This is a genomic window from Amycolatopsis sp. NPDC101161 (genome assembly GCF_044768185.1).
Classification (GTDB): domain Bacteria; phylum Actinomycetota; class Actinomycetes; order Mycobacteriales; family Pseudonocardiaceae; genus Amycolatopsis.
This window is the reverse complement of sequence record NZ_JBIWPI010000004.1, coordinates 255,614-309,769: the sequence shown is the minus strand read 5'-3', so window position 1 is coordinate 309,769 and position 54,156 is coordinate 255,614. Positions and strand designations below refer to the sequence as shown.

Here is a 54,156-nt window from a genome sequence, read left to right as displayed (position 1 = left end):
GGGTGTCGCGTCGTTCGACGCGTAGCCCGCGAGCGTGCCGTCGTCGGCCGCGACCTCGGCCCGGAACGTCGAATAGCCACTGGGGCCCTGGACCACGCCCGGGACCGTGCCGCGCCACACCGTCGCGTTGCCGTAGATCTGCGGTCCCGAGGGCGTCGGCACCAGGCCCACGGTCAACCCGGCCTTGTTGATGCTCGTCGCGACCCCGCCGCCCTCCAGGCCGACCCACCCGTCCGGCGTGGACCACCGGGCCGCCTGGCCTGTGCGCCACCCGACGACGACCCCGTTGCGGATCGCGGACCCCTCGGCCTGCACGGCCGGGCTCGGCGACAGGTACCGCAGGACGCCGTCCTTCCACAGCGCCGAGCCGACACCCGAGTCCAGCAGGATCGTGCCGTCGTCGTCCAGGTCGCGCGGGTTCGAAACGTCCCCCGTCTCCGGAATGACCACCGGTGCGCTGCCGTCGGCCCGCCACAGGACGATGGCACTGCCCACCTTGGGCTGGTAGGCCTCGCCCAGCACGTCGCCGCGCGTGTTGATCGCGACGCCGGTCACCTCCTGGTAGCCCGCCGGGTTGTCCTTGATGTGGTAGCCCGACGCGTCCAGGGTGTAGGTCCGGCTGGTGAAGGTCTCGTAGTCGTGGATCGTGCCGACCACGACGCCGGACGAGTTTTCGTCGTTGGCGTCCACCCGCTCGAACCCGCTGGGTACGCCACGCAAGAACGGCTGCCCGTTGCGCCAGCTCACGGCCTGCGTCACGCCGTTGACCGTGAACGTGCCGGTGTACTCGCCCTTGCCGTCCGACCCGGTGATGTTCCCCGAGGTCGCGCCGGGCGGCAGCGGCAGGATCGTCGGCCGCCACGGGATGCGGATCGCCGCGGCGTCCGCCGGGGCCCCCAGCGCGGTGACGGCGATCGCCACGGTGGCGATCGCCCCCGCCCGCAACCACGTCTTCTTCATGGATGTCTCCCTTTCCCCCGACCTGCACGACCACCACGTCCGGCAGGGGGAACCGGTTGTCCCGCGAACGGACCAATCTCAGAGGGCCGGCACCTGGGCGCTCACGGCGGTGCCGTCGCCCGGGGTGCTCTCCACGGTCAGCGTCCCCGCCACCCGCTGGACGCGCCGGCGCATGGCCTCCAGGCCGAAGCCGGTGCCGTCGCCGCGGTCGCCGGGGCGGAAGCCCACGCCGTCGTCGACGACGTCGAGCAGGACCAGACCGTCCGAATAGGACAGGGTCAGCCCGATCCGGGACGCCTTCGCGTGCTTCTCCGCGTTCGCCAGCGCCTCCTGGGCGACGCGGTAGAGCGTCACCTCCAGCTCGGGCAGCAGGCGCCGGGCCTCGCCGGTCGTCTCGACGCGGACCGCGACGCCGGACGTCTCGGCGACCCGGGCGGCCAGTTCGGAAAGCGCTTCCGGCAGCTGGGCCGCGTCCAAGGGCTCCGGCCGCAGCGCCTGGACCGCGCGACGCGCTTCGCCGAGGCTGTCGCGGGCCAGCTCCCGCACCAGTGCCAGCCGCCGGTCGCGGTCGGGGCCGTCGGCGGCCTCCAGCTGCGTGACGATCCCGGTCAGGCCCTGGGCGAGCGTGTCGTGGATTTCGCCGGCCAGCCGCTGCCGCTCGTCGAGGATGCCGGCTTCCCGCGCCCGCGCCACCAGCTGCGCGTGCAGGCTCGCGTTCTCCGCCAACGCGGCTTCCAGCCGGACGCTCGCCTTCCGCCGCTGCTCGCTCTCCACCCCGACGAACCACGCCGCGTACAGCAGCGGGCCGGCCATCGACAGGACCAGCACCCACGTCGGGCTCGGCGAATCCGAGTTCGCGGCCAGCAGCGGCAGGGTCGCGGTCGCGGCCACCGCGAAGAACCCCCAGCGCGCCGGGAAGAGCACGAAGGCGAGCGGGTAGCCGAAGGACGCGAAGCCCATGAACGTGTCGTCGCGGGTCACCAGCACCGTCGCCGCCGCGAGCACCCCGGCGTAGTAGCCCGCGGCGAGCCACGGGTGCGTCCGCCGGTGCGGGAACAGCGGGACCAGCAGCGGCACCCACACCGCCGTCAGCACGACGACGACCACCGTGGCGCCCTGGATCCCGGGTCCCCAGATCACGCACGCGGCGAGCGCGGCCAGGCCGACCCCGGTGAAGACCGGGCCCGCCCGCCGTTCGCCCCGGGCGTCCAGCGCGCCCGGGACCACGCCCATCACGGGCCGACTCCCGCAGGCTCAACGGCGACGGCGGGCTCCTCCCGCGAGCATCGCGATCACCAGCGGCAGCGCGACCGAGACGATCAGCAGCCGGCCGCGGGACAGGACGAGCACCACGATCGCCAGGACGATCGCGATCGGGACCGCGCCGCGCTGCAGGAAGGTCACCAGCGGGCTCTCGCCGGACATCACCGGAACCTGGGGCGCGGTGGCCCCGGTGAGCAGGGCGCTCGGCCGCGGCGACGGCAGGTCGTCGAACAGCGGGACGAGCTCGCTGACCCGCTTGGCCGCGGTGACCTTCGCGGAGCGGGTGCCGTACTCGTCGATGTCGAGCCGTCCGCTGCGGACGTGCTCTTCGAGGACGTCCAGGGCGTCCTGGCGTTCGGCGTCGCTCAGCCGCATGTCGCTCACGGCGGGCTCAGCGGTCCAAGCCGCGCCGGTGGTCGCGGTAGGAGTCGCGCAGCTCGCGCCGGCGCTCCCGGTCGCGCAGGTGCCGGTCGTGGCGGTCGTGGTGGCCGCCGCCGTGGCCCCACATCGCCCGGCCGAAGATGCTCAGCCCGATCGGGACGAGGATCAGCGTGCCGTGCACGACGCCGGTCGCGATCAGGGCGATGGTCGCGATCCAGATCAGCGGGAGGAACGCGGCGACGAACCGCTGCCCGCCGGACCAGCCGTCCGGCCGGTTCGGCGGCCGCGGGGCCGGGGCGGCTTCCGGGGCCGGCGCGACGGCTTGCTGGACGTCTTCGTACTGGGGGTGCGGCGCGGGCAGGTCCGCGAAGACATCGACGAGCTCGCCGCGCGTCTTGGCCGCGGTGATCCGCGCCGAGCGCTCGCCGTATTCGTCGATGTCGATCCGCCCCGCGCTCATGTGCTCACCGAGCGCGGACAGCGCGGACTCGCGGTTCTGGTCGCTGATCCGCAGCTGCGGAGACGGGACTTCGGTCACGTAGTCGATGGTAGGCCGCCCCGGGGGCGGCCCACCACGACATCTGTAACGAACCGCGCTACTTGATCTCGAGAAGCTGCGTGCCCTGCGTCACGGCGGCGCCGACCTCGACCGAAAGGCCGGTGACCGTGCCCGCTTTGTGGGCGGTGACCGGGTTCTCCATCTTCATCGCCTCGAGGACGACGATCAGCTCGCCGGCTTCGACGCTCTGGCCCTCTTCGACGGCGACCTTGACGATGGTGCCCTGCATGGGCGCGGTGACGGCGTCGCCGCTCACCGCGGCCTTGCCCCCGCCGGCGCGCTTGCGCGGCTTGGCCTTGACCGCGGTACCGCCGGTGCCGCCGCCTTCGAGCGCGAACCCGCCCGGCAGCGACACCTCGAGCCGGCGCCCGCCGACCTCGACGACGACGTTCTGCCGCGGCGACTCTTCGGGCGTCTCGACGTCCGGCGCGACGAACGGCTCGATCTTGTTGTCGAACTCGGTCTCGATCCAGCGGGTGTGCACGCTGAAGCCGTTCTCGTCGCCGATGAACGCCGGGTCGTCGACGATCACGCGGTCGAACGGCAGCACGGTCGCCATGCCCTCGACGACCATCTCGGCCAGGGCCCGGCGGCTGCGCTCCAAGGCGTTGTTCCGGTCGGAGCCGGTGACGATCAGCTTCGCCAGCATCGAGTCGAACTGCCCGCCGATCACGCTGCCGGACTCGACGCCGGAGTCGACGCGCACGCCCGGCCCGCTCGGCGCGACGAACTTCGTCACCGTGCCCGGGGCGGGCAGGAAGCCGCGGCCGGCGTCCTCGCCGTTGATGCGGAACTCGATCGAGTGGCCGCGCGGCTCGGGGTCTTCGGTGATCCGCAGCTTTTCGCCACGCGCGATGCGGAACATCTCGCGTACGAGGTCGAGCCCGGTGGTTTCCTCCGAAACCGGGTGCTCGACCTGCAGCCGGGTGTTGACCTCGAGGAAGGAGATCGTGCCGTCGGTCGCGACGAGGTACTCGACCGTGCCGGCGCCGTAGTAGCCGGCTTCCTTGCAGATCGCCTTCGCGGACTCGTGGATGCGCTTGCGCTGCTCGTCGCTCAGGAACGGCGCGGGCGCCTCCTCGACGAGCTTCTGGTGGCGGCGCTGCAGCGAGCAGTCGCGGGTGCCGACGACGATCGCCGTGCCGTGCATGTCGGCCAGCACCTGGGCCTCGACGTGGCGCGGCTTGTCCAGGTAGCGCTCGACGAAGCACTCGCCGCGGCCGAACGCGGCGACCGCCTCACGGGTGGCCGACTCGAACAGCTCGGGGATCTCTTCGCGGGTGCGCGCGACCTTGAGGCCCCGGCCACCGCCGCCGAACGCGGCCTTGATGGCCACGGGCAGGCCGTGCTCGTCGGCGAACGCGACGATCTCCTCGGCGTTCTTGACCGGTTCCTTGGTGCCCGGCACCAGCGGCGCGCCCGCGCGCGTCGCGATGTGGCGGGCGGTGACCTTGTCGCCGAGGTCGCGGATGGCCTGCGGGCTCGGCCCGATCCAGGTCAGCCCGGCGTCGAGGACGGCCTGGGCGAAGTCCGCGTTCTCGGACAGGAAGCCGTAGCCCGGGTGCACCGAGTCGGCGCCCGCGCGCTTGGCGGCGTCGAGGAGCTTCTCGATGTTCAGGTAGCTCTCGGCGGCCGTCGTGCCGCCGAGCGCGAACGCCTCGTCGGCCAGGCGCACGTGGGGTGCGTCGCGGTCCGGATCGGCGTACACCGCCACGCTGGCCAGCCCAGCGTCCTTGGCGGCTCTGATCACGCGTACCGCGATCTCGCCCCGGTTGGCGACCAGGATCTTGGTCACCGGACCACCGGTGGATTCGCCGACCTGCTCGGCCACCCCGCACCTCCTGCGTCCCGACAGCTGCATTGCTGACCGCCCTCGCGGTACGGGGGAGTCTACGGATATGGCGTCGGGAGTCCCTTGAGTGAGAGCTGAACCACGCTCAGACGTGGTGGCGCAGCTCCTGGGGCAGCGGCGAGTCGAGCACGATGACGTCGTACGGGTTCGCCGCGTGCACCTTCGGCAGGTGCTCGGTGTTGACCAGGACCCACGGCTGGTGCTCGCCGCAGCAGTCGATCAGCCGGTCGAGCGCGGTGAACGCGACCAGGGCGGTGCGGCCGTCGGGCGTGCGGCGCAGCTCGATCGACGCGCCTTCGGCTTCGACGTCGACCGGGCCGGTCGGCAGGTACAGGGCGGGGGGCAGGTTCGGGTTGGTCACCCGGACAACATAGACGGGCACAGTCCGCTACCACGGGTTGCCTCCGCCGGGTGCACGGCCGGGGGATTTCGGCCACACCCCGCCGGGGCGCTGCCCACACACAGTCGCGAAGCGGCTTACGCTCTGTCTCATGCGGACTTCGGCAGCGCGGACGCCTCGGTCGGCGTTGCTCACCGCGGTGCTGGCCGCGGTGGTGGCGCTCGGCGCGATCGGCGCGGTGTTCCTGCTGCGGCCGCGGCAGGAGGCGCCGTCCGGCGCGGCCGAGCCCGCCGCCGTCCCGGTGACCCCGGTGGCGACGTGCGGCGGCGGCCCGTGCCGCCAGCTCGCGGCGGTGACGGTCGGCGGGACGCCGGTCGTGCTGCTCACCGACGCGACCGGCGGTTCCGCGCGGGTGCGCGTCGGGGCCGAGCCGGGGACGGTGGTCGAGCTGTCGATCGCCCAGCTGGGCGTGCGGCTGGACCAGAACTCGCTGCGCTGCATCGACGGCGAGGCGCCGACGTGCCTGGTCCGCGGCGACGTCGGCGAAGACGGCAAGGCGGCGTACGGCGAGCTGCTCGTGGCGAGCGGGGGAGTGTGGCGCGGCCAGGGCAAGCCGTACTTCGCGGACGCCGGGACGCTGTCCCTCTACGACGTCACGGGCGACGGGCGGCCGGACGTGATCGTCGTCCGCCACGACTGCCGCGGCGCGGACTCGGGCACGGCCAAGTGCGACGCGGCCCCGGTGCTGGGGCAGGTGTACGACCTGACGGGCAAGTCGGTCGGCTGCACGCGGCGGTACACCGCACCCTCGGACCTGCGCGGCTGGCCCGACATCCGCCTGACGCGCACCGACCTGCGCACCTGCCCCGGCTACTGAGGTCAGGCGGGGGCCGGTTCGGTGTGGCGGGCCACCGAGCCGTCGTCCGTGGTCTGCGGGCGGTCGGTCGGGGCGTTCAGCACCTCGTCGTCGAGGAGGCCCTCGCTGCGCGCCACGATCGTCGGGACCACGATCTGGCCGGCCACGTTCGTCGCCGTGCGCATCATGTCCATGATCGGGTTGACCGAGTAGATCAGCGCCAGGCCGAGCGCGACCTGCTTGGCGTCGAGGCCGATGAACGACGTCGTCAGCGTGAACGCCGTCAGCCAGCCGGTGGTGCCGGCCGTCGCCAGCGCGCCGACCACGGCGACCACGACGATGCCCACGTACTGCCAGAAGTTCAGCGACACCCCGGCCAGGTTGGCGACGAAGATCGCCGCGATCGCCGGGAAGACCGCCGCGCAGCCGTCCATCTTCGTCGCGCTGCCGAGCGGGGTCGCGAAGGCCGCGTACGCCGGCTGGACGCCGAGGTTCACCGCGGACTGGCGGGTCAGCGGGAGCGTCGCGGCCGAGGACTGCGAAGCGAACGCGAACTGGATCGCCGTGCCCGCCTTGGAGAAGAACTTCAGCGGGCTGACCTTCGCCACGAACCGCAGCAGGATCGGGTAGACGACGAACAGCACGAGCAGGCAGCCGACGTACACCGCGAGCGTCGTCGAGAACAGCGGGCGGAACAGCGCGTCGCCGTAGTTGGACACCGCCGCGCCGATCAGGCCGACGATGCCGATCGGGGCCAGCCGGACGATCCAGCCGAGGTAGCGCTGGATGATCTCGAACACGCTCGTCGTGAAGTCGACGAACGGCTTCGCCTTGTCACCCAGGCTGTACGCGGCGGCGCCGAGCACCAGCGCGAGGAACAGCACCTGCAGCGTCTCGCCGTCGGCGAACGCCTTCACGAAGTTCTCCGGCAGCAGCCCGTTGACGAAGGCGCTCCACGAGCCCCAGTGGTCGACGCTGGCCGCGGCCTTGCCGGCGTTCTTGGCGGTCGCCGTGACGCCGCCGAGCCCGCCGGAGCCCGGGTTGAAGATCCGGCCGACCGCGATGCCGATCAGTGACGCGATGAACGACGTGATCGCGAACCACATGACCGTCTTGCCGCCGAGGCGGGCGGCGGTGCGGCCGCCGCCGAGCTTGCGCAGGCTGTTGATGCCGACCACGATCGCCGTGAAGACCAGCGGGATCACCGCGATCTGCAGCAGGGTCGTGAAGATGGTGCCGATCTGGTCGAGGAGATCGGTCAGCCAGCCGGCCTCGGTCTGCCGCGCGACGACGCCGAGCGCGGCGCCGACGACGAGCGAGCCGAGGACCGCGGCCGCGAACACCCGCGGCTTGGTGTATGTCCGTACGAAAGACACGGGGCTACTCCGGTGCTCGAAAGTTTCCTGTATTGCCTGATCAGGAGAACGTCAGGCAAGGGAGGACTCTTCCGGAACGCCCGTGGGTGTGGCGCCTTTCTCAGGATGCGGAACCACGCCAGAGATCCACGACACTCACGCCGACCTCGGCGAGCAGCCGGCGCGTCAGCGGCAGGCTGATGCCGATGACGCTCGTGTGGCCGCCGTCGAGCCCGTCGACGAACCAGCCGCCCAGGCCGTCGATCGTGAAGCCGCCGGCGACGTGCAGCGGCTCGCCGCTGGCGACGTAGGCGTCGATCTCCTCGGGGCTCGGCGTGCCGAACCGGACGGTCGTCGATTCCCAGCCGCTGGTCTCCTTCGCGCGCGTCCCGCCCTCGAGCCGGACGACCGCGTGCCCGGTGAGGAGTTCACCGGATGTCCCCGCCATCGCGGCCCAGCGCTGCCGCGCGGTGTCCGGATCGGCCGGTTTGCCGACCATCCGGCCGCCGATGTTCAGCATCGAGTCGCAGGCGACGACGACGGCGTCGGGGTGGACGGCGGCGACCTTGTCGACGACCGCTTCGGCCTTGGCCGCGGCGAGCGCCGCGACCAGCTCCGACGGCGTCGGATCGGTCAGCGAAGCCGCGACGGCGTCCTCGTCGACGCCGGAGACGAACACGGCCGGATCGAGGCCCGCCGAGCGCAGCAGGGCGAGGCGGGCGGGGGACTGGGAGGCGAGGACGAACTGCACAGCTTGAACGGGCACAGCGGCGAACGTACCCGGGTGCCCGTCGTGACCGAATTGTGACCGGCGCCACTTCGCAACGGAGTTATTTTGTTGTGGCTCGCAACATATGGCACCGGGATGCTCGGAGGTGACCGATGACCGTACGGGTGACCGCCACGTCAGCCACCAGGTCGCAGCCGCTGTGGTGGGCCAGGCTCCGGACCCCGAAGGGCCGCGAGACCATCCGCGCGGACGCGGCGTCGACGCCGAAAACCGCGCGCTGAAGCCACCGCTCCCGCGGTCCGTGCGAGCCTCCGGTACCCGACACCCGGAGGCTCGCACGGTTTTCACGCCGCGGCGGCCTCGGGGGCCGGTGCCGGAGTCTCCCAGCGCGGCTTGACCCGCCGCAGCACCGCGGCCGAAACGACCCCGAGCAACAGCACGACCATCGGCAGCAGCATCGTCACGCGGGCCGCGTCCGTCAGTCCACTGTGGACCGCGTCGGTCGCCAGCTTGCCGGCCTGCGCGGCGACCTCGGCCGGCAGCCCCGGCATCGGCGACGGCCCGCCGGCCGAGCCGAACTCACCGGTGCTCGCCGCCGCCTTCGCGATCCCCTCGGCGAACGGCGCCCGGTACTGCTCCGGCAGCTGCGTTGCCGCCTTCGCCGCTTCGTCCGCGATCGAGGAGCTCACCCGGGCCTGCAGCAGCACGCCGATCGCCGCGGAGCCGAGCACGCCGCCGACCTGGCGGGACGTGTTGAAGATCCCGGACGCCGTCCCGGCCAGGCGGGGTTCCACCGAGCCCATCGTCATGTTGCTCATCGGCGAGAAGATGCAGCCGATCCCCAGGCCGCACACCAGCAGCGCCGGGATGAAGCTCCACGGGCTGCTGTCCGGCGCCGCCTGCAGCGCGATGGTCCCCAGCCCGGCCGCCAGCGCCGTGAGGCCGAACATCACCAGGTACTTGCCGTTCACCTTGTCGGACAGGTTCCCGACGAACGGCGCGACGATCCCGGACAGCAGCGACATCGGCGCGGTCAGCAGGCCCGCCATCGTCGGGGTGAGCCCGAGCACCGACTGGATGTAGATCACCAGCGGCAGGAACATGCCGGTCATCGCGAAGCCGACCGTCGTCGCCGTGAGCGTGCCCGCCGAGAAGTTGCGGTTCGAGAACACCTGCAGCGGCAGCAGCGGCTCGCGCTTGTTCACCCGCTGCCACACCAGGAACGCGACCAGCAGCAGCACACCGGCGCCGATGATCTCGAACACCGTGATGCCGCCGAACACCGTGCCCCAGTCGTACTGCTGCCCGTTCTGGACGCCGAAGACGATGCAGAACAGCGCCGCGCTGGAGAGGACGATGCCGAGCAGGTCGAACGAGTGCGAGTGCTTCGGCTGCCAGTCCGGCACCAGGACCAGCGTCATCACGATGGCGATCACGCCGATCGGCACGTTGACGTAGAAGATCCACTCCCAGCCGAAGTGGTCGACGAGCACGCCGCCCAGCAGCGGGCCGGTGATCGTCGCCAGGCCGGCAACGCCGCCCCACATGCCCATCGCCGGGCCGCGCTTGGCTGGCGGGAACAGGTGCGTGATGAACGCCAGCGTCTGCGGCGTCATCAGCGCGGCGCCGAGCCCCTGCACCGCGCGCGCCGCGATGAGCATCTCGACGTTGCCGGACAGGCCGCACCACAGCGACGCGCCGGTGAACACGACCAGCCCGGCGAGGAACACCCGCTTCGGGCCGAAGCGGTCGCCGAGCCGGCTGGTGAACAACATCGGCACGGCGTAGGTGAGCAGGTAGACGCTGATCACCCAGACGACGGAGTTCAGCCCGGCGTTCAGTTCGCGCAGCATGGTCGGGATCGCGATCGACACGATCGTCGTGTCGAGCAGGATCATGAAGAAGCCGAGGCACAGCGCGCCGAGCGCCGCCCACGGGTTAGCTTGTCTTGCGTTCATCGTCGTCTTCCCCGGTGATGAGCTTCAGGATGGGTTCGTGGTGGTTGTCCTGGAACGGGATCCGTCCGGACCGCAGGTCTTCGAGGAGCCGCTCGGTCCACTCGAGCTCGAACTTCCGTTGGTCGCACTGGTAGCGCCAGTCGAGCCAGTAGATCTCGGGCGTCCCGTCCGCGGCGAGGCGGTCGAGCACGGCCTGGTCGGCGGCGACGCCGGCGCGCAGCCGCGTGACGCGGTGCTCGAGCTCGAGCAGCGACGCCTCCCGGCCCAGCTCGTCGATGACGGCGAGCCCGGACAGGTAGGCGGGGTACTCCTTCGTGAGGTCCCCCAGGAGTTCGCGGCCGCGCTGGTTGAACTCGTCCAGGCCGGCCTGGGTCATGCCGTAGACGGTCCGTTCGGGCCGCCTGCCGTCGCGCTGGGTGTCGACGACCTCGAGGAAACCGTTGCGGTGCAGGCGTTCCACGGTGTGGTAGAGCGACCCCGCTTTCACGTTCACCCGCGTGTCGACGTACCGCTCGCGCATGAGCTGGGCCATCTCGTACGGGTGCATGGGCTTCTCGTGGAGCAGCTCCAGCACGGCGATGCCGAGCGGGGTCAGCTTGGCCGAGGCCATGATCGTTAGTCCCTTCGGATGACTCCGGGTCGTTTATTCCACGTGGACTATACGGCGCAGACTAGTGCCCGGTCCACGGCCAATCCTGTGACGGTCCGTACACAGCGCGAAGGCCCCCATGATCCCGTCATGGGGGCCTCCGCGGCTTCTCTCAGAACGGCCAGTCGGCGTTCGTCCCCGCCTCGAGCAGGGGAATCATCCGGAAACCCTGGTCGGTCAGGCCGCCGAACACGTGCCGCCGCGCGCCGCCGGACGGCGCGTGGCCGAACCGGTAGCCCGCCAGGTTCCACGTGTACAGCGGAACGTGCGGCGGAAGCGCCTGCCCGACGTCGCCGTCGCCGGCCTGCTCATCGGTGAGGATGACGACGCGGTCGTGCTTCGCGAAGTGCTTCCGCACCGCGCCGGCGGTGTTGGTGCCGCCGCCGAGGAAGAACCCGCCGGACCTCCAGCGCTCGACGTCGCTGAGCAGCGACCCGCCGGGCCGCAGCTTGAACGTCTTGGTGCGCGTGCCGCCGAGCAGCCGGTCCGAGAACGACACGACGTCGGCGTCGGCGCACCGCCGCCCCAGCGCGAGCCCGAAGACCGCGGCGGCGTCCCAGCGCAGCAGGGTGCCGTCGCGGCTGAAGCCCATGTTCATCGACGTCGAGGTGTCGACGAGCACGAGCGTCCGCCCGGGCAGCTCCGGAACACCTCCCAGCGAGTGCGCGATCGCCTGCTCCAGCGCCCACGCCCACCGCAGCGACGGCGCGACCCGGTAAGCGGACAGGAACCGCATCGGCAGCTGCCGCGACTTCGCGACCTGCGCCGGATCGGCGAGCTTCGCGGCAACGCGCTGCGCGACTTCGTCCGAGACGCCGGCCTCGTCGAAGTTGCGCAGGTTCCGCGCGAGCGCCATGTAGCCCATCGACGGGATGAGCGCCTCCCAGACGCGCGCGTCCAGGGGGCCCTGCAGCCAGCCGGCGACCGACTCCCACGTCATGCCCGCCGCGCGCAGGACGTCCGCCGCGTCCGGCCGCGCGAACAGCTCGCGCCGGCGCGGCGCGTCCCACGCCGTCAGCTCGGCGCGGGCGCGCAGCACCCGGAGCGCGTCCGGGAGCGGGTTGCCGCGGTCGTGGCGCTCGTCGAGGACGTGCTTGAACAGCTCGCCCTGCGCGGCGTCGCGGGTGGCCGGGTGCGTCAGCTCGAGGACGTCGGCGAAGCGGAACGCCCGCGCCGCCGAGTCCCACTTGACGTAGGAGCGCTCGTCGTAGAGCTTCCGCGCCGCGTCGGCCACGCCGCGCTTGACCGGCTTCGGGATGGTCTTGCCGTGCACGGAAGTCCAGTAGGCGAGCAGCTCCCCGGGCTCGTCGGCCCGCTGCAGGACGTCGGCGACGACCTGCCGGCCGAGCCCGTCGAGCCCGGCGTCGAGGCGAGCCTTGGCGAACTCGGCCGCGCCGACGAGCGACGCGGTGCGCAGGTTCGCCTCGGACCGCAGCCAGCGCAGGAACCGAGCGGTCCACTGTGGATCCTCGAACGTCGCGGCGTGGACGAGCGCGGTGTAGCGCGTGTCGCGCGCGTTCGCGGACTCGTAGAAGGTGTGCTCGCCGACCATGTTGGTGACGGCGAGCAGGAAGAGCTCGGACCGGGCGTCGCGCGCGTAACCGGCGCCACCCTCGTAGGTGACCCCGGACGCCTCGCTGCGGACGGGTGAAGTCGCCGCGGGCGCGCGTGCGGAGTTGAACTTGCTCATTTCTCTCCCCCTTTTGCCGGGGAGTCACGGCCACAGCGATGCCCGAGATCGAAGTCGGTGAAGGTACGGTTGCTGCTCTGCCGGACTGAGCTACCGGACCACGTGGTCCGGGAGGGATTCGAACCCCCGACCTGCCCATTATGAGTGGAAGTAACCCTCGCCTGCGCACCGGGCATCGGTGAAGCCGTGACTCCCGAGGTCGTGCTCGCACCGGGAGTGCGTCGGTTGCCCGAGATCGAAGTGGTGAAGGCTTTCGGGATTCGAACCCATGGGATACCAGAGAAGTAACCCTCACCGCCGCACCGGGCGAGAGCAACGTTAGCCGCCGCGGCGGCGGGAGGGAACCGAATATCCGGCCGGCTTCCGGCGTGCCTGGCGATCAGAGGTTAGTTCGTGCTAAGAACTATGTATAGTCAGTTCGTAGCACGAACTACCACTGGGAGGAATCATGACGCACTTCGGCATCGGCGTCTCCACCGCGGTCGTCGCCGTCCCGAGCACCCTCGAACTCGCCGTCCAGGTCGATCGCGCCGGGCTTGACCTGCTCACCGTCTCCGATCACCCCTACCACGCCGACCGGCTCGACGCGTACGCCGAAATCGGGGTCCTCCTCGGGCGGACCGAACGGATCTCCGGCCTGGTCAGCGTCACCAACCTGCCGACGCGCCCGGCGTCGATGCTCGCGCGCACCATCACGAGCCTGTCCGCGCTCACCGGCGGCCGGATCGTGCTCGGGATGGGCGTCGGCGGGCTGTGGGACGACATCGCGCGGCTCGGGTTCCCCAAATTGACCCCCGGCCAGGCCGTCCGCGCGTTCGAAGAGGGCATCCGGCTGGTCAAAATGCTGGGCGGGGGCGGCGACCCCGTCACCTTCGACGGCGAGTTCTACCAGGTCACCGACCTTGAGCCCGCTGCCGAAACCATGCCGCCCGTGTGGACCGGGTCCGTCGGGCCGAAGTCCCTCGCGGTCACCGGGCGGGTTGCGGACGGGTGGATGCCCGGCCGCGCCGCCGACTGGCTCAGCGAGCGCTTCCGCACCTTGCGTCCGCTGATCGACAAAGCCGCCGCCGACGCCGGGCGCGACCCCGCCGACATCGCCACCGTGTACAACTTCCCCGGCCGCATCACCGCGGAGCCCTTGGCGAAGACCCGCACCGAAGACGGCCGCTGGATCGGCGGCTCGCCGGACCAGTGGGTCGAGGAGCTGACCGGCGCGGTCCTGGAGCACGCCGCCGCCGGGTTCGTCCTCTTCGGCCCCGGCGGCAGCACCCCCGACGCGGTGTCCGCGGCGCGCTGGGCCGGGGAGATCGTGCCCGCCGTGCGGGAAGCCGTCGCGAAGTAGGCTGGTGCGATGGGGAAACGCGGGGAGGACCTCGGTGTGGTGGCCGGGCTCGTGCGGGCGTCGTTCCTGGTGAACGCCGTCTACGCCGAGTCGGCTCGCGAGTACGGGCTGACCGTGCAGCAGGGGCAGCTGCTGTGCGTGCTGATGGGCAGGCCGTACGGCATGGGAGACCTGGGCGCGACGCTCGGCCTCGAGAAGTCCAGCTTGACCGGCCTGGTCGACCGCGCGGTCCGGCGCGGGCTGGTCCGCCGCGAGCCCGACCCGGACGACCGCCGCGCGATCCAGGTGGTCTTGACGGACGAAGGGCGCGACCTGGCGGAGGAGTTCTACGCGGCGACGTGCCGGCGCGTGGACGAACTGGCGGCGGGCCTGCCCACCCCGGACCGCGACCGGCTCGCGGCACTGCTGGGCCGGGTGGTGCGCGACAACGAGGTGCCGACTGTTTTCCTCGACGTCATCTGATCCCGACTTTCGTCGGGCCGCGGCCGGGTGACAGTAGGAGCGCCAGGTTCCCTGCTGTCGAGGAGCACCATGAAGCGCCTCATCCCCTTCGCTGTCGCCGCCGTCGCCGCGGGGTTGCTCGCCGTCCCGGCGCACGCCGCGACCGTCCACCGTGTCCTCTTCGACAACACGAAGGCCGAGACTGCGGGCAACGCCGACTGGATCGTCAGCACGTCCCAGCCCGACCCGACGGCGCAGAACTCCGCGCCGCAGAAGGAAACCGACTGGACCGGTGCGCTCTCGGCGTGGGGTGTCGCGCTGCAGAAGACCGGGCAGTACAGCCTGAAGACGCTGCCCGCCGGCAACACCATCACCTACGGCACCGGCGGCGCGCTCGACCTCCAGAACTTCGACGAGTTCGTGCTGCCCGAGCCGAACGTCGTGCTGAGCGCGTCCGAAAAGACCGCCGTCATGCGGTTCGTCCAGAACGGCGGCGGGCTGTTCCTCATCTCCGACCACACCGGCAGCGACCGCAACAACGACGGCTGGGACTCCCCGGCGATCATCAACGACCTGATGACGAACAACGGCGTCGACAACACCGACCCGTTCGGCTTCTCGGTCGACCTCAAGAACATCTCCAGCGACCACCCGGTGGCCATCAGCGACCCCACGAACCCCGTGCTCAACGGCGCTTTCGGCACGGTCAAGCACAGCCTGATCGCCAACGGCACGACGTTCACCCTCAAGCCCGCGGACAACGCGAACGTCAAGGGGCTCGCGTACCTGAGCACGTCGTCGCCGGGGAACACCAACGCTTTCTTCGTGACCAGCACGTTCGGCTCCGGCCGCGTCGCGATCTGGGGTGACAGCTCGACCATCGACGACGGCACCGGCCAGTCCGGCAACACGCTCTACAACGGCTGGACCGACTCGACGGCCGACAACGCGGCCCTCGGCCTGAACGCGACGGCGTGGCTCGCGGGCAGCGGCACCACCACGCCGCCGCCGGGCGGCTGCACGGCCGGGCAGCTCCTCGCCAACCCCGGCTTCGAGTCGGGCGCGACGGCGTGGACGGCTTCGGCCAGCGTGATCGGCCAGCACGGCACCAGCGAGCCCGCCCGCACCGGGACGTGGAGCGCGTGGCTCGACGGCTACGGCTCGGCGCACACGGACACCGTCAGCCAGACCGTGACGCTGCCGAGCGGGTGTTCGGCGTACACGTTCTCGTTCTGGCTGCACATCGACACGGCCGAGACGGGCACGACCGCGTACGACAAGCTGACGGTGAAGGCGGGCAGCACGACGTTGGCGACGTACAGCAACCTCAACGCGGCCAGCGGCTATCAGCAGCGAAGCTTCTCGTTGTCCGCGTACGCGGGCCAGTCCGTGACGCTCAGCTTCAGCGGCGTAGAGGGCTCACAGCTGCAGACGTCCTTCGTCGTCGACGACACCGCCGTCACGGTGAGCTAGCTGGGGAAGCCCGAAGCGCGCCAAGCACCTTCGCCGGGGTGGAGCGGTCTACGCAGCGAAGCCGCGTGATCGCCCCACCACGACGTACGCGGCTTCGGCTTCTTCGCGGGCGGAGCCGCCGACGCCGCGGCGACGACCGCCGTCAGCGCCGCCAGTTCGGCGTCGCTCGGGTTCCCGCGGACCACCCGCAGCAGGGGCTTCCGGTCGTCGCTCACAGCGGGATGTTCCCGTGCTTCTTGGGCGGCAGCGACTCGCGCTTGTTGCGCAGCAGCGACAACGCGCGTGCGACGTGCCCGCGGGTGTGCGCCGGCACGATCACCGAGTCGACGTAGCCGCGTTCGGCCGCCGCGTACGGGTTCAGGAGCGTGTCTTCGTACTCCTGGATCAGCTCGGCGCGCAGCGCGTCGACGTCCTTGCCCTCGTTCGCCGCGTTGGCGAGCGTCTTGCGGTGGACGATGTTCGCCGCGCCCTGGGCGCCCATCACCGCGACCTGCGCGGTCGGCCAGGCGAGGTTGATGTCGGCGCCGAGGTGCTTGGACCCCATGACGTCGTACGCGCCGCCGTACGCCTTGCGCGTGATGATCGTGACCAGCGGGACGGTCGCCTCCGCGTAGGCGTAGATCAGCTTCGCGCCGCGGCGGATGATGCCGTTCCACTCCTGGTCGGTGCCCGGGAGGAAGCCTGGCACGTCGACGAAGGTGAGCACCGGGATGTTGAACGCGTCGCAGGTGCGGACGAACCGCGCGGCCTTCTCGGACGCGTCGATGTCGAGGCAGCCGGCGAACTGCGTCGGCTGGTTGGCGACGACGCCGACGCTCTGGCCGTCGACGCGGCCGAAGCCGACGATGATGTTCGGCGCGAACAGCTCGTGGACCTCGAGGAAGTCGCCGTCGTCGACCACGCGGTTGATGACCTCGTGCATGTCGTACGGCGTGTTCGGCGAGTCCGGGATGATCGTGTCGAGCTCGCGGTCGGCGTCGGTGACGTCGTCGAAGAACCCGGCGGGCGCGTCCGACGGCTCGAAAACCGGGGCGTCCGACAGGTTGTTCTGCGGCAGGTACGAGAGCAGTTCCTTGACGTAGGCGATGGCGTCTTCGTCGTCGGAACCGAGGTAGTGCGCGACGCCGGACTTCGTGTTGTGGGTCCGGCCGCCGCCGAGCTCCTCGAAGGTGACGTCCTCGCCGGTGACCGTCTTGACGACGTCCGGGCCAGTGATGAACATCTGCGAGGTCTCGTCGACCATCACGATGAAGTCGGTCAGCGCGGGGGAGTAGACGTGCCCGCCGGCGTTGGCGCCCATGATCAGCGAGATCTGCGGGATGACGCCGGAGGCCTGCACGTTGCGGCGGAAGATCTCGCCGTAGAGGCCGAGCGAGACGACGCCTTCCTGGATGCGCGCGCCGCCACCCTCGTTGATGCCGATGATCGGGCGGCCGGTCTTGATGGCCAGGTCCATGACCTTGACGATCTTCTCGCCGTAGACCTCGCCGAGGCTGCCGCCGAAGACGGTGACGTCCTGGCTGAACACGCAGACCGGGCGGCCGTCGACGGTGCCGTAGCCGGTGACGACGCCGTCGCCGTAGGGCCGGTTCTTCTCCTGGCCGAAGTTGGTCGAGCGGTGCCGGGCCAGCTCGTCGAGCTCGACGAACGAGTTCTCGTCGAGCAGCAGCTCGATGCGTTCCCGCGCGGTTTTCTTGCCCTTGGCGTGCTGCTTCTCCACCGCGCGGGCCGAGCCCGCGTGCACCGCCTCGTCGTAGCGGCGGTACAGGTCGGCCAGCTTGCCGGCCGTGGTGTGGATGTCCGGTTCATCCTCGGGCGGCGTCCCGAGCGGCTCCGTCGCACTGCTCATTCCCGGGAGCTTAGCTACTTGCCGGTCACTTCGCGTGTGGCGTAGGCAACGTCCATGGAGATCCGGACGCTGGACGTCGCCGACCTGCCGGCTTGCTCCGATCTGGCCGAGTCCCGGTCGTGGCCGCGCGAGCCGCCGAAGTGGCGGTTGCTGCACGACGTGGGGCAGGTGTTCGGGGTCGACGCACCTGGTGGCGGCCTCGCGGCGGCCGCGGCGGTGGTGTCGTTCGGGACGGTGGCGTCGATCTCGATGGTGCTGGTCGCACCGCGGTTCGAGCGGCGTGGACTGGGCCGCGCGATCACGGCGCAAGCGCTTGCGGCGGCGGGCGACCGGGTGGTGTGGCTGCACGCGTCGACGTCCGGCCGTCCGCTGTACGAGTCGATGGGTTTCGTCCTCGACGGCGGGTGCCAGGGTCACGTCGGGAGGTTCGCCGACGACGGTGGACCGGGTGCGTCGCCGGGGTCGTTGTCTTCGGTGGCGCCCCTGGACCTGCGCGCGCACGGCGTCGACCGGCGGCCGCTGCTGGAACGGCTGGGGACGCCGTACGTGGTGGAGGGCGGCTTCGCGTTCGGAGTGGACATCGGGCACGTGACGGTGATCGGCCCGGTGGTGGCGGAGACGGAGGACGCGGCCAAGGCGCTGGTCCGCGGGGTGGCGCGGTCGGTGTCCGGCGAAGTCCGGGTGGACCCCGACGACCGGTTCCCGTCGTTCACGACGTGGTTGCGCGAGCGCGGCTTGGTCCCGGGACCGCCGGCACCCCGCCTGGTCCTGGACGGCCGCCCGATTCCCGGCGATCCTTCACTCCGCTTCGCGCCCTTCACGCGGGCGATGTAGGACGCACCAGGCCGGACTCGTAAGCCGCGATCACCAGCTGAGCCCGATCCCGCGCCGCCAGTTTGTGCAGCAGCCGACCGATGTGCGTCTTCACCGTCGCGATTCCCACGTGCAGCCGCGCCGCGATCTCGTCGTTCGACAGCCCGCGCGCGATCAACGCCAAGACCTCCTGCTCCCGCGCCGTCACTCCCTCCAGCCGCTTCACCGGCCCCGTCGGCAGGCGCGCGAACTCCGCCACCAGCCGCCGCGTCACCGATGGCGCCAACAGCGCCTCCCCCGATGCCACGATCGAGATCGCCGACAGCAGGTCCGCCGGTCGCGTGTCCTTCAACAAGAACCCGCTCGCGCCCGCGCGCAACGCGGCGTAGACGTACTCGTCCAGGTCGAACGTCGTCAGCATCAGGACTCGGACCTCCGACGCGGCGCAGATCCGGCGCGTCGCCTCGATGCCGTCCATCGACGGCATCCGCACGTCCATCAACACGACGTCCGGGGCGAACCGCCGGGCCAGTGCGACCGCCTCGACGCCGTCCGACGCCTCGCCGACCACCTCCAGGCCCGGCGCGCTGTCCACCAGCACCCGGAAGCTGCCGCGCAGCAACGCCTGGTCGTCGGCGATCAGGACGCGGGTCATCGAGCCGCCGCCGTTTCGTAGGGAAGCCGCGCGAAGACGCGGAAACCGGGTTCGGCCGGGCCGGCATCGAACTCGCCGCCGTAGACGGCCACGCGTTCGCGCATCCCGATCAGGCCGTGGCCCGGTGTCGCGGACCCGCCGCGGCCGTCGTCGCGGACCTCGATCGTCACCTCGCCGTCCGTCCCGGCGACGCGGATGCGGCACGTCGCCGCGCCCGCGTGCTTGACCACGTTGGTCAGCGCCTCCTGGACGATCCGGTAGACCGACTGGCCGATGCCGCCCGGCAGCTCCTCGAGACCGTCGACCGCGAGGGCGACGTCCAAAGCGCCCGCCTGTTCCGCGCGTTCGGCGAGCGCGCGCAGGTCGTCGAGCGTCGGGGCGGGCGCCAGCGCCGGGACGCCGGTGCCGTCGCGCAGGACTCCCAGCATCCGCCGCAGCTCGGCGAGCGTCTCGCGGCTCGTGTCTTCGATGACGCGCAACGCTTCCCGTGCCTCCGCGGGCTGTTCCGAAGCGACGTGGTTGCCGACGGCCGCCTTCACCGCGATCAGGCTCATGCTGTGCGCGACGACGTCGTGCATCTCGCGCGCGATCCGCAGCCGTTCGGCGGAAACCGCTTCCCGTGCGTGGTTTTCCCGCTCGGCCGCGGCGTACTCGCGGCGCCCGTGGACGGCGACGCCGAGCGCGAACCCGACGATCAGCGCCGACGCCCCGAAGTTGACGGTGGTGGCGGTGCTCGGGTTCGGCACCACGACCCCGAGCAGGCCGACGCCGAGCAGCCCGGCCACGAACCCGACCCGCGAGGCCCGGCTGCCCCGGTGCACGACGAACGTGAAGAGCGCGCACCCGGCCGACACGACGGCGACCGCGAGCACCGGCCCGCCGATCGGCACGGCCGCCGCGGTCAGCACCAGGGCCAGGACGTAGGCGGGGCGCGGCCACCAGCGCCGCAGCACGATCGGGACGGCGCTCGTCAGCATGATCGTCCAGCCGAGCCAGGCCGGGAGCCACAGCGGCAGCCGCCACGCCCCGGCCGCGAGGTTCCCGCCGGCCCCCACCGTGAGCACCAGGACCGCGAGCGCGTCCAGCACCACGCGAATTCGCATGGGACGAACGTAATGCGGACGCCCCCGCCGCGCGTCAACCCTGGGTCGGACGCTCCGCGTAATGCTTCTTCACGGCCTCGACGTGCTCGGGCGTCCAGTCCGGCAGGTCGACGCCGTGCGTCGCGGCGAACAGCTTGTCGAGCTGCTCGTGCCGCTGCGCGAGCTGAGCGGGCACGTCGGCTTCGGGCGCTTCGGTGAACTCGACGCGGGTGCCTTCCAGCGGCTCCTGGACCACGTGCCAGCCGGGCTCGTCGGGCAGGAGCGCGCGGACTTCGTCCACCGGCTTCCACACGAGGTCGCGGCGGAAGCGGATCGTCCCGTCGGCGAGCACTTCGCCGTAGCCGAGGCCGAATTCGTCCACATAGGACGCCATCCGGGCGTGCCAGTCGTTGGGCTGCTCGGCGTCGCGGCCGGACAGCCGCGCGTCGAGAGCGTCGAGGCAGACGTCCCAGCCGGCGGCGGTGCGGCCCGCGGCCAGCTTCGCGATCGCCGGTTCGCCGCGGCCGAAGGTGTGCGTGAACTCCAGGAGGCTGCCGTCGCCGTCCGGGGTGATGAGCCAGCGCAGGGTGTCGTCGTTCCAGACGAAGGTGAACTCGCGCGGCGGGTCGGCGGTGACGACCCGGCCGGTCGTCGCCGTGTCCTCGCCGGGGAAGGTGAACCGGATGGCGCCGCCGTCACGCAGTTCGACGTCGACCTTCGCCGGGAACCAGTGCTCGAGCTCGGCCGGGTCCGTGATGGCGCGCCAGACCTGCTCGGGCGCGTGCTTCAGCCGGCGTTCCAGCCGGAGGGCGGGACGGTCCTCGTCGGTCAGCAGTTTCGCGGGCATGCCTGTATATAACCACCGAGGCATATACGGGTCAAGCGCCGCGGACGGCGGCGACCGCGGCGGTGAGCTCCGGGTCGCTCGCGGCCTTGTCCAGTGAAGTCCGCAGCACCGAGCAGTACGTCGGCTCGGCTTCGGCGTAGCGCTTGCGGCCGGCGTCGGTGATCACCGAGTAGACGCCGCGGCGGTCGTCTTCGCACAGGTCGCGGATGGTCAGGCCGGCGTCTTCGAGGCGCGCGCACATCCGGCTGACCGAGCTCTGGTTGAGCCCGATCGCCTCGGCGAGCTCCTGCATCCGCAGGCCGCCGCGCGGGCCCGCGACCAGCTTGCCGAGCGCGCGGTACTCGGACAGGCCGAGCCCGTGGCGCCGTTGCAGCACCTTGCCCAGCTCCTGCTCGATCCGGGCGTGCAGCACGAGCATGCGTCCCCAGGACTGTTCGTCGACGGTCATTTCCCGCCCTCCTCTTGACGCCAGGATAGTCCATGGGCAGTCTTTATATGTACATGCAAGTAACTGAGGGGATCGACGATGACGCGGAACTTCCTCTTCCTGGTCGGCGCGGCGCGGGCCGGCGGGAACACCGAGATGCTGGCCCGGCGGGCGGCGAAGGAGCTGCCTTGCGACGTCGAGCAGCGGTGGCTCCGGCTGCCCGAGCTGCCGCTGCCGCCGTTCGAGGACCGCCGCCACGGCGCCGGTTCGCACCCGGAGCCCGGCGAGAACGAGCAGCTGCTGATGGACGCGACCTTCGCGGCGACCGACATCGTGATCGTGTCGCCGGTGTACTGGTACTCGCTCGCGGCGAGCGTGAAGCTGTACCTGGACTACTGGTCCGGCTGGATGCGGCTGCCGGTCGAGTTCAAGCCGAAGATGCGCGGCAAGACGCTGTGGGGCGTAAGCGTCCTGAGCGAAACGGCGCGCGAGGCCCAGCCGCTGATCGGCACGCTGGAGCTGTGCGCGGAGTACCTGGCCATGAACTGGGGCGGAGTACTCCTGGGCAACGGAAGCCGTCCAGGCGACGTGCTCCTGGACGCCGACGCGATGTCGGCGGCCCCAACGTTCTTCACCGGCGCGGACTTGGTCACCGCGTAAGGACGACCTTCGCGATCAGGACCAGGTCGGCGCCCGGTCCGGGTCGATCAGCCATTGGAGCAGCACGCCCGACAGTGGGGCCTGGTGCACCGTGCCGACGGCCCGGGCCTCGTCGCTCCCGTCGTCGAGGCCCTGGAAGAGGTTCGCCAGGCCTCAGCGGGCCAGCTCCAGCGCGTTCGCCAGCTGCGCGGGCAATGCCATCACGCCGAAGAAGTATGCGGGGGCGCCGGTGTGACGCCGCGGCGCTTCGCGATGCCGGCCATGTTCTCCTCGCCCCAGTCGCCCAGGGGCAGCAACGCCGTGTTCAGCCGCTGACCCAGCTCGGTCAGCGAGTACTCGACCTTCGGCGGGATCTCGTGGAACACCTCCCGGTGCACGACTTCGTCCGCCTCCAGCTCCCGCAGCGCCTGGATGAGCATCTTCTCGCTGATCCCGGCCACCTTCCGCTTCAGCTCGCCGAACCGCAGCGGCTCGGCGTGCAGCGCCCAGAGGATCAGGGCCTTCCAGCGGCCGCCGACCACGTCGATCGCCGCGTCCAGTCCGCAGCGGTACGTTCTCGCCAGCATCCAGGATCCTTACGTTTTGGTGGGTACCTGACTTATTAGTCGGTACTTGTCCATCGTAAAGCGCGTCAGCAGCATGATCGGCATGGGAGAAAGCAAAAAACAGGTGGCCGTGCTCGGCCTGGGGCGGATGGGCGCCGCCCTCGCCGGCGCGTTGCTGGGGGCGGGTCACGACGTCGTGGTGTGGAACCGGTCGCCGCTCAAGGCGGGGCCGCTGCTCGACCGCGGTGCGCGTCTCGCGGCGACACCCGCCGAGGTGGCTTCGGCGGACGTCGTCCTCAGCTGTCTGTCCACATACGACACTCAACAGCCGGTGCTGGCAGCGGCTTCGCCGAAGGTGCTGGTCAATCTGACTTCGGGGACGCCCGCGGAAGCACGCTCGACCGCCTTGTGGGCATCGTCGGCGGGCATCGAGTACGTGGACGGCGTGATCATGGCTGTCCCGCAGGGAATCGGGACTCCGGCCGCGCAGATCCTCTACGGCGGCTCGTCGGCGGCGTTCGCGGCGCAGCGCGATGTGCTGGCGGTGCTGGGGGAGCCGGTGTTCCTCGGCGAGGACGCCGGGCTGGCGGCGCTGTACGACTTGGCGCTGCTGGGCATCATGTGGTCGACGATGGCCGGTTACCTGCACGCGCTGGCCCTGGTCGGGACGGAAGGCGTGGCGCCGTCGGTGTTCACGCCGATGGCGTTGTCGTGGCTCTCGGCGGTCGGCGGGTTCCTGCCGGGGATCGGTTCGCAGGTGGTGAGCGGGGACTACTCGACCGACGTGTCCGCTTTGGACATCAACGCCGCCGGGCTGGGGCTGCTGGTGGAGACGAGCCGCGCCCAGGGGATCTCCGCTTCGGTGCCCGCGGCGCTGCGGGAGTTGTTCGACCGCGCGGTGGCGTCGGGTCACGGCGCGCACGCGATCGCGAGTGTCATCGAGGAGATCTGGTGAAGTTTGCGGGGAAGAAGGCGGTCGTCACGGGCGGCACGCACGGAATGGGACTGGCGGTGGTGCGCGCGCTGCTGGACGGTGGCGCGGAAGTCCTGGCGACCGGCCGGGACGTCTCGGGGCTGGACATCCCGGGGGCGCACCTGCTGTCGTCGGACGCGTCGTCGCTGGCCGACATCGACTCACTGGCCGCGGTGACCTCGGACCGGCTCGGGACGGTGGACCTGGTGTTCGTCAACGTCGGGTTCGCGACGCTGACGCCGTACGCGGAGGCGACGCCGGAAATCTACGACCGGACGTTCGACGTGAACGCGAAGGGCGCGTACTTCACGGCCCAGCGGCTGGCGGGGTTGGTGCGGCCCGGCGGATCGTTCGTGTTCACGACGTCGGTGGCGGCCGGCGCGGGAATCGCAGGGATGGGCCCGTATTCGGCGGCGAAGGCGGCGGTGAGGTCGTTCGCGCTGACGTACGCGGCCGAGCTGGCGCCGCGCGGGATCCGGGTCAACGTGGTCAGCCCGGGGTACACGGACACCCCGACGATGGGCGTGACGGGAGTGCCCGGCTCGGTGCTCGCCGCGTTCAAGAAGACCGGCGACGAGGTGACGCCGCTGAAGAGGCACGCGACGGTCGAGGAAGTGGCGGCGGCGGTGCTGTTCTTGGCGTTCGAGGCAACGTTCACCACGGGCGCGGACCTGCCAGTGGACGGCGGCTTGGGCCAGCGGCTCACGTTGCCGGCCTGAGCCCGCCCCGCCGGGCTCGGCTGGCTCGGCTGGCTCGGCTGGCTCGGCTCAAGCCTTGCCGGGCCCGCGCCGCGCCGGTGCATTGCCTGCCCGCGGCCGACCTTCGGCGCACCTCATCCTGCTTGCGTGAGGTGGACTGCGAGGCCCGTCGCGCCTGGGGCGTGCTCGGGGCGCAGGACCAGGTTGTCGTCGTAGTCGCCGCCGTTCTGCGGGCGGAACGGGATCGGGTCCGTCGTCTCCAGCGTGCTCAGGCGCGTGCGCAGCTGCTCCCGCGCCTTGGCGAACTCGGCGTCCGGCACCCGGTCGGCGCCGAAGACCGCGACTGGCGGCAATACCGACATCCCCGCGTAGAACAGCGTTCCGTGGTGCAGCGGCCACAGGACGTCGTTCAGCGCGCCGTTCACCCCGCGCGGGCCCATGGCCGGCTCGCGGGCTCCCGCGGTGAGCACCACTATCGCGCGCTTGCCCGCGAGCCGGCCTTCGCCGTAGCGCAACGTGCGGCCGTCCTCCGCGCGGACGCCGTAGCCGAAGCCCTTCACGAACACCCGGTCGAACCAGCCCTTCAGGATCGCGGGCAGGCCGTACCACCACAACGGGAACTGCACGACGACCGCGTCCGCCCAGTCGAGTTTCTCCTGCTCGGCCACGATGTCCGGGCTCAGCTCGCCCCGCGCGTGCGCGCGGGCCGACGTCGCCCCGACGATCAGCCGCTCGTCCCCGGCCTCGGTGCCGAAGTCGGCCGCGTCGACCACCGGGTTCCACTTCATCGCGTACAGATCCGACTCCCGGACGTCGTGCCCGAGTTCGCGGAGCGTCCGGAGGCCGTCGTCACGGAGAGCCCCGCTCAGCGAGCGCGGTTCGGGATGCGCGAAGACCCACAACACGTTCATGACCTCGATGGTCACTCCGGCTCCCCGCTCGATCGAGTGGCCTGATAGCCAACATGTGCAAGAATCGAGCCATGGCCGAATTCGCGCACCCGGACCGTCACCACGTCGCCGTGCTGGTCAGGCACGGCATGCTCGTGATGGAGCTGGGCATCGTCCACCGGCTCTTCGGGCAGGCGCGCTCGGCGTCCGGCGAGCCGCTGTACGAGGTCGTGACGTGCGCCCTCGAACCCGGCCCGGTCCGCACCGACTCGGACTTCACCATCCCGATCGACCGCGGGCCCGAGGTGCTGGCCGAGGCCGACACCGTGATCGTCCCCGCGTCGCGGGCCGAATACGAACCCCTCGCGCACGTGCTGACCCCACCGCTGGCGGCCGCACTGGATCGGATCCCGGCGGACGCGCGCATCGCGTCGATCTGCACCGGCGCGTTCGTGCTCGCCGCGGCCGGTCTCCTCGACGGCCGCCGCGCGACCACCCACTGGCGCTCCGCCGACGAGCTCCAGAACCGGTTCCCGGAGGTCGACGTCGACCCGCACGTGCTCTACACCGACGACGGCAACGTCCTGACCTCGGCGGGCGTCGCGTCGGGGATCGACCTGGTGCTGCACATGATCCGCCACGACCACGGCGCCGCCGTCGCCAACGAAGTCGCCCGCGGCACGGTCGTCTCCCCGCACCGCGAAGGCGGCCAGGCCCAGTTCGTCCGCCGGCCGGTGCCGGAGCCGCGCACGTCGTCGACGAAGGCAGCGCGCGCGTGGGCGCTGGAGAACCTGCACCGCCCGCTGACGTTGCGCGAGCTCGCCGCCCGCGAGGCGATGAGCACCCGGACGTTCACCCGCCGCTTCCGCGAGGAAGTCGGCATCTCGGCACTGCAATGGCTTACGCAGCAACGGATCGAGCGCGCCCGCCAGCTGCTGGAGGAGTCGGACCTGCCGGTCGACCGGGTGGCGACCGAAGCCGGCTTCGGCACGGCGGCGTCGCTGCGCCAGCACTTCCAGGCCGCGCTCGGGGTGTCACCGAGCGCGTACCGCACGACGTTCCGCGGCGAACTGGCGGCGCAGGCGGGCTGAGTCGTCGTGGCTCGGCGGCACCCCTGCGCGGTCAGCCCGCCGGGACGGCACCCGGTCGAGGTAGTGCTTCGCTGACCTCGACGGCGGTGCGCACGAACCGCGCGATCCGCACGTCCCGCGCGCCCGCCGGCCAGGCGAGCGCGAGCGAGTACGGCGTCGCGTCGCCGACCGGCCGGTAGACGACGTCGGCCCGCTGATGCCACTCCGCGAACGACGCCGGCAGCAGCGCGATCGCCTGCCCGAGCGCGACCGTCTCCAGCAGCTGGGTGCTGTCCCGCACCACCGGCCCCGGCGTGACCGGGCGGCCGGTCACGTCCTGGCCCGACCAGTAGGCCCGGTCCGCGGCCGAGGCGTCCGGCCAGCACGGCGTCGGCCGCCCGGCGAAGTCCGCGCAGGTGAGCGTGGACCGGCCGGCCAGCTCGTGCCGGAAGGGCAACGCGGCGACGCGCGGCTCGGTGAAGAGCACCTCGACGTCCAGGTCACCGTGGTCGCCCGGGCAGCCGACCACGGCCACGTCGGCCCGGCCGTCGCGCGGCACGCCGCCCCGCTCGCCGAACCCGCTGACCCGGATCTCGACCGGTCCCGGGTACCCGTCGGCGATCCGCCGCAGCAGTTCGGTGGCCACGCCGGATTTCGCGGTGACGACGAGCGCCGGCGGCTGCTGAGCCGCCCGCCGGGTGCGCCGGACGGCGTTCGCGACCGCGTCGAGCGCCTTCGCCGACTCCGTGAACAGGACGTTCCCGGCCGGCGTCAGCTCGACGTGCCGGCTGGTGCGCTCGAAGAGCTGAACGCCCAGCCGCCGCTCCAGCAACCGGATCGCGCGCGACAGCGGGGGCTGCGCCATCCCGAGCCGCTCGGCGGCGCGGGAGAAGTTCAGCTCTTCGGCGACCGCGCGGAAGTACCGCAGCTCACGGACCTCGACGTCGTCCATATCGCGAGGGTATCGCGGCGGAGTCCATCGGTCTTTCCCTTCTTTCTCGGCGGATGGCGGGGTTCGTGTTGAGAAGTCCACAAAGGACGGACCGCGGAGTGCGGGACGGACGGATCGCCGATCGCCGGGGGCGCGGTGAGGCAGCGGCGCGAGAGCTACGGCGCGATGCCCTCGAGCATCGCCCGCACCACTGCGTCCGGCGTCGGTGGGTCGAGGGGGCCCGTGTGCGGGAAGACCGCCGCCAGTACCGCGGCGTGGCAGTAGCCGACCAGCATCGCCGCGGCCGCGTCCACTTCGGACTCCTCGCGCAGCCTGCCGAGGGTTCGCTCCTCCTTCAGGTACGCCAGCAGGCGGTCGCGCCAGTAACCCGATCGCTCGCTGATCTCCGCGAACCGCTCCAGCACCCGCGGCTGGCCGATCAGGCCGCTGAACGCCGGCACGATCACCTTGTGCAGCGCCAGCCCGAACTCCAGGTGGCGGTGGAGGTTGCCCGCCACGGTGCCTTCGCCCGCCACCGGCAGGTCGCCCAGTTCCGCTTCCGTAGTGCGCACGTGCTCCAGCAAGGCCCGGGCCACCAGCTCCTCCTTGTCGGAGAAGTGGTTGTAGAGCACGCCGTCGGCGACGCCCGCCATGCGCGCGATCTCGCGCACGGTCATCCCGGTCGTCCCGTGCGTGGCGATCATCTTCTGGGCGGTCTCGACCAGCAGGTCGTGCAGCGACTGGCCGTCCCGCTGCGCCGCGGCTTTCCTCGGTGACATCACCGCCATCGTAAGGGCCTCACGACCTCCTCCCCGTGACCAGCCACGCCGTTCCCCGCAGGCGGACCGCGTCCGGGCCCGCGTACGGCGCCAGTGCCGCCGTCAGGGCCTCTGTCGCTTTGGCCGCCGTCTCGCCGTCGACCATGCCCAGGTGGTGGCGGACCGGACCCCAGTCGCTGATGAACCGGGCCGCGTCCGGGACGTCGTGGCCCCAGACCTGGTCGGCCTCGACGCGGGTGCACACCACGTCGGAGAAGCCGGCTTCGGTCAGGACCGCCGTCGTGCGGTCCGGGTCCGCGAACGACGTCGGCCCGCTGCCGTCGGGGCCGGTGGGCTGGGGCAGGTACTCGGCCAGTGCGCCGAACACCCGGCCGAGGTCGGTGCCCGCCAGCGCCGTCATGCACAGGAACGCCAGCCGGCCGCCGGGGCGCAGGGCCCGCCGGACGTTGGCGAACGCCGCCACCGGGTCGGCGAAGAACATCACCCCGAACCGGCTGATCGCCAGGTCGAACGCGCCTTCGGCGAACGGGTGCACCTGGACGTCACCCTGCTCGAACGCCACGTTCGGCACCTCCGCCGCCCGCGCCCGCGCGGTCGCCAGCATCGGTCCGGACAGGTCGACCCCGGTCGCGGACGCGGCCCGGGCCGCCGCCAGCCGCGTCAGCTGGCCGTTGCCGCAGCCGATGTCCAGCACCCGGTCGCCCGCGCCGACCTCATCGAGCAGGAAGCCGTTGAACCCGCTGTTCACGGCGTCGTAGCGATCGGCGTGCGACGCCCAATGTTCCCCCTCGTACCCGTTCCATGCCTCGGCCTGCGCGGTGTTGACGATCCCGGTCATTCCCATCTCCTTCGTTGTGAACACGCGTTCATGAACACTCGTTCATGGTCCCGAGATCCGCCACGGCTGTCAAGGCATCGGCCACCCCGGAGCCGGATGTCGGCCAGGTGGCAGATCTTCCGGTCGGGCGATCGCGGAAGACTTCTCGTCAGCAGGGAAACCGCCCCTGACCAGCACAGAGGAGCTAGAAATGGCCGACGTCATCGCCAACATGTCCATGTCCCTCGACGGCTTCGTCGCCGACCCGCAGGACCGCATCGACCACCTGTTCGGGTGGTTCGGCAACGGCGACGTCGAGGTCCCGACCGCCGTCGAGTGGGCGACCTTCAAGACCTCCGAAGCCAGCGCGAAGATGCTCCGCGCCGCCATGGAGAACGTCGGCGCGCTGATCACCGGCCGCCGCCTGTTCAACCTCACCCAGGGCTGGGGCGGCGCGCACCCGATGGGCGTGCCGGTCTTCGTCGTCACCCACGAGGAGCCCGCGGACTGGCCGCACCCCGACGCGCCGTTCACCTTCGTCACCGACGGCCTCGAAAGCGCCGTCGAGCAGGCCAAGAAGGTCGCCGGCGACAAGAACGTCGCCGTCGCCAGCACCACGATCGCGCAGCAGTGCCTCAACCTGGGCCTGCTCGACGGCATCCAGGTCGACCTCATCCCGGTGCTGCTGGGCGACGGCGTCCGGTTCTTCGACCACCTCGACGCGACCGTCACGCTGACCGGCCCCGAGGTCGTCGAGGGCACCGGCGTGACGCACCTGTCCTACCGGGTCACGCGAGGAGCGTGACGTGCAGCGCGGCCAGGCGGGCGGGTTCGGCGATCACTTCGTACGCCGCCACCCGCTCGCCTTCGACCGCCACGGCCAGCGCGAGCAGCAGCCGGCCGCGCGGGGCCACGACGACGCCGACCGCACCGTCGACCAGGGCCGCTTCGGCGAAGTGAGCCCGTTTCCCGAACACCTGGGTCTCTTCGGCCACCGCCCGCGCCCCATGGGCTTCGAGGGCCGCTCCGGCCGGCAACGCGGCCGCGTCGGCGCGGCGGACGACGTCGGGGGCGAGCACGTCCAAGAGCTCGTCGAGATCACCACCGCGGGCCGCGGCGAGGAACGCGTCGACCACCCGGCGGTGCCGCGCCAGGTCGGCCGGCGGCAGCGGAGACGTGCCCCGGACCCGCTGCCGCGCGCGGCTCGCGAGCTTCTTCGCCGCGACCGGCGTGCGGTCGAGCACCGGCGCGATCCGCTCGAACGGCACCGCGAACAGGTCGTGCAGCACGAACGCGATCCGTTCGGCCGGGCCCAGCGCGTCGAGCACGACGAGCAGCGCGCGGCCCACCGAGTCGGCCAGCTCGACCTCGCCCGCCGGGTCCGCGTCGGCCGCCGGCTCCGGCAGGACCTCGAACGGGTCCTCGCGACGGGCCTTCCGCGAACGCAGGACGTCGAGGCAGACGCGGGAGACGACCGTCGTCAGCCAGGCCGCCAGGTTGTCGACCGAGTCCACGCGGTTCAGGCGCAGCCAGGCCTCCTGGACGGCGTCGTCCGCCTCGGCCAGGGAACCGAGCATCCGGAAGGCCAGCCCGCGCAGCCTGCCGCGTTCGGCCTCGAACGCCCGGGCCAGCTCCTCCATCGGTCACCTTTCGCCCGCACCCACCGTCGCACTCCCGACGGATCCCGGCGACCAGAGGTGACCGATGAGCTTGCTGACCCCTGCCGGCCTGGGCGCGTGTCCCGGACAGCGGGCGGCCCACTGGCGGGGACCGGTCGTCGCGCTACTCCGGGCACCACAACGCGAGCTCGCTCCCGCCGGGCTCGCGGAAGTGGAAGCGCCGGCCGCCGGGGAAGGTGAACGGTTCCTTCGTCACCTCTCCGCCTGCCGCCTCGATCGCGGTGCGTGCCGCGGCCAGGTCGTCCGTGCGGACCGTGACCAGCGGCGCGCGGGCTTGCTCGGCCGCGTCCGCCTGGAAGCCGAAGGTGAGGCCCGCGGCCCGGACGTCGCTGTAGTCCGGGCCGTACGGCGTCACCTGCCAGCCGAAAGCGCGCGCGAAGAACTCGCCGGACGCGGTAGCCGACGTGGACGGGAACTCGACGAAGTCGACTTCGAACATGCCCCCGACGCTAGCGGCGACCACCGACAAAACCGCGCGAGCGAGCCATTGCCAGCCCGCCCAGCGCGACGGCGGCCAGCCCGATCACCAGCGCCACCCAGCCCCCGACGATCCCGTACCCGGTGCCGGGACCGCCCTTGGCCATGGCGACGACGAGACCACCACCGGCTGCGCCGGCGAGCCCCGAACCCAGGGCGACGACGGCTCCCCGGCCGCGGGTCAGGGCCAGCACGCCGGCGACGACGCCGGCCACTCCCACCACCGTGGCGACCATCGCCCACACGCGTCCCGGCGTCATGGCGTAACTACTGACAGCGGCAAGGGTCATGGCGTACTCCCATCTTCGGTGTCCGGGCAGCATGTCCGCCGGACCCGTCGCCCGTCGTCGTGCGGACGCGGGCACTTCCCGCTGCCGCGGCCGCCGCAGGAACCCCGGATGTACCGCGGCCGCGGTAGTCCGCGAATGCTCTTCACGCCGGATTCGCCGTCCGGAACATCCGGTTAAGGTGCGGAGATGCGGGTCGTGGACGGGGTGATCGCCGTCGGGGTCGCGGCGGCGTTGCTGGTCGCCGGGCTCTCGGCGCGGCACGTCCCCACGGACCTCGACCCGCTGGGGTACGCGCTCCTGGTGGCCGGCGGGCTGGCCCTGGCCGCGCGCCGCCGGGCTCCGGTCGTCGTGCTCGCGGTGACCGCGGCGTGCGCGCTGGGCTACCAGGCCGCGGGGTTCGAAGTGCCCGTCGTCGCCTACCTGTTCGCGGTGTACGCCGCCGTCCGGGCCGGACACCGCGTCGCCGCGGTGGTCGCGTCGGTGCTCATGCTCGGCGCGGTCCCGTTCGCGATCCTGGCCACGGGCCTGCACACGACCGGCGAGGCGTTCACGCAGTCCCGTGACGTCCTCCAGATCGCCTGGCTGATCGCCGCCGGCGCCGCGGGGGAGGCCCTGCGCCAAGCCGAGCGCCGCGCCGACGAGGCCGAACGGACCCGCGAGGAGACCGCGCGCCGGCGGGCCGACGAGGAGCGGCTGCACATCGCGCGGGAGCTGCACGACTCGCTCACCCACCAGATCTCCGTCATCAAGCTGCAGGCCGAAGTGGCCGTCCACCTGGCCGCCAAGCGCGGCGAAGACGTGCCGGACGCCCTCCTCGCGATCCGCGACGCCGGCCGTGACGCGGCGCGGGAGCTGCGGGCGACGCTGGAGGCGTTGCGCGACGACGGCACGAACCCGCCGCACGGCCTCGACGACGTGCCGGACCTGGTGGAGCGGGCCCGTTCCGGCGGTCTCGACGCGCGGCTGACGATCGAAGGCCGCTGCGACGACGTGCCGGCGGCGGTCGGCCGGACCGCGTACCGGATCGTCCAGGAGTCGCTGACCAACGTCGCCCGGCACGCCGCCGCGGCCGGCGCGTCGGTCCGGATCGACCACCGGCCCGGCACGCTCGTCGTCCGCGTCGACGACGACGGCGAGACCACTGTGGACAGTGCGCCGGGCGTCGGCCTGACCGGGATGCGCGAGCGCGTCATGGCGCTCGGCGGCCGGCTCCACGCCGGGCCGCGCCGCGAAGGCGGGTTCAGCGTCCGGGCCGAGCTCCCCGTGGACGGCCCGGCGTGATCCGCGTCCTGCTGGCCGACGACCAGCCGCTCATCCGCAGCGGGTTCCGCGCATTGCTCGACGCCGAGGCCGACGTCGAGGTGGTGGCCGAAGCGGCCGACGGCGGTGAAGCCGTGACACTAGCGTTGGCGCACCTGCCGGACGTCGTGCTCCTCGACGTCCGGATGCCGGGTGTCGACGGTCTCGAGGCGACCCGCCGCATCGCCGCGGACCCGGCGCTGGCCGCGGTGCACGTCGTCATCCTGACCAACTACGGCTTCGACGAGTACGTCTTCGAAGCCCTGCGCGCCGGCGCGGCGGGGTTCCTGGTGAAGGACATCCGCCCGGAGGACTTCCTGCACGCCGTGCGCGTCGCGGCCCGGGGCGACGCGCTGCTCGCGCCGTCGATCACCCGCAAGCTGATCGACCGGTACGTGACGCAGCCGCCCGTGCCCGGGGCGGGGCTGGCGGAGCTGACCAACCGGGAGCGGGAGGCGGTCGCGCTGGTCGCGCGCGGGCTGTCCAACGACGAGATCGCGGAGCGGATGGTGATCAGCCCGTTGACGGCGAAGACGCACGTCAACCGGGCCATGGCGAAGCTGCGGGCACGGGATCGGGCCCAGCTCGTCGTGTTCGCCTACGAGTCCGGCCTCAGCTCGCCGGCGAATCCGTCGATCGGCTCACGGTGAGCAGCAGCGGTGGCAGGGGAGCCCGGTCGGACGGCGACCCGCAGCGGAAGACGTTCTGAGGCGTCTCCGGTGTTCAGACCAGAGCTTCCGGTGTGCGAGTCCTTTCCGGACCCGCCGGTGCCCGGCTCGCCGGGCGGCGCGAGGCCAGAACAGCGTCCACGTAGGACACGGTCCGCGGGGCGATCAGGCCGGGCGGCCCGCGCCCGCGTAGTCGTCGCCCTTCGAGTGGTACGTGTGGATCTGGATCGCCTGGCCCTCGGTCGGCGCGTTGATCATCAGGCCGTTGCCCAGGTACAGGCCCACGTGGTGGATGCGGGTCGCCGGGCTGCCGTAGAACACCAGGTCGCCCAGGCGGGGCTCCTGCGTGGGCGGGACCGGCGGCAACGCGCGGAACTGGCTGTCCGCCGTCCGCGGCAACGCCACCCCCGCGCTGTCGTACGACGCCTTCGTCAGGCCCGAGCAGTCGAAGCCCGCCGCGCCCGCGTCCGGGCCGTTGCCGCCCCAGACGTACGGGAGGCCGAGCTGGCCCAGCGCGAACCGGGTCGCGCGGACCCGCGGCGACGAGGCCGACGCCGGGTCCAGGGAGAGCGTCGCGTACAGCTGGGCCATGCCGAGGACGCGCTGGCGGAACAGCTCCGCGTCGCTGCCCGGGTGGTAGGCCGCGATCGCCTTCCACCAGCCCGGTCCGGCGCCGAGGTCCGTGCCGCCCGCGCACAGCGCCCGGCCGGCCGCGATCGGGGCCTCGCCGCCGTACTTCTTGGCCTGCGCCGCCGTCAGCCCCAGCGCGTTCCCGCCGGCGCGGCCGTGGTCCGACGCCGCCGAGCCGACGCCCGCCAGCGTGACCCACGAGAGGTGGCAGGACGGGTCTTCGCTCCGCAGCGCCAGTTCGCCGTTCGCGTAGCCGATCAGCGCTTCGGCGGGGATGTCCAGCGGCCCCGCCAGCTGCTCGGCCCACTGCTGCAGCGGGCTCTTGCCGCCCTGGCCGGACGCGCCCTGGCCCGGTTCCTGGGCCTTCACCGGTGCGCTGACTTCGAGGACCGACGGGCCGGACGCCGCGTCGCGCGCCACCGGCAGCGCGGCCGCCGGTGCGGGCGCGGGCGACCGGTCGGCCAGCAGCCAGCCCGCGGTGACCAGACCCGCGACGAGCGGTAGCGCGACGAGGCCGCGCAGGGCCGCGCCGCGAGCCCAGGAGGTCGGCTTCGTCGTCACGGGGTCCAACTTAGAAGAGCGCACCTCTTAGTGAACGACTGAGTAGCTTGCACGTTAGGGGGACTCTCATATGGTGGACACATGACTGAGATCGACGCTGCCCGCCTGAGTGCGGCGCTCAAGGATCGGTACGCGAAGATCGACGTCGTCGAGCGAACCGGCTCCACCAATGCCGACCTGCGGAAAGCCCTCGAAGACGGCGCCGCGGACCGGACCGTTCTGCTCGCCGAGGAGCAGACCGCGGGCGTAGGCAGGCGGGCGCGTCAGTGGAGTTCGCCGAAGGGCGCCGGGCTGTACCTCAGCGTGGCGCTGCGGCCGGAGGTCCCGTTCACGGCGCTGGGCTCACTCTCCGTCGTCGCCGGGCTCGCCGTGCGGGCGGTCGCGGCCTCCGTCGGGGTCGACGCCTCGCTCAAATGGCCCAACGACGTCCTCGCCGGCGGGGCCAAGTGCGCCGGGATCCTCGCCGAGGCTGTCGCCGGCAATCCGCCGTCGATCGTGCTCGGCATCGGCCTCAACGTCCTGCCGCTCGGCGACGTCCAGCCGGGCCCGGGCGGCCTGCCCGCGACGTCGCTCGCCGAGCTCGGCGCCACCAACACCGACCGCACCGACGTCGCGATCGCGCTGCTCACCGAGTTCGGCGACCTCGAGCAGCGTTGGCGGCTCGCGGGCGGCGACCTCACCGAGGCGGGCCTGCTCGGCGACTACCGCGCCCACTGCGCGACCCTCGGCCAGGACGTCGAGGTGCAGCTGCCGGACGGCACGTCGCTCACCGGGCGGGCCGCCGACATCGACGCCGCCGGCCAGCTCCAGGTGGACATGGTGGGCGGCCAGCGGCACACCGTGTTCGCGGGTGACGTGGTGCACGTCCGCCCAGCCTGATTCTTCGGGGCGTTGCACTCACCGGCCGGGCGTCTCGCCGGTACGGTGAAGCGACACCGCCGCACCGACCTTGGGAGCGTCCGCCGTGGCTTATCCGGACGATTTGCTCAGCGAGCAAGAGCACGTCGTGGTGCACAGTCACCCCCACTTCAAGATGCTGATCTTCCCGACGCTCGCGTTCCTGGTCACCCTGGGCGCGGGCATCTGGCTGGCGATCCTCGCCAAGGACGCCGGCTCGCCGTGGAACACGGTCGGGCTGATCGCCATCGGGGTCGTCGCCCTCGTGCTGATCGTGTGGCTGTTCCTGGCGCCGCTCGTCCGCTGGCGGACGACCCACTTCATCGTGACCACCGACCGCCTCATCGCTCGCGAGGGCGTGCTGAAGCGCACCGGCATCGACATCCCGATGGGCCGCATCAACAGCGTCCAGTTCGAGCACGGCCTGCTCGACCGGGTCTTCGGCTGCGGCACCCTGATCATCGAGTCGGCGTCGGACGAGCCGCTGCGGTTCGAGGACATCCCGCACGTCGAGAAGGTGCACACGGTCATCTACCGCGAGGTCAACGACAACCCGTACGACGACTACCGGCCGGGCACCCAGGCCGCTCCGGGGCCCCAGCGGACCGAGCCGCTGCCGCCCCAGGGCGGTCGTCCGCAGCGCGGCGATCGTCGCCGCTGATGGGTACGCGCGAACTGGGCCTGCCGGAACGGGTCCCCTCCGCGGGGGAGCTGCCGGAGCGGGTCACGATCTGGGAGGTCGGCCCGCGGGACGGCCTGCAGAACGAGAAGACGATCGTCCCGGTCGAGGTCAAGCTGGAGTTCCTCGACCGGCTCGCGGGCGCGGGCCTGACGACGCTCGAGGCGACGAGCTTCGTGCACCCGAAGTGGGTGCCGCAGCTGGCCGACGCCGAGCAGCTGCTCGCCGGGCTGGATCGTCGGGCGGGCGTCCGCTACCCCGTGCTGGTGCCGAACGAGAAGGGTCTCAACCGGGCCCTCGACGCCGGTGTCGAACACATCGCGATCTTCGCCAGCGCGACGGAGACCTTCGCGCAGAAGAACCTCAACTCCTCGCTGGACGAGCAGTTCGGGATGTTCGAGCCGGTCGTGACGCGGGCCCGGGAAGCGGGCGTCGAAGTACGCGGCTACCTCTCGATGTGCTTCGGCGACCCGTGGGAGGGCGCCGTGCCGGCCAAGCAGGTCGCCGACGCCGGCCGCCGCCTGCTGGACATGGGGTGCTCGCAGCTTTCGCTGGGCGACACCATCGGCGTCGCGACCGCGGGCCAGGTGGAGAACCTGATCGGCCTGTTCGGCGATGTCGGTACTTTGGCCGTGCACTTCCACGACACCTACGGTCAGGCTCTGGCCAACACCCTGGCGGCGCTCCGATGTGGAGTGTCGACTGTGGACTCTTCGGCGGGCGGGCTGGGCGGCTGCCCGTACGCCGAGTCGGCGACCGGCAACCTGGCCACCGAAGACCTGGTGTGGATGCTGGACGGGCTGGGTATCGCTCACGGAGCCGATCTGGACGCGCTGGTGGCGGCCAGCACGTGGATGGCGGGACAGCTCGGCCGCCCGAGCCCGTCCCGCGTGGTCGCCGCGCTGAGCTGACCTCGCCCGCACCCGCGCCCGGCAGGTGCGGTATCAAGGGGGACCGGCAGCACCGCGGCCGCGTCGAACGCCATGTGCCCGCGGGCACCGACCGAGCCGGAGGATGGGTGTGACCGAGCCTTCCGAGGCGGGCTCCGAACCGGTCGAGGCCGACCTCGACACGGGGCCGATCCGGGTGCCCGAATACGGGCTGACGGATTCCGGCGCCTTCGAAGAGGCGCCGACCCCGCCCTCGGGCAACCCCGCGGCGTGGCCGCACGCCGTGTCGCCGCTGCTGCCGCCGTTCCCGCTGCCCCCGGCCCCGCCGGCCCCGCCGGCACCGGCAGCGCCGCCGCCGCCGGTCGCGGGGCCGCCGCTCAGCCCCGGTTCGCCGGCACCGCTGCCGCCGCTCGGGTCGCCGCGCAAGGAACGGGAAAGCGTTGTCGCGCTGTTCCTGGTGCACATGTTCCCCATCGGGCACCTGCCGGTGGCCATGGACAAGCCGGCGCTGCAGCTCCCGCTGCCCGAGGATCCCGACGGCTTCGGCCCGAACGACCACCCGGACGCCCGGCTGATCTTCGACGACCAGGCACTCACCAACGTCACCGCGGGGTTCCGCCGTTCGCCGACGGCGCCGTCGCGGCCGGTGCCGCGGCACCTGACCGACGGGTACGTGCCGTACGCCCACGCGACGCAGGCGGTGTGGATCCGCCGGTTCGTCGTCGGGCACAGCGACCTCGGGCCGGAATACGCGTGGCCGCCCGGCGACTACTACCCGGAGGGCAGCGTCGACCACGCCGAACCGGTGATGGTCCCGGCCAACACCGTGCTCGACCGCTTCGGCCCGGCGTACGGCCGCGTGTTCTTCGCCGACGGGACGCCCTTCGCGGAACGCTCGCTGCCGCCCGGGATGCTGGACGCCGAGTACCGCCGGTACGTCGTCGTGCGCGCGGTGCCGATGTGGCGGTCGGAGACCGCGAACTGGTTCGGCCAGGTCGGCGGCGGCACCCGGTACCGTGCGCTGCTGGCGGCCGACGAACTGGTGACCCTCGGCTACCTCGCCGAGGCCAAGGGGGATGAGGACTGATGAACACGCAGTCGATCCAGCGCTGGCTCGGCGTGCTGGGCGTGCCGCCGGAGGTCGTCTCGCTCGGCGCCGAGGTCGACAACGCCTGGTGCCTGATGCAGGGCGAGGACGAGGCGTGGGAGGTCTTCTGGCGGGAGCAGGGCAACCGCTACGACTGGGCGCGGTTCACCAGCGAACAGGTGGCGTGCCACTACCTCTTCGGCCGGCTGGCCTGGGCGCAGGTCGCCCGCGGCGCCGTCGGCCTGCTGCCCGGGTCGTGAGTGAGAAACAGGGTTAGAACACTGTTTCTCACTCACGACCTCGTCAGGACACCGCGTAGGTGAAGACGTGCGCCTGTCCTGCGCCGGTGGCGGTGGGCAGGGTGATCGACTTGACCTGCTTCGCCGGATCGAGGGCTACCGGCGCCGTCGCGAACAGGTACGACGTGTACGGCCGCTGGAGCCGGAACATGTACCGCGGGAACGCCGAGTTCACGTACGGCACCTTCGCTATGACGGTGTTCCCGAACTGCGGAGTCTCGTCACCGCCCTTCAGCAACCACTCGGACAGGCCCAGGGGAGCCGCCTGCGTCGAGCCGTCGGTGTAGGTGACGGTCACGGTCCCTTGCGCGTCCGCGCCGGTCGCCGCGCCGAGGAACGACAGCTTCGTCGCGCCCTTCGGAGCGTCCACCGCAAGCGTTTGCCCCGCCGCGATCACGTTGTCCGGCGACCCGGTCGGGCTCGACGGCCAGCGGAACTGCTGCCCGTTCGCCGTCACTACCCCGCCCGGCGTGATGCCGTTCGCGGCGAAGCCCTGCGCCGAGTAGGAGAACGCGAACCCGCCCGGGTAGAGGTCGGTCTCGCCGAAGTCGCCGTACTGGACGAACTTGTCGTCCGTGACGCCGACGTTCGTGTTCGCCGCGTGCAGCGACCCCGGCGTCCCGACGGTCACCGGCAGCTGCGCGGGCACCGGTTGCCCGCTGAACGTCACGGGCACGCTCGTGTACGCGTCCGGCGCACCCGCCGCGGCGGTGACCTTCACTTGCTGCGAAGCGGACCCGTGCGCGCCCACGGTGAGCGTCCCGCTCGACGGCGTCACGGTGATCCCGGCCGGCGGCTTCGCCTGCCACGTCACCGTTCCGGCACCGGTGATGCCTTCCGCGATGACGGTGGCCGTCGTCGCCGAGCCAGGCGCGACGACCACGCGACCCGGCCCGACGCGCCCGCGTACCGGGACTTCGCCGTCGCGGAAGGACGGCGGGACGTCCGAAGCGCCCGAACCCCACGAAGTCGGCGACGCGCCGAGCGTGAAGTCGAGCCGGCCGCCGTTGACCGCGAAGGACTCCGGCAGCCACGGCTTGGTGCTCGATTGTCCGTTGACGTTCAACGCCTTCACGTACTTCACCGAGCTGGACGCGCCGGGCGCGGTGATCGTGATCCGCTGCCCGGTCGCCCGGGTCAGCGTGATCTTCGGGAACATCGGGCTGGCCAGCACCATTTCGGCGCGGCCGGGCGCCTCGGGGTACATGCCGAGCGCGGCGAAGACGTACCACGCCGACGTCGCGCCGAGGTCGTCGTTGCCGGGCAGGCCGTCCTCGGTGGGCTTGAACAGCAGCTCCGCCGAGCGGCGCACGATGTCCTGCGTCTTCGACGGCGCGCCCGCGTAGGCGTACTCCCACGGCACCTCGAACGACGGCTCGTTCGACATGAACGCGTACGGCGAGCTGGCGTCGCTGTTCAGCTTCGTGAAGAAGAAGTCGAGGCGCTTCTTCACGGCGTCGTCGCCGCCCATCGCGTCGAAGAGCCCGCGGACGTCGTAGGGCACCATCCACGTGTACTGCGCCGCGTTCCCTTCCTGGTAGCGCATTTCCTGGTACTGCGCGGGGTCGAACGGCGAAAGGAACTGGCCGTCGCGCATCCGGGTCTGCAGGTAGCCCGTCGCCGGGTTGTAGACGTTCTCCCAGTACTGGGCCCGGGACATGAACTGGTGGTAGGTGCTCTTCTCGCCGAGACGCTGAGCCAGCTGGGCGATGCCGAAGTCGGCCGTCGTCTCCTCGAGCATGTCCGAGACGTTGTTGGGGTGGTAGCCCAGCGTCAGGTAGTCCGACAGCCCCGGCCGTTCGAGAGCGCGTTCGCCGGCCTGCTGGACGCGGGTGGCGCCGCCGACCATCGACTTCAGCGCGTGGGACGCGTCGAAGTCCGTGGCGCCGAAGGCGTACGTGCTCGCGATGATCGAGTGGTACGGGTCGCCGCCCATCACGCCCATGAAGTCGTTGTTCTGCGACCAGCGGTCCCAGATCCCGCCGGCCTGGTCCGCCTGGTTGAGCATCGACTGCGCCATGTCGGCGGCCTCGTGCGGCGCGAGCATCGACAGCAGCTGGACCTCGTCGCGGTAGGTGTCCCAGCCGGAGAAGTTGGCGTACTGCGCGTGCCCGGGTTTCGTCTGGTGGATCGCTTTGTCGAAGCCGGCGTACCGACCGTCCACATCGGAAAAGACGTTCGGCTGCATGAGTGTGTGGTAGAGCGCGGTGTAGAACGTCCGGGTCGCCGCGTCCGTGCCGCCTTCGACGGTGATCTGCCGCAGCCGGTCGTTCCAGGCCTGGCGCGCCCGCGCCTTGACCGCGTCGAAGGAGTCGTGCCGCTGTTCCAGCAGGGAATTCAGCCGGGCACCTTGCGCGTCCACATAGGACACGCCGACGCGCACCTGGACCGGCTTGGCCGGGTCGAACGTCAGGTAGGCGCCGGAGCCGCCGTCGGCGGTGACGACCTGCTTGTCCCAGGTCGTCTTGCTGAGGTCGCCGCCGCGGGCGCTGGTGCCGCCCGGCGTCACGGCGGCGTTCTGCCAGGTCCCGGACGTCGTGAACGGCTGGTCGAACGACGCCGTGAAGTAGATCTTGTACGTGTTGGGGCCGCGGCAGAAGTGGCCGCTGGAGACCCAGCCTTCGACGGTCCGCTTGGCCGGGTCGACCGTCACCGAGGCGTCGTCGCTGCCCATCGCCGACTGCGCGACGTCGATGAGCAGCGTGGCGGGGGAGTTCTTCGGGAAGGTGAAGCGGCCCAGGCCGGAGCGCTGGGTCGCGGTCAGCTCGGTGGTGATGCCGGAGTCCGTCGTCACCTTGTAGTAGCCGGGCGACGCGGATTCGCCTGCGTGGCTGAAGGTGGGGAAGTACTTCGTGGCGTCGACGGCGGGTGACGTGGTGATGTTCCCGGCGAACGGCAGGAACGGGACGTCACCGGCCGCGCCACCGCAGCCGGCGCCGTTGAAGTGGGTGAGGCTGAAGCCGCGGAGCTTGTTCTCTTCCCAGGCGTAGCCGCCGTCGCGGTCGCGGGCGTAGTACCGGCCCTGCCCGGCGGGTGGCTTGGGCTGCAGCGGCGTGTCGGGGCTCCACTGCACCATGCCGAAGGGGACGTCGGCGCCGGGGAACGTGTCGCCGGCGTAGGTGTTGGTCTCGGGGGTGTCGCCGGCCTTCGCGCCGACGAACGGGTTGACGTAGGACGCGAGATCCCGCGCGTGGTCGGGTTCGGCGAGTGCGGGGCTGGCCACGGCCGTGACCAGGGGAATGACCAAAGCCGCGGTGACGACTCTGCGCATGCTCTTCCTCCCGGGGTGAGCGGGCCGCCCGGGCTGACAACGTTGTCAACAAACCGGGTGACCCGGCGAGCACTGGGAGTGAACCACCGGCGATCGAGGCCGGTCAAGAAGTTCCCGCCGAGCGGCCTACCCGGTTACCTCTTGAGGATCGCGAGCGCGTCTTCGTGGAGGCGGCCGTTCGTCGACAGCGCGCTCCCGTTGTCGTACCGCGCGACGCCGTCGAGGTCGCTGAACCGCCCGCCGGCCTCGGTGACGATCACCTGCGCCGCCGCGACGTCCCACGGGTTCACGATGCACTCCGCCGCGACGTCCAGGGCGCCCTCGGCCACCAGCACGTGGTGCCAGAAGTCGCCGAACGCGCGGGTCTCCCAGCACGCGTCCACCAGGCCGAGGTACTTCTCGCGCGAGTGGTACTCCGTCCACGAGTTCAAGTCCGTAGTGGACAGATAAGCGTCCGAAAGGGACGAAACCTTCGAAACTGACAGCTGCCGCGTCCCGGCGGAGTCGCTCGAGAACGCGCCGGCCCCCGTCGCCGCCCACCAGCGGCGGCCCAGCAACGGCGCGCTGATCATGCCGACGACCGGGTCGCCGTCCTCCACCAGGGCGATGAGGGTCGCCCAGACGGGTACACCTCGGAGGAAGTTCTTGGTGCCGTCGATCGGGTCGAGCACCCACGCCCGGCCCGTCGCCGCCGAGCCGCCGCGCTCTTCGCCCAGCACCGCGTCGTCCGGCCGCTCTTCGGCGAGCAGCGAACGGATCCCGTCCTCCACCGCGGTGTCCGCGTCGGTCACCGGCGTGCGGTCGGGTTTGCGCTCCACCGCCAGGTCCAGGGCGCGGAACCGCGCCGTCGTGATCGCGTCGGCGGCGTCGGCCAGCCGGGTGGCGAGGGCCAGATCATCTTCGTAGCCAGGCACGGTCACGATGGTTTCACGCCCCCGCGCCGTAGAGTTGGCCAGGTGAGCATGGTCCTACTTGCCGAAGACGATCCGGCCATCGCCGAACCGCTCTCCCGCGCCCTCGAACGCGAGGGCTACGAGATCCACGTCGTCACCGACGGTCCTTCGGTCCTCGACGCCACCGCCGCCCAGAGAGTCGACTTGCTCGTGCTCGACCTCGGACTGCCCGGCATGGACGGCCTCGAGGTCTGCCGGCGCCTGCGCGCCAACGGCACCGAGCTGCCCGTCCTGATGCTCACCGCCCGCACCGACGAGGTCGACTTCGTCGTCGGCCTGGACGCGGGCGCCGACGACTACGTCGCCAAGCCGTTCCGCCTCGCCGAGCTGCTCGCCCGGATCCGCGCGCTGCTGCGCCGCCGGGTGCCCGAGGTGCTCGAGGCCGGCGGCGTGCGGATGGACCTCGGCGCGCGGCTCGTGACCGTCGACCTGCACGAGGTCCAGCTCGCGAACAAGGAGTTCGAGCTGCTGCGCGTCCTGATGAGCCGGGCCGGGCAGGTCGTCAGCCGCGACGAGATCCTCGCCGAGGTCTGGAACGACCTCGAGTCGAAGACGTCCAAGACGCTCGACATGCACATGTCGTGGCTGCGGCGGAAGCTGGCCATCGCCGCCGACGAGGCCGCCGGGCGCACCAGCAAGGCCCACGACGGCGAGCGGCGGATCGCGACCGTCCGCGGTGTCGGCTTCCGGTTCAACGCCGAATAAGCCGTGCGCCGCCGCATCCTCCTGGCCATCCTGCTGGCCGTCGCCGTCACCGCGGCGGTCCTGGGCATCCCGCTGGGCATCGTGGCGAGCTGGCAGATCGAGTCGAGCTACCGCGAGACGCTCGCCGAGAACGCCCGCGCGGCGGCGGCGATCCTCGACACCGAGATCGCCAACGGCCAGGAGATCGACCTCGACCAGGTGCGCGCGGCCGTCCCGACGAACGGCATCCTCTCCGTGCAGGTCCCCGACCAGCAGGAGAAGCGCTACGGCAACGACCCCGGGCCCGACACCGTCACCGAGACGGCCGACCTGGCCCGCGACGGCAAGGTCGCGATCGCCGTCCCGGCCGGCCCGATGCACGAACGGCAGACGACGGTGACGCTCGTCGTCGTCCTGCTGGTGCTGCTGTCGGTCGGCACCGGTGCGGTGGTGGCGATCGCGACGGCTCGGCGGCTCGCGAAACCGCTGCGGCACGTCGCCGAACGCGCGTCCCGCCTGGGCGGCGGCGACTTCCGGCCCGACCCGAGCCGCTACGGCGTCGGCGAGCTCGACATGGTCGCCGAGGCCCTGGACGCGTCCGGCACCGCGCTCGCCCAGCTCGTGCAGCGGGAGCGCCAGCTCGTCGGCGACGTCTCGCACCAGCTGCGCAGCCGGCTGACGGCGTTGCAGCTGCGGCTGGAACCGCTCACCGTGCACCCGGACGAAGAGGTGGCCGACGAGTCGAAGGCCGCCCAGGAGCAGGCCGACCGGCTCGCCGAAGCGCTGGACGAGCTGCTGGCGGCGGCCCGTGCGGCGCGCGAGGTCGGCGCGGAACCGGTGGACCTGCCGACCCGGCTGCCCGAGATGGCGCAGGAGTGGCGCGAGCTGCTCCGCTCGGAGGGCCGCAACCTCCGGATGCGGGTGGCCGACGGCCTGATGGCCCGCGCGACCCCGGGGCGGCTGCGCGAGGTCGTCGGAGTGCTGCTGGACAACGCCCTGCGCCACGGTTCGGGCACGGTCACGATGGCCGCCCGCCGCGGCGACGCCGAGGGAACGGTGGTGATCGAGGTCAGCGACACGGGTTCGGGCGTGCCGGACGAGCTGGCCCCGCACATCTTCGAGCGCGGCTTTTCGGGAGGCGGGTCGACGGGGGTCGGGCTGGCCTTGGCGCGAGCCCTGGTGGAGGCGGACGGCGGCCGGCTGGAGCTGTCCAACCGGCGGCCGGCGGTGTTCAGCCTCTTCCTCAAGGTGCCGCGCCCGAGCGACGTGCCCGAGGTCCGGTGGCCCGCGGAGCGCGTCCCGCGTTAGGCGAGAGATCACGCACAATACGCCCGCGGCGGTCACTTCGGTGATGCTGACATGGTGCTGTCATTGAACGCCGCCGGGAAGATCCAGGCGGAAAGTGTTCGTTCGTCGCGCCAGTGGACTAGGTGATCGGTTGTGGGCGGCCTGGTTCTGACCTGAACTAAAGGTGATGCGGGAACCACGACAGTCGGTTTCATCGGTCTGTCGTGGCCGGTCTCGATCTGGTTTCCGCAGGTGCGTCAGCTGCAATGGCCCGCGGAGCGCGTCCCGCGTTAGTCGGCGTCGGCCGTGACCAGCAGGACGAACCCGGCTCGCGCGGGCATGCCCAGGCTCGTCCACAGGCCCGTCGGATCCGTTGCGGCCAAAGACATCCGCACCGGGGAAGCGCTTTCCGCGGGCAGCTGGCCGGCGTCGAGGACCGCGTGGAGCGCCGCGTCGAGCAGGGCGTGCTCGTCCTGGACCGCCCCGGCTCGCGCCGTGACGAGGTAGGAAAGCGCGCAGCGCCGGGCCGCGCGCTTTCCTTCCCCCTCGTTTCCCTCCCCGACGGCGTCGCGCAGCGCGAAGAGGAACAGCTCCACGCTCCGCACCCGCGACTCCGTCTGCCAGGCCGGTTTCGGCGGGTCGAGCCGGATCTGCGTCCCCGCCGGCAAGCGGGGGCGCAGCAGCCGGCACAAAGCCTCGTCGACCTGGGCGATCATGGGTCAGATCAACCCTTCACGCAGCGCGTACGCGACCGCGTGCGACCGGTTGCGCAGCTGGAACCGGTTGGTCACGTCGTGCAGGATGCTCTTCACCGTCCGCTGCGAGTAGCACAGCTGGTCGGCGATCTCCTGCGTCGAATACCCCGCCGCGACCAGCCGCAGCACCTCCGTCTCCCGGTTGCTCATCCCGCCCAGGTGCAGGCCGCGCGGCTGGAGCACCTGGCGCTGCAGGCGGGACACCCGGCTCAGCAGCCGGCCGAGCAGGTCGGGCGGCAGCGCGCCCTCCCCGGCCGCGGCCGCCTTGACCAGCCGGACGAGCACCTCCGGCCCGGCGTCGGCGCGGCGGGCGACCGCGCAGACCCCGTGCTCGACGGCGTTGAGGATCTCGTTGTCGTCGACTTCGCCCGCGACCAGCACGATGCGGGTGAAGCCCTGGTGGTGCAGCGCGGACAGCAGCTGGGTCATCGTCTCGTCGAGCCGGTCGGCGACCAGCAGCGCGACCATGGCCGAGTCGGCCGCCTCCCCGTCGACCACCCGGACCTCGTCGCGCGAACGCAGCGCCACGCAGACGCCGTTGTGCAGGATCGGATCGGTGGCGCGGACCACCACCGGCGTCCTGTCGGATTCGAACATCGTCACCCATTCCCCTCGAACGGTGCGAGGGTTTCCACCCCTCACCCTGCCCACAGTGCCCGCTCGGGTGTCCCGAGCGCATGGGACCGGCGTCCCGGATTGCCCGGAATGCTGCCCGTCAGGACCGGCCGAGACCCGCGTCGCGGGCCCGGACGATCGCTTCGGCGCGGTCGGCGACGTGCAGCTTGGCGAAGACGTTCGAAATGTGGTTGCGCACGGTTTTGGGGCTCAGGCAGAGCGTGTTCGCGATGGCGCCGTTGCTGTGCCCGGCCGCGATCAGGGACAGGACCTCGCGCTCGCGCCCGGTCAGCTCCGGGAACACCGGCTCGCTCGTGGGTGGCGGCTGGTTGAAGAAGCCGAGCACGCGGTTCGCGATGTCGGGGCCGAAGATGGCCTCGCGCCTCGCGACGGCCTGCACGGCGCGGATGATCTCGTCCGGCTCGGCGTCCTTGAGGAGATAGCCGCGGGCACCGGCGCGCATCGCCGCGAAGACCGACTCGCTTTCGTCGGCCATCGTCAGCATCAGCACGCCGGTGTCCGGGCTGACGTCCGCGATGTGCCGGGTCGCCTGGATCCCCGACAGGTCGGGCAGGTGCAGGTCCATGACGACGACGTCCGGGAGCAGCGCGGCCGCGGCCTCGACCGCGGCGGCACCGCTGGCCGCCTCGCCCACGATCTCGATCTCGGGCTCGGCGTCCAGCAGCGTGCACACGCCGAACCGGAACAACGGGTGGTCGTCCACGACGAGCACGCGCAGACCCATCCGGTCACCTCCCCGCTGTCACCCCCCGTAATGGTAGGTGAATGCGGCCGCGTTCTCACCTGCCCATTTCGCGAAGGTCAGCGGAGGCCGGCCGAGCAGGCGCTCGACGGTGCCGAACACGACGTGTTCGTGGCCGGCGGATTCCCGCTTCAACGCGAAGAATCCGTCGACGGCTTCGGCGGGCCAGCCGAATCGGCGCACCATGCGTTCCCGCGCGGCGGTTTCCGGTTCCTCGACGAATTCAATCGGTCGGCCGATCGCCTCGGCGAGGACGGCGACCTGCTGGGCGGTGGTGAGGGCTTCGCCGCCGGTCAGTTCGTAGGTCTTGCCTTCGTGCTCGGACGTCGTGAGGGCGAGCGTCGCGACCGCGGCGATGTCCCGGACGTGGACGAGCGCCGACGCGGGGTCGCCTTCGGGCACGTAAACGGCGTTCTCGTCGCGGATCGAGCCGAGCCAGGCGAACCGGTTGTCCATGAAGGCGCCTGGCCGCAGGATCGTCCAAGCCGGTCCGGCTTCGCGGACCGCCTGCTCGGCTTCGGCGTGGGCGCGGGTGATCGGGTCCGTCTGTCCGAAGTGGACACCGGTGGTGGACAGCTTGACGAGGTGGGTGACGCCGGCGCGTGCGGCGGCTTGGGCGATAGCGGCTTCGCGGTCGGCGCTGTGGCCTTGGGTCAGCACGAAAACGCGGTCCGCGCCGTCGAGCAGGGCGGGTAGGTCCGCGGTGTCGAGGTCGGCCCGCACGACTTCGGCGCGCGGGTCGATGCCGGCCTTGGCCGGGTCGCGGGTGAGCGCGCGGACGGCGGCGCCGGTGTCGAGCAGAGCGGGGACGAGGGCGCGGCCGACCTTGCCGGTGGCGCCGAGGACGAAGATCATCGGGATTCTCCTTTTCCGCGAAGCGGGACGTGGGGGAGCGCGAACGCCGTGACGAGGGCGAGCGCGAGCACCGGCAGCAGGGCGAGGAAGACGCCGTGGGTGCCGGCGGTGTAGGCGAAGCCGAGCGCGACCGGGCCGAGGCTCGAGCCGAGCGCGCGAGCGAGGTTGACGCCGGCGGCGACCGCGCCGCGGTCTTCGGGTGGCGCGGTGTTCTGTGTGGCGAGGGCGAGGACCTGCAGGTTCAGCCCGGCCGCGAGGCCGAAGACGACCAGGCAGGCGACGACCTGCGGGAGCGCGTCGACGGTGAGCAGGCCGACGACGGCGAGCAGGCCGAGCGCCGTGCTGAGCCGCGGCGCCCAGCGGTAGTGCCCGGTGCGGGCGATGACCTTGCTCGCGACGACGGAGGAAGCGGCCACGGCGAGCGTCATGGGCACGAGCAGGAGCCCGCCTTCGGCCGGTCCCGCGTCTTGCTGGAGGAAGACGGCGATGTAGTTGACCGAGCCGAGGAACGCGAACCCGGCAAGCACGCTGAGCAGGACGGACACGGTGAACGTCCGGTCGTTGAAGAGCCTCGGTGGCAGCACCGGGGCTTCGGCTTTGCGTTCGACGAGCACGAACGCGACGGCGGCGACGGCCCCGAGCGCGATCGACCACGGCGTGAGCAGGGTGAACCCGGTGATGGCGCAGCCGAGCAGGACGACACCGGCGAAGTCGAAGGGTGCTTTCCGCCGTCGTCTCGGCAGGTCGAGTTTCGCCAGGAGTGCGACGGCGACCAAGCCGAGTGGCAGGTTGACGAGGAAGATCGACCGCCACCCGGCGACACCGGTGAGCAGCCCGCCGGCCACGGGCCCGGCGAGCGAAGCGACGGCGAAGCAGATCGAGAACCACCCGAAGTACTTCGCGCCTTCGCGGGGCGTGAACATCTCGCCGAGCGAAGCGCCGACGGAGACGAAGAGGCCCCCGGAGCCGGCGCCCTGCAGAACGCGCCCGCCGATGAGCGCCGCGGCCGACGGCGCGAGCCCGCAGGCGAGCGAGCCGAGCAGGAACAGGGCGAGCGCGCCGAGGAGCACGCGTTTGCGGCCGAAGACGTCGCCGAGCTTGCCGTAGAGGGGAGCGGTGACGCTCCCGGCGAGCAGGTAGGAGGTGGTGACCCAGGCGTAGGCCCCGGTGGTGCCGAAGTCGGCGGCGATCCGGGGGAGTGCGGTGGCGACGACCTGGGCGTCGAGCATCGCGAGGAAGACGGACAGGAAAAGCCCGGCGAGAGCCGGTTTTTGGGCGCGTTTCAGCGCGGTGGTGTGCAAGAGGAAGTCCTTGTTTCGTCAGAAGGGACGAGAGATGCGGACGCGTGGGAACGCGTCCCGTCGAGTCGGGAAAAGGCTCCATCGTCACCCGCGGGCGGGTGCGACCTCTTCGCGCTCGGAAACCACCTCGAATCGTCCCGCTCGCCCGGCCGAACCCGGACGGCGTCCTCACGAAGGAACACTGACGAGGATGACTGTAGACAACTACATGTCGAGAGACAAGTAGTTTTCGATCCAGTACCGCCGGACCCGCTCGTCAGGCGATTTCTCGGGCACGCCGCCGTGGCGCTCGATGGTTCTCATCGAAGCGACGTTGTCCACGGCGCAGACCACTAGGACGCGGGACATGCCGAGGGTCCAGGCTTCGCCGAGCACGCGTCCCAGCGCCCAGCTCGCGACCCCGCGTCCCCGCGCGGACGGCCGGACGCCGTAGCCGATGTGGCCGAACTGCCGGACGAACTCGCCGAAGCCGTGCCGCAGCGCGATTCCGCCGAGCACCCGCTCGCCTTCGACGATCCAGCGGTACGTGCAGGCGTCGCCGGCCAGCCGGGCCAGCCAGGTCGCGAAGCCCTCGCGCGTGCCGACGTCGTCGGAGGGCCGCAGGCCGAAGCCGTCCTCGTGGGCGCCCGGTCCCCACTCGGCGTGCGCCTCCAGCCAGGCGGCGTGCCACCGGGCGTCGGGGGAGATCAGCTCGGGCAAGCCGCGGTCAGCGCAGCCGGGTCACGTCACCGTTGTCGCGCCGGCGCTCGCCCAGTTCGTCCGGGAACACCCACTTCTTGAAGCCCCAGAAGCGGAAGAACATCGCCAGCAGCATGCCGATGATCGACCCGCTCGCGAAGTCCGCGACCTCCTGCACCAACCGCGTCACGTGCGGGACCTCCAGGTGCAGCACGTACCGCGACACGTACAGCGGGATCAGGTTCACCACGACGGCGACGCCGCTGATCACGAAGAACAACGTGGCTTCGTGCGCCCGTTCGCGGCCGCCGCGGGTGCGGAACGACCACTCGCGGTTGAGGATGTAGGACACGATGGTCGCGACGATGATCGCGATCGCCTTGGCGGTGGTCGGCTTCGACTCGAGCACGGACAGCTTGAGGAAGTACCAGACGCCGTTGTCGACGAAGAACGTCGTGCCGCCCACGATCGCGAACTTCAGCAGCTCGCGGTGCTTGATCAGCACCGAACGCAGTGGTTCGGGCGTGCGCTTGAGCACGGTTTCCACAACGGTCACACGACGCAGTCTAGGAGCACACCGCGTTGACCTGTGGTTCAGGCGGCCTTGCGGTCCTGAATGTCCGGATCCTCCACGACCTCGAGAACCCGCGCCCCGTCGGCCGGGAACACCCACTTCTTGAACGCCCACCAGCGGAACACCGTGCCCAGCAACGTGCCGATGATGATCCCGCTGACGAAGTCGGCCACCTCGACGCCGAACGGCGACAGCCGCGGCGCCTGCAGGTCCAGCACGTACCGCGAGAACCACTGCGGCAGCGCGTTCAAGCCCAGCGCGATGCCGCTGAACAGGAAGAACAGCGCGGCCTCGTGGTGGCGTTCGCGGCCGCCGCGGGTGCGGAACGACCACTCGCGGTTGGCGACGTACGAAAAGATCGTCGCGACGAGGACGCCGACGATCAGCGCCGTCACCGGGTGGGTCCGCAGCACGGTGAACTTCAAGCCGTAGTTGACGGACATCGTGATCACGAAGCTGATCCCGCCGACGACGGCGAAGCGGAGGAGCTCGCGATGCTTCTTCAGCAGCTCGCGCACCGCGCGGACGCTACCCCGTCAGCCAGCCGAATCCCTTCTCGGGGGTGGCGGTCGGCGGCTGGTTGCCCGGTTTGGTGCCCGGCCGCGGCGGTGCGCTGGTCGTGGTCGACGACGTCGGCGGCTCGAGCGTCGGCTCGGTCTCCGAGGTCGTGGTCGGCGGGGTGGACGACGGTTTGGGCCTCGTCGGTTTCGGCTTGGACGGCGTCGTCGAGGACGTCGTCGACGGCGATGCCGGCAGCGGGTCCTTGCCGCACCAGTGGTGGTAGCAGCCGAAGTCGATCGTCACCGGGGCCGCCGAAGCCTTGCCCAACTGCGCGTCGATCGTGACGCGCCCGTCGTCGGGACGTCCCTTCAGCCGCACCCACAGGTTGACGTGCTGGCCGGGGGCGACGGCGCTGTTCGTCGTGCAGGTCGCACTGCCGGCCGTCGTCGTGCAGGGGAAGCCGCGCAGGCTCCACCACTGCCACAGCGGGTGGTCGAAGGTGACCGTGACCGGCCGGGTCGTCTCGCCGGTGTTGCGGACCCGCACGTAGACCAGCGGGTTGCGGGTCCACGGGAACGCCGAAAGCCCGTCGCCCTGCGCTTCGAGGACCACGGCGTCCGGCGGCTGCTTCACGGTGATCTTGACGCTGACCGAGACGTTGATTCGCACACCGGCGGTGACCGATCCGGTCACTGTGCCGCCTTCGGCGTCCTGGTCGGCCTGGAGCCGGAAGTTCAGCGTCGCGCTCTGGCCGGGCTGCAGGCCCGTGCCGGTCTTGCACGTCACCGTGCCGTCGCCGCCGGGGCAGTTCACCGAGATCGGGGCGCTGTTCTGGGCGAACGCCATCGGCGCGCCGCCGCCACCGGCGTTGACCGCGTGCACGCCCGGGGGCAGCTTCAGCGCGACGGCCACCGGCTCGGACACGCTGCCGCCGTCGTTGCGGACGGTGATCGGCAGGTTCGTGGCGGAGCCGGGGCTGAGCTCGACGCCGCCCGGCGGGGACGTCGCGGACATCGACGGCGGGGCCGGCGCGGGCGGGGCCGGGGGTGGCGGCGCCGGCGCGGGCGGCTGGACCGCCGGTGGCGGGGGCGCGACCGGCGGCGCGGGCGGAGGCGGCGGCTGCGGCGGCGCGGGCGGAGCGGGCTTCGGCGGTGCCGGGGGCTGGGCCGGCTGGGGCGGCTGCGCGGGCTGGGCCGCGGGCGGCGGCTGCTGGGCCGCGACCGGGATCTCCTGCGTCCCCCCACCGGCGGTGAGCGCGATGATGACGGCCGCGACGATCGCCGTGCCCGAGGCCGCGACCCCGGCGAACTGGCGGGGTCCCGCAGCGGCGGCTCCCGCGGCCGCGCCGGCTTTGCCCCCGGCCGCGGCGGCACCGGCGGCCGCGGCACCCGCGGTCGCGGCGGTGACCGCACTGGCCTTCGCCGCGCCGATGGTCGCGAGGTAGCCGAGCGCCGCGCCGCCCAGGACGATCGGGGCGATGATCGCGCGCAGCCCGCCGTTCACGTCGGCGAGCTCCGCGGCCAGCGCACGGCAGTTCTCGCACTCGTCGAGGTGGTTCTCGACCTGGTTGCGTTCGCGTTTGGACAGTCCGTCGCGGGTCCACGCGCCGAGCCGCTCGGCGCACGCGCGGCAGCGTTCCTCGGCGTTTTCCTGCAGGTGGACCTGCAGGTACGCCTGGCGCAGGCCCTCGCGGGCGCGGTAGGCGAGCGCCGAGACGCCGTTCGCGGTCAGGCCCAGCAGCGGCGCGACCTCGGCCGGGCTCTGCTGCTCGATCTCGGTGTGCCAGAGCACGGCCTGCCAGCGTTCGGGCAGCCGCGCGAACGCCTTGGCGGCCATCGTCCGCTCGAGCCCGGCGACCGCGGTGTCGGAGAACGGCACGGTCAGCGCCTCGGCCGACACGTCGGTCATGTCCTCGTTGAGGTCGACCCGGCGTTCCTTGCGGGTGCGGTCGTACGCGGTGTGACGCAGCGCAGTCAGCAGGTACGCCCGGAAGGCGGTATCCGGACCCTTGCCGCCACGGAGCGTGTCCAGCACTTTCGAGAACGCCTCGGACACCAGGTCGTCGGCCTCCGAGCTCGACCGGGCCAGCTGACGAGCGAGGTTGTGCGCCGCGCCGGTGTGGCGCTCGTAGAGCGGCCCGTACGACTCGATCTTCCCGGCGCGGACCTCGGCGATCAGCTCGGCGTCACTCTTTCCGCTGAGATCGGCGGGAACGGTGGACACGGCACTCCTCGGTCGGTTAGGGCCAGGACCTGCCATTACAGGCCGGTCCGGGGCGCGAGACAAGTGTGACTGACCCACCCCGAGCCGTCACGCGGTGGTAGGGGTGTTGACTCCGACGGCGGAGCAAAATCACCCATCCCCGGGTCGCGCCGTGGAAAAGCTTCTTAACAAAACTCGCGAGTACGCGTCACGGGATCCGGTGGGGCACGTCCTCACCGTGAAGCACCGAGCAAGATCGACACGGACCGGATGAAAGGGACAGGGGGCCAGTGGACGTTCCGGCTACGCGTTCCGGTCCCGGTGACGCTCCGCCCGCCGACCGCGCCCTGCTCGCGCTGCGGGCCCGCTGGCGCTCGGCCAGCCTGGCCGCGGGCTGGCGCTTCCCCAGCGACTGGGCGCTGCCCGAGGTCGACGCCGTCTGCGCGGCGGTGATGGCCAAGGGCCGCGTCGAAGCCGCCGAAACCGCGCTGGCCGGCCTGGCCAGGGCTCGCGCGGCGGCCGGCGCCGGCCTCGCGGAAACCCTCGCCGACCTGGCCGCGCTGCACGCGGTGCTCGGCCACGGCGACGACGGTTTCGTCGCGCCGGACGTCGACGCCACCCCGGCGCGGCTGCTCCGGACCACCGCGCTGGCCTGGGCCGACGTCGCCACCGACCAGCTCGCGCACACCGAGGTCACCGACCCGCTGACCGGCCTGCCCTCGGCCGCCTACCTGCGTACGCGGCTCGCCGAGGTCTACCAGGCCGCCGCCGCGCGCGAGCGGCCCGCGGCCGAGGACCACGTCCTGCTGGTCGTCTCGCTCGACCTCAGCACGATCGCCGGGTTCCCGCGGCTGACCGGGATGATCCTGGTCGCGGACGCGCTGCGGGCGGTGTTCGACAGCGGGCAGAGCGTCGCCTCGCTGGGTCCGTCGGTCGTCGCCGCGCTGGTCCCGAAGGACGAGGGCGTCGCTTCGCACGGCGTCGCGCTGCGAAGGGCGTTGCACGAGCGGCTGTCGGTCGATTCGCAGCTGGCCGACGCCGGCCGGCCGCGGGTGTCCGCCGTGCGCCTGCCGGCCACCCACGAAATGGCCTGCGAGCTGCTGGCGCGGCTCGCGCGGGTGTAGAACGTGCGAAAAGTCCGGTTCCGCCCGGACCCTTCCGACCGGGATCGCGCGGGTCATGATTTCCTGGTGAGGTGACCCGGACCGTACCCACCGACGTCGACGGCGCGATCGCGGCCGGACCCCAGCACCGCCTGGCCCTGCGGAAGTCACTCGCGCGCCTGTCCGTCCGCCCGCGGTCGATCCTGATCCTCGCGGTGATCCCGCTGGTCGCGGTCGGGTACGGCATCTGGGGCTGGCAGCACGACTGGGTGC

Annotated in this window: 59 protein-coding genes and 1 tRNA gene (2 of these 60 only partly in view); 22 read left to right on the top strand and 38 right to left on the bottom strand. The window is 71.7% G+C overall.

What is annotated here, in order from left to right; translation table 11 throughout:
- From ACIRSS_RS28950 to ACIRSS_RS28925, 6 genes are all read right to left on the bottom strand, one after another.
- Positions 1-960: the 5' portion of a hypothetical protein gene (locus ACIRSS_RS28950; protein ID WP_400900327.1), read on the bottom strand. Its footprint begins 39 nt before the window's first position; only the first 960 of its 999 coding nucleotides appear in the window; the start codon lies at positions 958-960; the stop codon falls past the left edge of the window.
- 78 nt (positions 961-1,038) lie between these two features.
- Positions 1,039-2,193 carry a sensor histidine kinase gene (locus ACIRSS_RS28945; RefSeq protein ID WP_400901900.1) on the bottom strand — a complete coding sequence of 385 codons (1,155 nt, stop codon included), beginning with the start codon at positions 2,191-2,193 and terminating at the stop codon, positions 1,039-1,041.
- A 21-nt stretch (positions 2,194-2,214) separates the two neighbouring features.
- Positions 2,215-2,607 (bottom strand): DUF1707 domain-containing protein, encoded by a 393-nt coding sequence (locus tag ACIRSS_RS28940; RefSeq protein WP_400900325.1) that lies wholly within the window; start codon positions 2,605-2,607, stop codon positions 2,215-2,217.
- Positions 2,608-2,614: 7 nt separating this feature from the next.
- Positions 2,615-3,142 (bottom strand): DUF1707 domain-containing protein, encoded by a 528-nt coding sequence (locus ACIRSS_RS28935; protein ID WP_400900323.1) that lies wholly within the window; start codon positions 3,140-3,142, stop codon positions 2,615-2,617.
- Between the two features lie 58 nt (positions 3,143-3,200).
- Positions 3,201-4,994 carry an acetyl/propionyl/methylcrotonyl-CoA carboxylase subunit alpha gene (locus ACIRSS_RS28930; RefSeq protein WP_400900321.1) on the bottom strand — a complete coding sequence of 598 codons (1,794 nt, stop codon included), beginning with the start codon at positions 4,992-4,994 and terminating at the stop codon, positions 3,201-3,203.
- Between the two features lie 106 nt (positions 4,995-5,100).
- Entirely contained in the window at positions 5,101-5,376 is a 276-nt protein-coding gene (locus ACIRSS_RS28925) for an SAV_915 family protein (protein ID WP_400900319.1), read from the bottom strand.
- Between the two features lie 130 nt (positions 5,377-5,506).
- Between ACIRSS_RS28925 and ACIRSS_RS28920 the strand changes: the two genes are divergently transcribed.
- A complete protein-coding gene (locus ACIRSS_RS28920; RefSeq protein ID WP_400900317.1) occupies positions 5,507-6,232 on the top strand; it encodes a hypothetical protein in 726 nt (241 codons plus the stop codon).
- Between the two features lie 2 nt (positions 6,233-6,234).
- Here ACIRSS_RS28920 and ACIRSS_RS28915 read toward each other — a convergent pair whose 3' ends face one another.
- Together ACIRSS_RS28915 and ACIRSS_RS28910 are read right to left on the bottom strand one after the other, a co-directional pair.
- Positions 6,235-7,587 carry a dicarboxylate/amino acid:cation symporter gene (locus tag ACIRSS_RS28915; RefSeq protein WP_400900315.1) on the bottom strand — a complete coding sequence of 451 codons (1,353 nt, stop codon included), beginning with the start codon at positions 7,585-7,587 and terminating at the stop codon, positions 6,235-6,237.
- Between the two features lie 100 nt (positions 7,588-7,687).
- A complete protein-coding gene (locus ACIRSS_RS28910) occupies positions 7,688-8,317 on the bottom strand; it encodes a Maf family protein (protein WP_400901898.1) in 630 nt (209 codons plus the stop codon).
- Between the two features lie 131 nt (positions 8,318-8,448).
- Between ACIRSS_RS28910 and ACIRSS_RS28905 the strand changes: the two genes are divergently transcribed.
- Complete coding sequence (locus ACIRSS_RS28905; RefSeq protein WP_400900313.1) at positions 8,449-8,577, top strand: hypothetical protein; 129 nt, start codon at positions 8,449-8,451, stop codon at positions 8,575-8,577.
- Positions 8,578-8,640: 63 nt separating this feature from the next.
- Here ACIRSS_RS28905 and ACIRSS_RS28900 read toward each other — a convergent pair whose 3' ends face one another.
- The 4 genes from ACIRSS_RS28900 to ACIRSS_RS28885 form a co-directional block, all read right to left on the bottom strand.
- Entirely contained in the window at positions 8,641-10,254 is a 1,614-nt protein-coding gene (locus ACIRSS_RS28900) for a DHA2 family efflux MFS transporter permease subunit (RefSeq protein ID WP_400900311.1), read from the bottom strand.
- Positions 10,235-10,864, bottom strand: coding sequence for a PadR family transcriptional regulator (locus ACIRSS_RS28895; RefSeq protein WP_400900309.1), 630 nt, complete (start codon positions 10,862-10,864; stop codon positions 10,235-10,237). The genes ACIRSS_RS28900 and ACIRSS_RS28895 overlap by 20 nt, the downstream gene beginning before the upstream one ends.
- A 151-nt stretch (positions 10,865-11,015) precedes the next feature.
- Positions 11,016-12,593, bottom strand: a complete 1,578-nt coding sequence (locus tag ACIRSS_RS28890; RefSeq protein ID WP_400900308.1) for a TROVE domain-containing protein — start codon at positions 12,591-12,593, stop codon at positions 11,016-11,018.
- A 103-nt stretch (positions 12,594-12,696) separates the two neighbouring features.
- A tRNA-OTHER gene (locus ACIRSS_RS28885) sits at positions 12,697-12,765 on the bottom strand.
- A gap of 276 nt (positions 12,766-13,041) precedes the next feature.
- Between ACIRSS_RS28885 and ACIRSS_RS28880 the strand changes: the two genes are divergently transcribed.
- From ACIRSS_RS28880 to ACIRSS_RS28870, 3 genes are all read left to right on the top strand, one after another.
- Positions 13,042-13,935 (top strand): LLM class flavin-dependent oxidoreductase, encoded by an 894-nt coding sequence (locus tag ACIRSS_RS28880; RefSeq protein ID WP_400900306.1) that lies wholly within the window; start codon positions 13,042-13,044, stop codon positions 13,933-13,935.
- A gap of 9 nt (positions 13,936-13,944) precedes the next feature.
- Positions 13,945-14,397 (top strand): MarR family winged helix-turn-helix transcriptional regulator, encoded by a 453-nt coding sequence (locus tag ACIRSS_RS28875; protein ID WP_400900304.1) that lies wholly within the window; start codon positions 13,945-13,947, stop codon positions 14,395-14,397.
- A 69-nt stretch (positions 14,398-14,466) separates the two neighbouring features.
- Positions 14,467-15,849 carry a hypothetical protein gene (locus tag ACIRSS_RS28870; protein ID WP_400900302.1) on the top strand — a complete coding sequence of 461 codons (1,383 nt, stop codon included), beginning with the start codon at positions 14,467-14,469 and terminating at the stop codon, positions 15,847-15,849.
- Here ACIRSS_RS28870 and ACIRSS_RS28865 read toward each other — a convergent pair.
- Both ACIRSS_RS28865 and ACIRSS_RS28860 read right to left on the bottom strand, forming a co-directional pair.
- Positions 15,846-16,064, bottom strand: coding sequence for an acyl-CoA carboxylase subunit epsilon (locus tag ACIRSS_RS28865; protein WP_400900300.1), 219 nt, complete (start codon positions 16,062-16,064; stop codon positions 15,846-15,848). The two genes, ACIRSS_RS28870 and ACIRSS_RS28865, sit on opposite strands and share 4 nt — an antisense overlap.
- A complete protein-coding gene (locus ACIRSS_RS28860) occupies positions 16,061-17,698 on the bottom strand; it encodes an acyl-CoA carboxylase subunit beta (protein WP_400900298.1) in 1,638 nt (545 codons plus the stop codon). The genes ACIRSS_RS28865 and ACIRSS_RS28860 overlap by 4 nt, the downstream gene beginning before the upstream one ends.
- A 54-nt stretch (positions 17,699-17,752) precedes the next feature.
- Between ACIRSS_RS28860 and ACIRSS_RS28855 the strand changes: the two genes are divergently transcribed.
- On the top strand, positions 17,753-18,532 hold the full coding sequence (locus ACIRSS_RS28855; protein ID WP_400900295.1) for a GNAT family N-acetyltransferase: 780 nt from the start codon (positions 17,753-17,755) through the stop codon (positions 18,530-18,532).
- Here ACIRSS_RS28855 and ACIRSS_RS28850 read toward each other — a convergent pair.
- From ACIRSS_RS28850 to ACIRSS_RS28835, 4 genes are read right to left on the bottom strand one after another with little or no spacing between them, the layout of a single operon-like run.
- Positions 18,516-19,166 carry a response regulator gene (locus tag ACIRSS_RS28850; RefSeq protein WP_400900293.1) on the bottom strand — a complete coding sequence of 217 codons (651 nt, stop codon included), beginning with the start codon at positions 19,164-19,166 and terminating at the stop codon, positions 18,516-18,518. The genes ACIRSS_RS28855 and ACIRSS_RS28850 overlap by 17 nt on opposite strands.
- Complete coding sequence (locus ACIRSS_RS28845; protein WP_400900291.1) at positions 19,163-20,269, bottom strand: sensor histidine kinase; 1,107 nt, start codon at positions 20,267-20,269, stop codon at positions 19,163-19,165. Before ACIRSS_RS28845 ends, ACIRSS_RS28850 begins: the two co-directional genes overlap by 4 nt.
- A gap of 34 nt (positions 20,270-20,303) precedes the next feature.
- Positions 20,304-21,095 (bottom strand): SRPBCC family protein, encoded by a 792-nt coding sequence (locus tag ACIRSS_RS28840; RefSeq protein WP_400900289.1) that lies wholly within the window; start codon positions 21,093-21,095, stop codon positions 20,304-20,306.
- A 31-nt stretch (positions 21,096-21,126) separates the two neighbouring features.
- Positions 21,127-21,543, bottom strand: a complete 417-nt coding sequence (locus ACIRSS_RS28835) for a MarR family winged helix-turn-helix transcriptional regulator (protein WP_400900287.1) — start codon at positions 21,541-21,543, stop codon at positions 21,127-21,129.
- Between the two features lie 78 nt (positions 21,544-21,621).
- On the opposite strand from ACIRSS_RS28835, the gene ACIRSS_RS28830 reads away from it, so the two are divergent.
- The gene (locus ACIRSS_RS28830; RefSeq protein ID WP_400900285.1) at positions 21,622-22,182 is read left to right on the top strand and encodes a flavodoxin family protein; all 561 of its coding nucleotides are present in this window, start codon (positions 21,622-21,624) and stop codon (positions 22,180-22,182) included.
- A 200-nt stretch (positions 22,183-22,382) separates the two neighbouring features.
- Here ACIRSS_RS28830 and ACIRSS_RS28825 read toward each other — a convergent pair whose 3' ends face one another.
- Entirely contained in the window at positions 22,383-22,748 is a 366-nt protein-coding gene (locus ACIRSS_RS28825) for a winged helix-turn-helix transcriptional regulator (protein WP_400900283.1), read from the bottom strand.
- A gap of 82 nt (positions 22,749-22,830) precedes the next feature.
- Between ACIRSS_RS28825 and ACIRSS_RS28820 the strand changes: the two genes are divergently transcribed.
- Both ACIRSS_RS28820 and ACIRSS_RS28815 read left to right on the top strand, forming a co-directional pair.
- On the top strand, positions 22,831-23,682 hold the full coding sequence (locus ACIRSS_RS28820) for an NAD(P)-dependent oxidoreductase (protein ID WP_400900281.1): 852 nt from the start codon (positions 22,831-22,833) through the stop codon (positions 23,680-23,682).
- On the top strand, positions 23,679-24,419 hold the full coding sequence (locus ACIRSS_RS28815) for an SDR family oxidoreductase (protein WP_400900279.1): 741 nt from the start codon (positions 23,679-23,681) through the stop codon (positions 24,417-24,419). The genes ACIRSS_RS28820 and ACIRSS_RS28815 overlap by 4 nt, the downstream gene beginning before the upstream one ends.
- 113 nt (positions 24,420-24,532) lie before the next feature.
- Here ACIRSS_RS28815 and ACIRSS_RS28810 read toward each other — a convergent pair whose 3' ends face one another.
- Positions 24,533-25,309: an NAD(P)H-dependent oxidoreductase gene (locus tag ACIRSS_RS28810; RefSeq protein WP_400901896.1), complete on the bottom strand. Its 777-nt coding sequence runs from the start codon at positions 25,307-25,309 to the stop codon at positions 24,533-24,535.
- A gap of 71 nt (positions 25,310-25,380) precedes the next feature.
- On the opposite strand from ACIRSS_RS28810, the gene ACIRSS_RS28805 reads away from it, so the two are divergent.
- Positions 25,381-26,379 (top strand): GlxA family transcriptional regulator, encoded by a 999-nt coding sequence (locus ACIRSS_RS28805; protein WP_400900277.1) that lies wholly within the window; start codon positions 25,381-25,383, stop codon positions 26,377-26,379.
- A 31-nt stretch (positions 26,380-26,410) separates the two neighbouring features.
- On the opposite strand, the gene ACIRSS_RS28800 is transcribed toward ACIRSS_RS28805, so the two are convergent.
- The 3 genes from ACIRSS_RS28800 to ACIRSS_RS28790 all read right to left on the bottom strand — a co-directional run bounded on the left by ACIRSS_RS28800 (position 26,411) and on the right by ACIRSS_RS28790 (position 28,906).
- Positions 26,411-27,310: a LysR family transcriptional regulator gene (locus ACIRSS_RS28800; protein WP_400900275.1), complete on the bottom strand. Its 900-nt coding sequence runs from the start codon at positions 27,308-27,310 to the stop codon at positions 26,411-26,413.
- A 155-nt stretch (positions 27,311-27,465) separates the two neighbouring features.
- On the bottom strand, positions 27,466-28,077 hold the full coding sequence (locus tag ACIRSS_RS28795; protein ID WP_400900273.1) for a TetR/AcrR family transcriptional regulator: 612 nt from the start codon (positions 28,075-28,077) through the stop codon (positions 27,466-27,468).
- Between the two features lie 10 nt (positions 28,078-28,087).
- Positions 28,088-28,906, bottom strand: coding sequence for a class I SAM-dependent methyltransferase (locus ACIRSS_RS28790; protein WP_400900271.1), 819 nt, complete (start codon positions 28,904-28,906; stop codon positions 28,088-28,090).
- Between the two features lie 190 nt (positions 28,907-29,096).
- Here ACIRSS_RS28790 and ACIRSS_RS28785 point away from each other — a divergent pair, with 190 nt between their 5' ends.
- Positions 29,097-29,690, top strand: a complete 594-nt coding sequence (locus tag ACIRSS_RS28785) for a dihydrofolate reductase family protein (RefSeq protein WP_400900270.1) — start codon at positions 29,097-29,099, stop codon at positions 29,688-29,690.
- Here the strand turns inward: ACIRSS_RS28785 and ACIRSS_RS28780 are convergent.
- From ACIRSS_RS28780 to ACIRSS_RS28770, 3 genes are all read right to left on the bottom strand, one after another.
- Positions 29,674-30,525: a sigma-70 family RNA polymerase sigma factor gene (locus tag ACIRSS_RS28780; RefSeq protein WP_400900268.1), complete on the bottom strand. Its 852-nt coding sequence runs from the start codon at positions 30,523-30,525 to the stop codon at positions 29,674-29,676. The two genes, ACIRSS_RS28785 and ACIRSS_RS28780, sit on opposite strands and share 17 nt — an antisense overlap.
- Positions 30,526-30,667: 142 nt before the next feature.
- The gene (locus ACIRSS_RS28775) at positions 30,668-31,003 is read right to left on the bottom strand and encodes a VOC family protein (protein WP_400900266.1); all 336 of its coding nucleotides are present in this window, start codon (positions 31,001-31,003) and stop codon (positions 30,668-30,670) included.
- 10 nt (positions 31,004-31,013) lie between these two features.
- Positions 31,014-31,331: a DUF6223 family protein gene (locus ACIRSS_RS28770; RefSeq protein WP_400900264.1), complete on the bottom strand. Its 318-nt coding sequence runs from the start codon at positions 31,329-31,331 to the stop codon at positions 31,014-31,016.
- A 186-nt stretch (positions 31,332-31,517) separates the two neighbouring features.
- Between ACIRSS_RS28770 and ACIRSS_RS28765 the strand changes: the two genes are divergently transcribed.
- Positions 31,518-32,612, top strand: coding sequence for a sensor histidine kinase (locus ACIRSS_RS28765; RefSeq protein WP_400900262.1), 1,095 nt, complete (start codon positions 31,518-31,520; stop codon positions 32,610-32,612).
- Positions 32,609-33,280 carry a response regulator gene (locus tag ACIRSS_RS28760; protein ID WP_400900260.1) on the top strand — a complete coding sequence of 224 codons (672 nt, stop codon included), beginning with the start codon at positions 32,609-32,611 and terminating at the stop codon, positions 33,278-33,280. The genes ACIRSS_RS28765 and ACIRSS_RS28760 overlap by 4 nt, the downstream gene beginning before the upstream one ends.
- A 183-nt stretch (positions 33,281-33,463) precedes the next feature.
- Here the strand turns inward: ACIRSS_RS28760 and ACIRSS_RS28755 are convergent, their stop codons facing one another.
- The gene (locus ACIRSS_RS28755; protein ID WP_400900258.1) at positions 33,464-34,489 is read right to left on the bottom strand and encodes a C40 family peptidase; all 1,026 of its coding nucleotides are present in this window, start codon (positions 34,487-34,489) and stop codon (positions 33,464-33,466) included.
- Positions 34,490-34,570: 81 nt separating this feature from the next.
- Here ACIRSS_RS28755 and ACIRSS_RS28750 point away from each other — a divergent pair, with 81 nt between their 5' ends.
- The 5 genes from ACIRSS_RS28750 to ACIRSS_RS28730 all read left to right on the top strand — a co-directional run bounded on the left by ACIRSS_RS28750 (position 34,571) and on the right by ACIRSS_RS28730 (position 38,302).
- Complete coding sequence (locus tag ACIRSS_RS28750) at positions 34,571-35,368, top strand: biotin--[acetyl-CoA-carboxylase] ligase (RefSeq protein WP_400900256.1); 798 nt, start codon at positions 34,571-34,573, stop codon at positions 35,366-35,368.
- An 85-nt stretch (positions 35,369-35,453) separates the two neighbouring features.
- Positions 35,454-36,047 carry a PH domain-containing protein gene (locus ACIRSS_RS28745; RefSeq protein ID WP_400900254.1) on the top strand — a complete coding sequence of 198 codons (594 nt, stop codon included), beginning with the start codon at positions 35,454-35,456 and terminating at the stop codon, positions 36,045-36,047.
- Positions 36,047-36,976, top strand: coding sequence for a hydroxymethylglutaryl-CoA lyase (locus tag ACIRSS_RS28740; RefSeq protein ID WP_400900252.1), 930 nt, complete (start codon positions 36,047-36,049; stop codon positions 36,974-36,976). Before ACIRSS_RS28745 ends, ACIRSS_RS28740 begins: the two co-directional genes overlap by 1 nt.
- Positions 36,977-37,085: 109 nt before the next feature.
- Positions 37,086-38,042: a TNT domain-containing protein gene (locus ACIRSS_RS28735; RefSeq protein WP_400900250.1), complete on the top strand. Its 957-nt coding sequence runs from the start codon at positions 37,086-37,088 to the stop codon at positions 38,040-38,042.
- Positions 38,042-38,302, top strand: a complete 261-nt coding sequence (locus ACIRSS_RS28730) for a hypothetical protein (RefSeq protein ID WP_003105220.1) — start codon at positions 38,042-38,044, stop codon at positions 38,300-38,302. Before ACIRSS_RS28735 ends, ACIRSS_RS28730 begins: the two co-directional genes overlap by 1 nt.
- Positions 38,303-38,345: 43 nt before the next feature.
- On the opposite strand, the gene ACIRSS_RS28725 is transcribed toward ACIRSS_RS28730, so the two are convergent.
- Both ACIRSS_RS28725 and hisN read right to left on the bottom strand, forming a co-directional pair.
- Complete coding sequence (locus ACIRSS_RS28725; RefSeq protein WP_400900248.1) at positions 38,346-41,612, bottom strand: GH92 family glycosyl hydrolase; 3,267 nt, start codon at positions 41,610-41,612, stop codon at positions 38,346-38,348.
- A gap of 134 nt (positions 41,613-41,746) precedes the next feature.
- Entirely contained in the window at positions 41,747-42,532 is a 786-nt protein-coding gene (gene hisN, locus ACIRSS_RS28720) for a histidinol-phosphatase (protein WP_400900246.1), read from the bottom strand.
- A 42-nt stretch (positions 42,533-42,574) separates the two neighbouring features.
- Here hisN and ACIRSS_RS28715 point away from each other — a divergent pair, with 42 nt between their 5' ends.
- Both ACIRSS_RS28715 and ACIRSS_RS28710 read left to right on the top strand, forming a co-directional pair.
- Positions 42,575-43,270 carry a response regulator transcription factor gene (locus ACIRSS_RS28715; protein ID WP_086677054.1) on the top strand — a complete coding sequence of 232 codons (696 nt, stop codon included), beginning with the start codon at positions 42,575-42,577 and terminating at the stop codon, positions 43,268-43,270.
- 3 nt (positions 43,271-43,273) lie between these two features.
- Positions 43,274-44,557: an ATP-binding protein gene (locus tag ACIRSS_RS28710; protein ID WP_400900244.1), complete on the top strand. Its 1,284-nt coding sequence runs from the start codon at positions 43,274-43,276 to the stop codon at positions 44,555-44,557.
- A gap of 269 nt (positions 44,558-44,826) precedes the next feature.
- Here the strand turns inward: ACIRSS_RS28710 and ACIRSS_RS28705 are convergent, their stop codons facing one another.
- From ACIRSS_RS28705 to ACIRSS_RS28665, 9 genes are all read right to left on the bottom strand, one after another.
- Positions 44,827-45,252 (bottom strand): Pvc16 family protein, encoded by a 426-nt coding sequence (locus ACIRSS_RS28705; RefSeq protein WP_400900242.1) that lies wholly within the window; start codon positions 45,250-45,252, stop codon positions 44,827-44,829.
- Between the two features lie 3 nt (positions 45,253-45,255).
- Positions 45,256-45,888 carry a response regulator transcription factor gene (locus ACIRSS_RS28700; RefSeq protein WP_400901893.1) on the bottom strand — a complete coding sequence of 211 codons (633 nt, stop codon included), beginning with the start codon at positions 45,886-45,888 and terminating at the stop codon, positions 45,256-45,258.
- Between the two features lie 118 nt (positions 45,889-46,006).
- On the bottom strand, positions 46,007-46,651 hold the full coding sequence (locus tag ACIRSS_RS28695; RefSeq protein WP_400900240.1) for a response regulator: 645 nt from the start codon (positions 46,649-46,651) through the stop codon (positions 46,007-46,009).
- An 18-nt stretch (positions 46,652-46,669) separates the two neighbouring features.
- Positions 46,670-47,524 (bottom strand): NAD(P)H-binding protein, encoded by an 855-nt coding sequence (locus ACIRSS_RS28690; RefSeq protein ID WP_400900238.1) that lies wholly within the window; start codon positions 47,522-47,524, stop codon positions 46,670-46,672.
- Positions 47,521-48,825 (bottom strand): MFS transporter, encoded by a 1,305-nt coding sequence (locus tag ACIRSS_RS28685; protein WP_400900236.1) that lies wholly within the window; start codon positions 48,823-48,825, stop codon positions 47,521-47,523. Before ACIRSS_RS28685 ends, ACIRSS_RS28690 begins: the two co-directional genes overlap by 4 nt.
- Before the next feature lie 204 nt (positions 48,826-49,029).
- On the bottom strand, positions 49,030-49,524 hold the full coding sequence (locus ACIRSS_RS28680; RefSeq protein WP_400900234.1) for a GNAT family N-acetyltransferase: 495 nt from the start codon (positions 49,522-49,524) through the stop codon (positions 49,030-49,032).
- A gap of 7 nt (positions 49,525-49,531) precedes the next feature.
- A complete protein-coding gene (locus ACIRSS_RS28675) occupies positions 49,532-50,059 on the bottom strand; it encodes a GtrA family protein (protein WP_400900232.1) in 528 nt (175 codons plus the stop codon).
- Positions 50,060-50,097: 38 nt separating this feature from the next.
- Complete coding sequence (locus tag ACIRSS_RS28670; protein ID WP_400900230.1) at positions 50,098-50,595, bottom strand: GtrA family protein; 498 nt, start codon at positions 50,593-50,595, stop codon at positions 50,098-50,100.
- A gap of 10 nt (positions 50,596-50,605) precedes the next feature.
- Positions 50,606-52,801: a sigma-70 family RNA polymerase sigma factor gene (locus tag ACIRSS_RS28665; RefSeq protein ID WP_400900228.1), complete on the bottom strand. Its 2,196-nt coding sequence runs from the start codon at positions 52,799-52,801 to the stop codon at positions 50,606-50,608.
- A 269-nt stretch (positions 52,802-53,070) separates the two neighbouring features.
- Between ACIRSS_RS28665 and ACIRSS_RS28660 the strand changes: the two genes are divergently transcribed.
- Together ACIRSS_RS28660 and ACIRSS_RS28655 are read left to right on the top strand one after the other, a co-directional pair.
- Complete coding sequence (locus ACIRSS_RS28660) at positions 53,071-53,904, top strand: GGDEF domain-containing protein (protein ID WP_400900226.1); 834 nt, start codon at positions 53,071-53,073, stop codon at positions 53,902-53,904.
- Positions 53,905-53,975: 71 nt separating this feature from the next.
- Positions 53,976-54,156, top strand: partial view of a glycosyltransferase 87 family protein gene (locus ACIRSS_RS28655; RefSeq protein WP_400900224.1) — the beginning only. The gene runs 1,169 nt beyond the window's last position; 181 of the gene's 1,350 nt are visible here — the first part of the coding sequence; it begins with the start codon at positions 53,976-53,978; its stop codon lies beyond the right edge, outside the window.

Excerpts from the sequence above, each read along its gene's own strand:
- ACIRSS_RS28870 (WP_400900302.1), top strand. The coding sequence starts at position 14,467 with ATGAAGCGCCTCATCCCCTTCGCTGTCGCCGCCGTCGCCGCGGGGTTG.
- ACIRSS_RS28895 (WP_400900309.1), bottom strand. The coding sequence starts at position 10,864 with ATGGCCTCGGCCAAGCTGACCCCGCTCGGCATCGCCGTGCTGGAGCTG.
- ACIRSS_RS28725 (WP_400900248.1), bottom strand. The coding sequence starts at position 41,612 with ATGCGCAGAGTCGTCACCGCGGCTTTGGTCATTCCCCTGGTCACGGCC.
- ACIRSS_RS28715 (WP_086677054.1), top strand. The coding sequence starts at position 42,575 with ATGGTCCTACTTGCCGAAGACGATCCGGCCATCGCCGAACCGCTCTCC.
- ACIRSS_RS28690 (WP_400900238.1), bottom strand. The coding sequence starts at position 47,524 with ATGATCTTCGTCCTCGGCGCCACCGGCAAGGTCGGCCGCGCCCTCGTC.
- ACIRSS_RS28880 (WP_400900306.1), top strand. The coding sequence starts at position 13,042 with ATGACGCACTTCGGCATCGGCGTCTCCACCGCGGTCGTCGCCGTCCCG.
- ACIRSS_RS28820 (WP_400900281.1), top strand. The coding sequence starts at position 22,831 with ATGGGAGAAAGCAAAAAACAGGTGGCCGTGCTCGGCCTGGGGCGGATG.
- ACIRSS_RS28700 (WP_400901893.1), bottom strand. The coding sequence starts at position 45,888 with ATGTTCGAATCCGACAGGACGCCGGTGGTGGTCCGCGCCACCGATCCG.
- ACIRSS_RS28810 (WP_400901896.1), bottom strand. The coding sequence starts at position 25,309 with ATGAACGTGTTGTGGGTCTTCGCGCATCCCGAACCGCGCTCGCTGAGC.
- ACIRSS_RS28775 (WP_400900266.1), bottom strand. The coding sequence starts at position 31,003 with ATGTTCGAAGTCGACTTCGTCGAGTTCCCGTCCACGTCGGCTACCGCG.
- ACIRSS_RS28740 (WP_400900252.1), top strand. The coding sequence starts at position 36,047 with ATGGGTACGCGCGAACTGGGCCTGCCGGAACGGGTCCCCTCCGCGGGG.
- ACIRSS_RS28795 (WP_400900273.1), bottom strand. The coding sequence starts at position 28,077 with ATGGCGGTGATGTCACCGAGGAAAGCCGCGGCGCAGCGGGACGGCCAG.
- ACIRSS_RS28705 (WP_400900242.1), bottom strand. The coding sequence starts at position 45,252 with ATGATCGCCCAGGTCGACGAGGCTTTGTGCCGGCTGCTGCGCCCCCGC.
- ACIRSS_RS28920 (WP_400900317.1), top strand. The coding sequence starts at position 5,507 with ATGCGGACTTCGGCAGCGCGGACGCCTCGGTCGGCGTTGCTCACCGCG.
- ACIRSS_RS28905 (WP_400900313.1), top strand. The coding sequence starts at position 8,449 with ATGACCGTACGGGTGACCGCCACGTCAGCCACCAGGTCGCAGCCGCTG.
- ACIRSS_RS28800 (WP_400900275.1), bottom strand. The coding sequence starts at position 27,310 with ATGGACGACGTCGAGGTCCGTGAGCTGCGGTACTTCCGCGCGGTCGCC.
- ACIRSS_RS28845 (WP_400900291.1), bottom strand. The coding sequence starts at position 20,269 with ATGCGAATTCGCGTGGTGCTGGACGCGCTCGCGGTCCTGGTGCTCACG.
- ACIRSS_RS28765 (WP_400900262.1), top strand. The coding sequence starts at position 31,518 with ATGCGGGTCGTGGACGGGGTGATCGCCGTCGGGGTCGCGGCGGCGTTG.
- ACIRSS_RS28855 (WP_400900295.1), top strand. The coding sequence starts at position 17,753 with ATGGAGATCCGGACGCTGGACGTCGCCGACCTGCCGGCTTGCTCCGAT.
- ACIRSS_RS28730 (WP_003105220.1), top strand. The coding sequence starts at position 38,042 with ATGAACACGCAGTCGATCCAGCGCTGGCTCGGCGTGCTGGGCGTGCCG.
- ACIRSS_RS28805 (WP_400900277.1), top strand. The coding sequence starts at position 25,381 with ATGGCCGAATTCGCGCACCCGGACCGTCACCACGTCGCCGTGCTGGTC.
- ACIRSS_RS28695 (WP_400900240.1), bottom strand. The coding sequence starts at position 46,651 with ATGGGTCTGCGCGTGCTCGTCGTGGACGACCACCCGTTGTTCCGGTTC.
- ACIRSS_RS28835 (WP_400900287.1), bottom strand. The coding sequence starts at position 21,543 with ATGACCGTCGACGAACAGTCCTGGGGACGCATGCTCGTGCTGCACGCC.
- ACIRSS_RS28890 (WP_400900308.1), bottom strand. The coding sequence starts at position 12,593 with ATGAGCAAGTTCAACTCCGCACGCGCGCCCGCGGCGACTTCACCCGTC.
- ACIRSS_RS28840 (WP_400900289.1), bottom strand. The coding sequence starts at position 21,095 with ATGCCCGCGAAACTGCTGACCGACGAGGACCGTCCCGCCCTCCGGCTG.
- ACIRSS_RS28850 (WP_400900293.1), bottom strand. The coding sequence starts at position 19,166 with ATGACCCGCGTCCTGATCGCCGACGACCAGGCGTTGCTGCGCGGCAGC.
- ACIRSS_RS28770 (WP_400900264.1), bottom strand. The coding sequence starts at position 31,331 with ATGACCCTTGCCGCTGTCAGTAGTTACGCCATGACGCCGGGACGCGTG.
- ACIRSS_RS28785 (WP_400900270.1), top strand. The coding sequence starts at position 29,097 with ATGGCCGACGTCATCGCCAACATGTCCATGTCCCTCGACGGCTTCGTC.
- ACIRSS_RS28900 (WP_400900311.1), bottom strand. The coding sequence starts at position 10,254 with ATGAACGCAAGACAAGCTAACCCGTGGGCGGCGCTCGGCGCGCTGTGC.
- ACIRSS_RS28945 (WP_400901900.1), bottom strand. The coding sequence starts at position 2,193 with ATGGGCGTGGTCCCGGGCGCGCTGGACGCCCGGGGCGAACGGCGGGCG.
- ACIRSS_RS28750 (WP_400900256.1), top strand. The coding sequence starts at position 34,571 with ATGACTGAGATCGACGCTGCCCGCCTGAGTGCGGCGCTCAAGGATCGG.
- ACIRSS_RS28825 (WP_400900283.1), bottom strand. The coding sequence starts at position 22,748 with ATGCTGGCGAGAACGTACCGCTGCGGACTGGACGCGGCGATCGACGTG.
- ACIRSS_RS28830 (WP_400900285.1), top strand. The coding sequence starts at position 21,622 with ATGACGCGGAACTTCCTCTTCCTGGTCGGCGCGGCGCGGGCCGGCGGG.
- ACIRSS_RS28790 (WP_400900271.1), bottom strand. The coding sequence starts at position 28,906 with ATGACCGGGATCGTCAACACCGCGCAGGCCGAGGCATGGAACGGGTAC.
- ACIRSS_RS28860 (WP_400900298.1), bottom strand. The coding sequence starts at position 17,698 with ATGAGCAGTGCGACGGAGCCGCTCGGGACGCCGCCCGAGGATGAACCG.
- ACIRSS_RS28780 (WP_400900268.1), bottom strand. The coding sequence starts at position 30,525 with ATGGAGGAGCTGGCCCGGGCGTTCGAGGCCGAACGCGGCAGGCTGCGC.
- ACIRSS_RS28875 (WP_400900304.1), top strand. The coding sequence starts at position 13,945 with ATGGGGAAACGCGGGGAGGACCTCGGTGTGGTGGCCGGGCTCGTGCGG.